This is a genomic window from Streptomyces sp. TRM70350 (assembly GCF_019219825.1).
In the GTDB taxonomy this organism is placed as follows: domain Bacteria; phylum Actinomycetota; class Actinomycetes; order Streptomycetales; family Streptomycetaceae; genus Streptomyces.
Window position 1 is genome coordinate 56851 of the sequence record NZ_JAHUXH010000009.1, and the last position, 55949, is coordinate 112799.

Below are 55949 nucleotides of genomic sequence, written 5' to 3' on the forward strand. Positions count from 1 at the left end.
GTCGCCGCCGAGCAGGAACCAGGTGATCCAGGTGCCGAACGACCGGCCGCCCAGGCCCCATTCGTCGAGACTGTGCTCGTTCTCGGCCTTCCGCCAGCGCGCGGCGAGGAAGCCCATCACCGTGACGGCGACGAAGAAGAGGATGAAGACGGCGAGCGCGACGCCGTTCACGCCGTCCTTCATGCTCCCGCACCCCCCTGCGCCTTGCGGGCGCGCTGGTCACGCTGCCACAGCCGGTACGCGATCATGGTGAGCGCGGTGGAGATCACGACCCAGGCCATCTGGTACCAGTAGAAGAACGGGATGCCGATGAACGTCGGCTCCATCTTCGCGTACGAGCCCACCCAGAGCATGGCCACGAAGGGCGCTATCAGGCAGAGGGCGACGACGACGCGCAGGGGCGTCACCACCTGCCCTCTGTTCACATCCGGGGCATCTGACATCTGACGGCTCCGTCCCCTCGCTGATCACCTGGTGTAATGCGCAGGCAATCTAGGTCACGGTGTCCCGCCACCGGAAGCCCTTGTTCACATACCGGTACCTCAGCAGCGGCAGAAATCCCTGCCCGGGGTCCCTTTCCTGCCGGTCTGTCCGCGTTCGCTCCGTCTCCTCCTGCGCGACACCCCCAGCCGGGGTCCGGCACCCCCGGCTGCTACGCCTCGGGCCTCTTCAGCCGCGCCACGAACTTGTACCGGTCCCCCCGGTACACCGAGCGCACCCACTCCACCGGCTTGCCGTCGCGGTCCAGGGAGTGCCGGGACAGCATCAGCATCGGCAGGCCGACGTCGGTGCCGAGGAGTCCCGCCTCCCTGGGGGTGGCCAGCGAGGTCTCGATGGTCTCCTCGGCCTCCGCGAGATGGACGTCGTACACCTCGGCGAGGGCGGTGTAGAGGGACGTGTACTTGACGAGGCTGCGGCGCAGGGCCGGGAAGCGCTTGGCGCTCAGGTGGGTGGTCTCGATGGCCATCGGCTCGCCGTTGGCCATGCGCAGCCGCTCGATGCGCAGGACGCGGCCGCCGGGGGTGATGTCGAGCAGCTCGGCGAGCCGGTCGTCGGCGGTGATGTAGCCGATGTCCAGCAGCTGCGAGGTGGGTTCCAGGCCCTGGGCGCGCATGTCCTCGGTGTACGAGGTGAGTTGCAGCGCCTGCGAGACCTTCGGCTTGGCGACGAACGTGCCCTTGCCCTGGATCCGCTCCAGCCGCCCCTCGACCACCAGTTCCTGCAGGGCCTGGCGCACGGTCGTGCGCGAGGTGTCGAACTCCGCAGCCAGCGTGCGCTCGGGCGGGACCGGTGTGCCGGGCGGCAGGGTCTCCGTCATGCCGAGCAGATGCTTCTTCAGGCGGTAGTACTTGGGTACGCGCGCGGTACGGACGGCCGTCCCGTTCTCGTTCTCCGCACTGCTGACCTCAGTGCTCATGCTCCGCCTTCCCGGGCTGCGTATGCGGCTCACATCGTGGCACGGCAGCGTACCGGCATGTCCTGTGTACGCTGCGTGATCCCTTCTGTATACCGTCGCCTTCTGTTTTGGTCTAGTCCACGGCTTGAGTGGTCTAGCGGCAGTGTGCCTTGCTCGGCCGGTGTTTTCGAGGGCTTCTTACTTAAAGGTTCCTGCATATGTAGGTCCCATAACGGCTGGTCAAGGCCCTTCGAGCGCCCTTGACACCCTTCATGGTCTGGTCCAAGCTCCCCGTACTGGTCTACACCATTGGTCCAGGTCCCGGCCCATGGGCAGGGGGGTGTGGCATCCCTGAGGAGGGTGGCGTGAAGCGCAAGCTGATATCCGCGATCGGTGTCGCGGCGATGATGGTCTCCATTGCGGCGTGCGGCGGCGACAAGGGCGACGAGGGCAAGGCCGGGGCGGACGGCTACGCGGGCCAGACGCTCACGGTGTGGGTGATGGACGGCTCCTCGCCGGACCAGTGGCAGAAGGACGTCGCCGCGGCCTTCGAGAAGAAGACCAAGGCGAAGGTCAAGTTCGAGATCCAGCAGTGGAACGGCATCCAGCAGAAGCTGACCACCGCCCTGTCCGAGGAGAACCCGCCGGACGTCTTCGAGATCGGCAACACCCAGACCCCGGCCTACGCCAAGACCGGCGGCCTCGCCGACCTCGCCGACCTCAAGTCGGAGATCGGCGCGGACTGGACCGAGTCCCTGAACAACTCCTCGGTCTTCGAGGGCAAGCAGTACGCGGTGCCGTGGTACTTCGCCAACCGCGTCGTCATGTACAACAAGAAAGTCTGGGCCGACGCCGGCATCAAGGACACGCCCAGGACCCGCGACGAGTTCTACGACGCCCTGAAGACCATCGGCGAGAAGACCGACGCCGAGCCGATCTACCTGCCCGGCCAGAACTGGTACCACTTCGTCGGCCTGGTCGTCGGCGAGGGCGGCGAACTGGTCAAGAAGGAGGGCGACAAGTACGTCTCCAACCTGGACGACCCGAAGGTCGCCGCCGCCATGGAGACGTACAAGAAGTTCCAGGCCCTGTCCAAGGCGCCCAAGGACAAGGACGAGGCCACCCCGCAGCAGGGCGAGGTCTTCGCCAAGGGCAACGTCGGCGCCATGATCGCGATGGGCTGGGAGTCCGGCATCGCGGTCGAGGCCAACCCCGAGATCGAGGAGCAGATCGGCTACTTCACCATCCCCGGTGAGACGGCCGACAAGCCCGAGGGCGTCTTCCTCGGCGGTTCCAACCTCGCGGTCGCCGCGGGCAGCCAGAAGCAGGAGCTGGCCAAGGAGTTCCTGAGGATCGCCCTGTCCGATGAGCACGAGGGTCAGCTGGCCAAGCTCAACGGCGTCATCCCCAACAAGGAGTCGCTGCAGTCCAACCTGGCGGGCAACGCCGCCGCCGAGGCCGCCGCGCCGGCCGCCGCGGGTGGTGGCACCACGCCGCTGATCCCGGAGTGGGCCGCCGTCGAGAACGCGCCCAACCCGATCAAGACCTACATGACCGCCGTGCTGAACGGCAAGTCCCCGGCCGAGGCCGCCCAGCAGGTCGAGGACGAGTTCAACAAGCGGCTGTCGCAGGAGAGCTGAGCGCATCGGGGGTGGGAGCCGTCATGCGGTTGCCACCCCCGTGCTTCATGTAGGTCGAGAGAGAGATCGCGAGCATGACCGTGCAGACCGAACGGCCGCCCTCCGGTCCGGTGGACGTGGTGAAACCCGGCGGCCCGGACTCCGGCGGCCCCGGGCCGCGCGCCGCGGCACGCCTCGGGGCGTTCGCCCCGTACCTGTTGCTGCTGCCGGCCTGCGCGGCCACCGTGCTGCTGCTCGGCTGGCCGCTGCTGAAGGACGTCCTGCTGTCCTTCCAGAACCTCAACATGGCGCAGCTGATCCAGCACGTCACCGAGTGGAACGGCGTCGACAACTACAAGGAGGTCCTCACCGGCGAGGACTTCTGGCGGGTCACGCTGCGCTCGATCCTGTTCACGGCGGCCAACGTCGCCCTGATCATGGTCCTGGGCACGCTGGTCGGCCTGCTCCTCGCCCGCCTCGGCAGGCGGATGCGGGTGACGCTGATGATCGGCCTGGTGCTGGCCTGGGCGATGCCGGTGGTGGCCGCGACCACCGTCTACCAGTGGCTGTTCGCCCAGCGCTTCGGCGTCGTCAACTGGGTGCTGGACAAGCTCGGCTGGCACTCCATGGCCGACTACAGCTGGACCAGCAGCCAGATGTCGACGTTCTTCGTCGTGACCGTGCTGATCGTGTGGATGTCCATCCCGTTCGTCGCGATCAACCTGTACGCGGCGACCACCACGATCCCGGGCGAGCTGTACGAGGCCGCCGCGCTGGACGGCGCCGACGCGTGGCGGAGCTTCACCACGGTGACGCTGCCATTCCTGCGGCCGTTCCTCTACGCGACGACCTTCCTGGAGATCATCTGGGTCTTCAAGGCGTTCGTGCAGGTCTTCACCATCAACGGCGGCGGCCCCGACCGGCTCACCGAGATCCTGCCCGTCTACGCCTACGTCGAGGGCGTCGGCAACCAGCACTACGGCATGGGCGCCGCGATCGCGGTCCTGACCATCCTGATCCTGCTCGGGCTGACGGCCTACTACCTCAGGATCGTGCTCAAGCAAGAGGAGGACGAGCTGTGAAGCGCTCGCTCTTCGGCCGCCTGTGGCCCAACGTCACGGCCGTCGTCCTGTTCATCGGCTGTGTGTTCCCCGTGTACTGGATGTTCGCGACGGCCTTCAAGCCGGCCGGCGACATCCTCTCGGAGGACCCCGTCTGGTTCCCGACCGACGTGACCTTCGAGCACTTCCGGACGGCGACCGACGCCGACCACTTCTGGACGTTCGTCACCAACTCGCTGACCGTCACCGTCCTCGCCGTCGTCTTCTCGCTGATCATCGCGCTGGCAGGCTCGTTCGCCCTGGCGCGGATGCGGTTCAAGGGGCGGCGCGGGTTCGTCCTGGGCTTCATGGTCGCCCAGATGGCGCCCTGGGAGGTCATGATCATCGCGATGTACATGATCGTGCGGGACGCCTCGATGCTGAACAGCCTCGTACCGCTCACGGCCTTCTACATGATGATGATCCTGCCCTTCACCATCCTCACGCTGCGCGGCTTCGTCGCCGCCGTGCCGAGGGAGCTGGAGGAGGCCGCGATGGTCGACGGCTGCACCCGGGTCCAGGCCTTCCGCCGGGTCATCCTGCCGCTGCTCGCGCCGGGCCTGATGTCCACCTCGATGTTCGGCTTCATCACCGCCTGGAACGAGTTGCCCCTCGTCCTGGTGCTGAACAAGGACATCGAGGCCCAGACGCTGCCGCTGTGGCTGACCAGCTTCCAGAGCGTCTTCGGCAACGACTGGGGCGCGACCATGGCGGCGTCCTCGCTGTTCGCGATCCCGATCCTCGTCCTCTTCGTCTTCCTGCAGCGCAGGGCCGTCAGTGGTCTGACCGCCGGCGCGGTGAAGGGATAACGCCCTCGATGACCACATTCGCCCGCGACACCGACACACTGACACGGGACGCGCTGACGGTCCTCCAGCCCGGCTTCACCGGCACCGAGGCCCCCGACTGGCTGCTGCGCCGCCTCGGTGAGGGCCTCGCCTCGGTCGGCCTGTTCGGCCGCAACATCGCCTCGCCCGAGCAACTCGCCGCCCTGACCGCCCAGTTGCGCGCGGAGCGGGACGACGTCCTGGTCGCCATCGACGAGGAGGGCGGTGACGTCACGCGCCTGGAGGTGCGGACCGGCTCCTCCTTCCCCGGCAACCACGCCCTCGGCGCGGTGGACGACGTCGAGCTGACGAGGGAGGTGGCCGCCGAACTGGGCCGCCGCCTCGCCGCGTGCGGGGTGAACCTCAACTGGGCCCCGTCCGCGGACGTGAACTCCAACCCGGGCAACCCCGTCATCGGCGTACGGTCGTTCGGCGCCGACCCGGCCCTGGTCGCCCGGCACACCGCCGCGTACGTCACCGGCCTGCAGTCGGCCGGTGTGGCGGCCTGCACCAAGCACTTCCCCGGCCACGGCGACACCAACGTCGACTCCCACCACGCCCTGCCCCGCATCGACGCGGACCCGACCGTGCTGGGCGAACGGGAACTGGCCCCGTTCCGCGCGGCGATCGCGGCGGGCGCGCGGGCGGTGATGAGCGCCCACATCCTCGTGCCCGCCCTGGACCCGGACCGCCCGGCGACGCTGTCGGGCAGGGTGCTCACGAAACTGCTGCGCGGCGACCTCGGCCACGACGGCCTGATCGTCACCGACGGCATGGAGATGCAGGCCATCGCGGCCACCTACGGCATCGAACGCGGCAGCGTCCTCGCCGTCGCGGCCGGCGCCGACGCGATCTGCGTGGGCGGCGGCCTCGCCGACGACGAGACGGTACGGCGGCTGCGCGACGCCCTCGTGGCGGCGGTGCGCGCCGGTGAACTCGCCGAGGAGCGGCTGGCGGACGCGGCGGAACGGGTGCGCGGGCTGGCGGCCTGGGCGGCCTCGGCGGCGAAGGCCGCCAGCCAGGGCGGCGCCGACAGTGCGGTGGGCCTGCGGGCGGCCCGGCGGGCGTTGCGGGTGACGGGGGCGGACGGCTTCACCCCGCTCACGGAGGCGCCCTACGTCGCCGCCTTCACCCCCGTCGCGAACATCGCCGTCGGCGACGAGACCCCCTGGGGCGTGACGGCGGAGCTGACCGCCCTGCTCCCCGGCACGGAGGCGGGCACGTTCGTGGGGGAGGAGGCGGGCAGTTCTGCGCTGGCGGCGGCGGGGGAGCGCCGCATCGTGGCGGTCGTCCGCGACGAACACCGGCACCCGTGGATGGCGACGGCCCTCGACACGCTCCTTCGTGCGCGCCCGGAGACGATCGTGGTCGAGATGGGCGTGCCCCAGGCGGCGCCCCGGGGCGCGCTGCACATCGCGACGTACGGCGCGGCCCGCGTGTGCGGGCGGGCGGCGGCGGAGGTCATCGCCGGGGTGTGAGGGCTGCGCGCCGCGGCCCCTCCTTTGGACGTCCTCTCCCAGGGAGAGGAGGATCGGAAGGGTGAGACCGCACCGAGGGCTGTGCCCGGAGGTGATGCCGCGATGACACCCCCCACTGAACGATCAAACCACTCCGCCGCGGCCGTCGACAGGAGACCGGCGCCGCGAGCGGTGGGCGCCGCCGACGTGGGACTGCTACTGCTCCGGCTGGCGGTGGGCGTGATCCTGGCGGGTCACGGCGCGCAGAAGCTGTTCGGCTGGTTCGGCGGGCCGGGTCTCGACGCCACGGGGAAGGGCTTCGCCGAGCAGGGGTACGAGCCGGGCCTCTTCTTCGCCGCCCTGGCGGGAGCCTCCGAGGTCCTCGGCGGCCTCGGCCTGGCCGTCGGGCTGCTCACCCCGCTCGCCGCGGCGGCCACGGTCGGGGTGATGATCAACGCCATGGCGGTGGCGCCCGAGTACAGCCTGTGGCCTGCCGGGCCCCCGTCGTTCGCACACCCCCTGGTCTTCTGCGTCGCCGCACTCGCCATCGCCGCCGTGGGCCCCGGCCGCCTCTCACTCGACGCCTTCTTCCCCTGGCGGAACGGCGGCTGGATCCCGTTCCTCGTCGCACTGGGCCTGGGCGTGCTGGCGGGTGTGCTGGTGCTGGTGCTGGCGCTGTGAGACGTGCGCGGCGGGGCCGGGCGCGGGTCGGGGCGGCGGCGGGCTTGTTGCGGGGGTGGGGGCTGGTCCGGGTCCGGGCTGTCCGGGCGGATGCAGGCTGGTCGGGGGGATGGCGGACTGGCCCCGGCGGCGGGCTGGTCCGGGCGGCGGCAGGCTGGTCCGGGGTCATGGCGGGCTGGTCCGGGTTACGGCGGGCTGGTCCCGGCGGGGGACTGGTCCGGGTCCGGGGACTGGCCCCGGCGGCGGGCTGGTCCGGGCCACGGCGGACTGGTCCGGGCGACGGCAGACTTGCCTGGCGGCGGGCTGGTCCGGGCCACGGGAGCCTTGGTACCAGCGGCGGGCTCGCCCGCGTCACGACGGACTGGCCCCGGCGACGGACTGGTCCGGGCGACGGCAGACTTGCCTGGCGGCGGGCTGGTCCGGGCCACGGGAGCCTTGGTGCCAGTGGCGGGCTCGCCCGCGTCACGGCGGACTGATCCCGACGGTGGCAGCCTGATCCCGGCAGCAGCCCCGTCCGATCACGGTAGCCCCATGCGGTCCCGCCGCCCCGCCCTGTCACGGTAGCCCCATGCGGTCCCGCCGCCCCGCCCCTGTCACGGCAGCCCCACGCGGTCCCGCAGCCCCGTCGGGTCACGAGAGCCCCGCCAGCTCACCAGCCCCGTCCTGTCACGACAGCCCCGACCGGTCACGGCAGACGCCTCCGGTCGCAACAGGCGGGTCCGGTAAAGGCCAAAGACCGGTCCGGCAACGCAAGACCGGACCGGTCGCCACCGGAACCCGTCAGCCCGGCGATCACCACGACGCGTTGGCTAGATCCCCTGCCACTCCGGCTTGTTGGCGTACGTGTGCCGGAAGTAGTCCGCGAGCTTCAGCTTGGACGCGGCGGCCTCGTCGACAACCACCGTGGCGTGCGGATGCAACTGCAGGGCCGACGCCGGGCACACCGCCGCGACCGGCCCCTCCACCGTCGCCGCGACCGCGTCCGCCTTCCCCTCGCCGGTCGCCAGCAGCACCAGGTGCCGCGCCTCCAGGATCGTCCCGATGCCCTGCGTGATGACGTGGTGCGGGACCTGGTCGATGTCGCCGTCGAAGAACCGCGCGTTGTCGATCCGGGTCTGCTCGGTCAGCGTCTTGATCCGGGTCCGCGAGGCGAGCGAGGAGCACGGCTCGTTGAACCCGATGTGCCCGTCCGTCCCGATTCCGAGCAACTGCAGATCCACGCCACCGGCCTCGGCCAGCGCCCTGTCATACGTCTCGCACGCACCGGGAATGTCCTCGGCCGCGCCGTCCGGCCCCATGAACGCGTCCATCCCGATCCCGAGCGGCTCCAGCACCTCACGCCGCAGCACCGACCGGTACGACTCCGGATGCTCGGCGGGCAGCCCCACGTATTCGTCGAGCTGCGCTATCCGCGCCCGGGAGGCGTCCACCGCGCCGGACCGCACTTTGGCCGCCAGCGCCTGGTAAATGGGCAGTGGCGTCGAGCCGGTGGCCACGCCGAGCAGGGCGTCGGGCTTGCGCCTGAGCAGCCGCGCCATGGCCTCGGCGATCAGCTCGCCGCCCGCCTCGGCGTCGGGAACGATGACAACTTCCACGCTGGGCCTGCCGATCTGGAGAGGGAACTCGAAGGGCACCCGGAAGGGGCTCATGTGGTTTAGACCAATCTAACAGAGACGCATACTCGGCCCCAGGTGAAGACCAGCCCTTGGGGACGCCCTTGCGGAGGCGTGAGCCGGGGCGGGGGAGTGGAATGGTCCTGCGACCCAGGGCCGAGACGCAGAGGAACCCACATGACCGCCACGAACCCGTACCCTCACGACCCCCACGCCCCCCACAGCGAGGTCCCCGGCCGGATCATGGCGCGTGAGATGGCCGAACAGCCCGCAGTCCTGCGCCGGATCCTGGACCAGGGCGCCCCCGCCATCCGTCAGGTGGCCGAGGACATCGCCGCCCGCACACCCCGCTTCGTCCTGCTGACCGCCCGCGGCACCTCCGACAACGCCGCTCTCTACGCCAAGTACCTCCTGGAAGTCCGCCTCGGCCTCCCCTGCGGCCTCACCTCCATGTCCACCACCACGGCCTACGGCGCCCGCCCCGACCTCACGGACGTCCTCGTCGTCAGCGTCAGCCAGTCCGGCGGCTCCCCGGACCTGGTGGCCTCCACCCGGGCCGCCCGCGAGGCCGGGGCGATCACCCTCGCCGTGACCAACAACCCGGACTCCGCGCTGGCCGGCGTCTCCGAGTACCACATCGACATCCTGGCCGGACCGGAGAAGGCGCTCCCCGCGACCAAGACCTACACGGCCTCCCTCCTCGCGCTCTACCTCTTCGTCGAGGGCCTGCGCGGCGGCGACGGCGCCCCGGCCCGGGTGCTGCCCGACCTCGCCGAACAACTGCTCGCCCGGCACGACGAGGTCCGCACCCTCGCCGCCCGCTACCGCTTCGCCGAGCGCATGGTGATCACCTCACGCGGCTACGGCTACCCCACGGCCAAGGAGGCCGCACTCAAGCTGATGGAGACCAGCTACATCCCGGCCCTGTCCTACTCCGGCGCCGACCTCCTGCACGGCCCCCTCGCCATGGTCGACAACGTCTCCCCGGTCATCGCGGTCGTCACCGACGGCAAGGGTGGGGAAGCGCTCCAGCCCGTCCTCGACCGGCTGCGCGACCGGGGCGCCGACCTGGTCGTCATCGGCCCCCGGAGCCAGGTCGAACGCGCCTCCGCCGGTTTCGTCCTGCCCACCGAGGACGTCGCCGAGGAGGTCCAGCCCATCCTGGAGATCATCCCGCTCCAACTCCTGGCCTACGAGGTCACCATCGCCCGCGGCCAGGACCCGGACGCACCGCGCGCACTGGCGAAGGTGACGCGGACGCGCTGAGAGAACACACCGGCGCGATCATCCAGGGGCATGTCGCAACAGGCGCGCGACGGCGCGAGTCGTCGAGAACTGGAGGCTCTCGCGGAAATTGCCATGCCCATCTGGCCCCGTACGTGGGCCAGGCGGGTTAGGCTGCGAAGCGCCAACACCACACAGCCTTCAACAAGAAACCGCCCCCAACGCATGGACATGGGTAGTGGTCTAGTCCACAATGCGTGGGGACGACGTAAGACGAAGACGTAAAACGAAGACGTAAGACGTAAAAACGTAAGACGTAATACGAAGAGCCTCCGTCTTCCCCGCACAGGAAGGCGGACCGAGGAACCGGTGCTCTCTGCCCTGACTGCCCCGGCTCCTCATCCTTCGGCCGACGGGACCGCACACCCCACGGCCGATGCTGCTCCGGGCTGCGGTGCCGGGAGGGTTGAGGGTCCCTCCCAGGCGCCGCGGCCCGCGGGTGTTCTCGGCCCCGTCCAGACACCTTTAGGACCTCCACAAACCCCCGGGTACGCTCACAGACGTGCCCTCCATGAACGAACTGGTCCGCCAGCACACCGCCCTCGACGACTCCGACCTCGAGTGGCTTCATCTGCTGGTCTCGGAGTGGCAGCTGCTCTCCGACCTCTCCTTCGCCGACCTGGTCCTGTGGGTCCCCACCCGCGACGGCACCCGCTACGTCTCCGTCGCCCAGATGCGGCCCAACACCGGCCCCACCTCCTACCAGGACGACATGGTCGGCCACCTCGTCCCGCGCGGCCGCCGCCCGATGCTGGACGCGGCGCTCGACGAGGGCCGGATCGTACGCGAGGGCGACCCGGAGTGGCGCGAGGAGGTCCCGGTCCGCGTCGAGTCGATTCCGGTACGACGAGAAGGCCGCGTCCTCGGTGTCATCGCCCGCAACACCAACCTCCTCACCGTGCGCACCCCGAGCCGCCTGGAGCTGACGTACCTCCAGAGCGCTTCGGACCTGGCGCAGATGATCGCGGCCGGCGCCTTCCCCTTCGCGAACCAGCAGCTCGACATGGACGCCTCGCCCCGCGTGGGCGACGGCTTGATCCGGCTCGACGCGGACGGCATCGTCCAGTACGCCTCCCCGAACGCGCTGTCCGCCTACCACCGCATGGGTCTCGCCGCCGACCTCGTCGGCCACCATCTCGGCCGTACGACCGCCGAACTCGCCCCGACCCGGGGTCCGGTGGACGAGGCGCTGGCCAAGGTGGCGAGCGGCTGGGCGCCGCGCGAGTTCGAGATCGAGGCCAATGACGGGGTCATCCAGTTCCGGGCCATTCCGCTCAAGCCGAAGGGCACCCGCATCGGTTCCCTCGTCCTGCTGAGGGACGTCACCGAGCTGCGCCGCCGCGAACGGGAGTTGATCACCAAGGACGCCACCATCCGGGAGATCCACCACCGGGTGAAGAACAACCTCCAGACGGTGGCCGCCCTGCTGCGTCTCCAGGCCCGGCGCATCGAGTCCGAGCGCGGCCGCGCGGCTCTCGAAGAGGCAGTACGCCGGGTCGGCTCGATCGCGATCGTGCACGAGACGCTCTCTCAGAACCTGGACGAGCGCGTGGAGTTCGACGAGATCGCCGACCGGGTGCTGGCGATGGTCGCCGAGATCTCCCCGGGCAAGGTCACCGGCCGGCGCAGCGGCCGCTTCGGCATCCTGGACGCCGAGGTCGCCACCCCGCTGTCGATGGTCCTCACCGAGGTGTTGCAGAACGCCCTGGAGCACGGCTTCCGTGAAGGCGACACCGGCACGGTGGAGGTGTCGGCCGTGCGGGGCGGTACGACGAAGGAGGCCCGCCTGCTGGTCACGGTCCAGGACGACGGGGTCGGCCTGCCCGAGGGCTTCGACCCGCACACCTCCGGCAACCTCGGCCTGCAGATCGTACGGACACTGGTGGAGGGCGAGTTGGGCGGTACGTTCGACATGGTCCCGGCACCGGAGCGCGGCACGCGGGTCATCCTGGACATCCCGGTGCGCGCGCACAAATGACGTACGCGCACCGCAAGGAACCGACGTACGCGCACAGCAAAGAACCCCGGACCGTATGAACGGTCCGGGGCCAGTGCGCATCGGGGTACTGCGCGCTGCGGCTCGGGGGCGGGAGATGCGTACTCGCTGTACGCGCCGCCAAGCTCAGGCTAGCGGGGTGGGTGTGTCAGGCGGAGGCCTGACGGGCCCGGTTGCGGGCGGCGCGGCGCTTCATGGCGCGGCGCTCGTCCTCGCTGAGACCACCCCAGACGCCGGAGTCCTGGCCGGACTCAAGCGCCCACTGCAGACACTGCTCAATCACCGGGCAGCGACGGCAGACGGCCTTGGCTTCCTCGATCTGCAGCAGCGCAGGACCGGTGTTGCCGATGGGGAAGAAGAGCTCGGGGTCTTCCTCGCGGCAAACGGCGTTGTGACGCCAGTCCATGGCTGCTACCTCTCCTTGGTATTACGTGAAGATTTGCTTGTGAATGTGAACGCTTTCACGAATCCCTCAACAAGTGAAGGGCCGACCGCCGAGTCTTCCCCGGCGTGGTCCTGTGGTTTGAAGAGGGGTTCCGGTGATCTGTGGAGGCCGGTGTTGCGGGCCGTCCCGATCGCCATGTAGAGACTCGCAAACCTCGGCGACGGATACAACCCCTTCCGGAAAGTTTTTTTTGATTCCTCGGTGTCGACTAGGTCACAGCCGTACTTCCATGGGGTGGATCCTGGCCTAAACGTTCGAGTGAAAGGACTTTAGCCCCTTCTGCTCACACAATCACACGCAGTGCACGGCGTACGCCTGTGAACGTCACGCTGGTACGCAGTCCGAGGTGGTCACCGTCCATCTGAAGGGGCAGCGGGACCTTCGAATGCAAGGTGAACTCACTCAGGTCGTGCAGGGAGAGGGCGTGCTTGCCACGGGGTCCGCGCTCGGGGGACGAAGTGAGCAACTGGGTGCCATACCGGGCAACCGCGGCCGTCGACATCCGGCTGAGGCCGAACACATCGAGTCCGGTGTCGAACGACGCCTTGGGCGAGGCGTACATCGGGCGGTTGCCGAGAAACGTCCATGGGGCGGTGTTCGACGCTATGCACAGGAGCAGATCCGTCACCGGGTCCTCGCCCGCCTGTTCCAGGGTGATCGTGCCCTGCCGACGGCTCGGCTCGCCCAGCAGCTGGCGCAGCACCTGGCGGACGTAGAGCGCGTGCGTCGACTTCCGGCCGCGCTCGCGCTGCTGCTCGACCCGGCCCACGACGCCGGCGTCGAATCCGAGTCCCGCGTTGAAGGTGAACCAGCGGGACGGCACCGCCTCGTCCTCAGTGCCCTTCGGGCCTGAGGTCAGACCGAGTCCGACGGTCCGCTCGCTGCCTTCGCGCAGCGCGTCCAGTAGGGCGCCGGTGGCCTCGACGGCGTCGTTGGGCAGGCCGAGGGCGCGGGCGAAGACATTGGTGGAACCGCCGGGGACCACGGCGAGGCGGGGCAGGTGGCCGGGGGCGGGGCCGTCGTGCAGGAGGCCGTTGACGACCTCGTTGACCGTGCCGTCGCCGCCGAGGGCGACCACCAGGTCGATGTCGTCGCTGTCCGCGGCCTGCCGGCCCAGGTCGCGCGCGTGCCCGCGGTACTCGGTGGTGACCGCCTCCAGCTTCATCTCGCTGGCTAGCGCATGAATCAGGACATCGCGCGTACGTGCGCTTGTGGTGGTTGCCGCCGGATTGACCACGAGAAGTGCACGCATGACTGGCAGGGTACCTACTGGGTGGTACCGGGCACAGGCCGGACCGGGGGTCGGCGGGAGATCGAGGCGTGAGCCCGGACACGGCGTGCGGATCCGTGCGGAGGGTGTGCCCCGGGGCCTTCGGATGCGCCGGGCACCCGAGGGCTACCCTTCAGGGGTGAGCTCTCAGCAGAACCCCACCCCCGATTCCGAGGCCGCCGCAGAGGCCGGCCCCCGTCCCGTCCGGCTGACCGCGGCGGCGGCGCTGACCGCGCTGGAGGGGCTCGCGCTGGTGGTCGGCGGCGTCTGGATCCTCGTACTCGGACTGATCGGGCACCCGGACGACCGGCAGCAGGCGGTGACCGGGGGCATCACGCTCATCGTGCTCGCGCTGCTGCCGCTCCTCGCCGCGCGCGGGCTGCTCGGCCGACGCAGCTGGAGCCGCGGCCCGGCCGTCATCACGCACATCATCTCGCTGCCCGTGGCCTACAACCTGCTCCAGGCCGACAGCATGGCCATCCCCGGCGGCATCGCGCTGGCGGCCGTCGCGGTGGCGTCCCTGGTCCTGCTGCTCAACCCCGAGACAACCCGCGCCCTCGGAATCCAGGGACCCGGCAACGCGGAGAAGTAGCCAGGACGGGCGCGACGCCTTCTCTACATACCCGGGGGCACGCCGCTCACCCCGGCGACACCTCGCCACGGAACCGGTCTCACGCTGTCGTGCACGGGCGGTGCTTCGCCATGTGGCGGGGCTCGCGCCGATCCTCGGGGGCGGTGCCTTTCCGCGTAACCGGTCTTACGTTGTTCCGCGTGGGCGGTGCTTCGCCATGTGGCGGGCTCGCGCTGATCCCTGCGAGCGGCGGTCTTGCTGCGCAGCTGGTCTCACGCTGTCGTGCGCGGGCGTGCCTCGCCACGTGGTCGGGGCGAGGCCGATCCCCGGGGGCGGCGTCTTGCCGGGCTGTCGGGGTGACGCCGATGCCCAGGCAGTCGGGCTCACGCCGATCCTCGGGGGCGGTGCCTTGTCGGGCAGTCGAAGTCACGCGGATCCCCACGTTAACCGGGCTCACGCCGACCCCTGCGAGCGGCGCCGCGCCGTGCAGGCGGGCTCGCGTCGTCTGCCCGCGGGCGGCCTCTCGGTGGGGGCCGGGGGCACGCCGTCCGTGTGGGCGGCGATTCCCCGCGCCGTCGGGCTACTCCTCCACCAGCAGTTTCTCCCGCAGCTGGGCCAGCGTCCGCGCGAGGAGCCTGGACACATGCATCTGCGAGATGCCGACCTCCTGTGCGATCTGCGACTGGGTCATGTTGCCGAAGAAGCGCAACAGCAGGATCCGCTTCTCGCGCGGCGGGAGATCCTCCAGGAGCGGCTTGAGCGACTCGCGGTACTCCACGCCCTCCAGCGCCTCGTCCTCCGCGCCGAGGGTGTCGGCGACGGCCGGGGACTCGTCGTCGGTGTCGGGAACGTCCAGGGACAGCGTGGAGTACGCGTTGGCGGACTCCAGGCCCTCCAGGACCTCCTCCTCCGAGATCGCCAGTTTCTCGGCGAGCTCGTGGACCGTGGGGGAGCGGCCGTGCAACTGCGACAGCTCCGCGGTCGCCGTGGTCAGCGACAGACGCAGCTCCTGGAGCCGGCGCGGCACACGCACCGCCCAGCCCTTGTCGCGGAAGTGCCGCTTGATCTCGCCGACGACCGTCGGGGTCGCGTACGTCGAGAACTCGACGCCGCGGTCCGGGTCGAAGCGGTCGACCGACTTGATCAGGCCGATGGTGGCGACCTGGGTGAGGTCGTCCAGCGGCTCACCGCGGTTGCGGAAGCGGCGCGCGAGGTGCTCGACGAGCGGCAGGTGCATCCTGACCAGCTGGTTGCGCAGCTCCGCGTACTCCGGGCTGCCCTCCCTCAGCTGGCGCAGCTGCACGAACAGGGCGCGCGCACCGCTGCGATCCTGCGGGTCGTGCTGCGTGGGCTGTGCGCCGCGCGCGACCGCCGTGTCAGGCGTGTCAGGCGCGTCGTGCTGCGCGTCGGGCACGTCCTGCACGTCCTGCTCCGCGTATCGCTCGTGCTCGCTCATCGTCCCGCCCGTCGCCCTTCCCCGAGCCCTCGTCTCTGCTCGGGCAGGGGACACCCCGATCCGCCGCTCCAGAGGCGCACTCTGCACGGCACCCTCCTGATCCCGCTGCCCGTCGTCCAGGAAGCCGGCCTCCGTCGAGTCGGAGTCGTCCTCCGGGTGCGGCCGGGCCTGCTCGGGGATGCCGTCGATGCCGTCCGTCATGCGACGGGCACCGCTCGGATCGTCCCCCAAGCTTTCGGCTCCGCTTGAGCCGAGGGCGCCTCCGGGCACCCCCGTCGGCAGCTCCTGTGTGCCGCGCTCTTCGTCCCGCACCGGCCCGTCCCCGTTCCTCACGCCGGCCCGGGTCCCGCGCCGCGCTGTTTGTAGAGGCTGATCGAAACGGTTTTGTCGTCGTCCACGGCGGAGGAGACCTTGCCCGCGAGGGCGGACAGCACGGTCCAGGCGAAGGTGTCCCGCGAAGGGGCGTGACCGTCGGTCGTGGGCGCCGAGACGGTGACCTCCAACGAGTCGTCGACGAGCCGGAAGACACAGCTGAGCACCGAGCCGGGCACGGCCTGCTGGAGCAGGATCGCGCAGGCCTCGTCCACCGCGATGCGCAGGTCCTCGATCTCGTCGAGGGTGAAGTCCAAACGGGCCGCGAGGCCGGCCGTGGCCGTCCGCAGCACCGACAGGTAGGCACCCGCGGCCGGCAGCCGGACTTCCACGAAGTCCTGGGTCGCGGGCTCGCCTGCGATCTGGGACACCCTCACCTCCAAGGTGGTACAAGCTCTACGGGGCCGAGGGTCGCCCCTCGGGGTAACGCGATGTGTGTTCAGCGGTGACGCTACCGCGCTCGGAACCTACCTGTCCCTGGGACCCCAACCCCTTGCTGTCACTCATAGTAAACACATGAATACGCACAGTGGCTAGAGGGTGGGCGCCCCCAATTGGGATGAGCGCGCGCCGGATTGACGTACCCACACGTCAGACGCTCGAACCGTCCGGCCGGGAGGTCACGAGCCGGTCACACGAGCACGTGGTCCACGAAGCACCATCGCCAATTCTCCCCCGGTTCGAACGTTCTCATCACCGGATGACCGGACTCCTTGAAATGCTCCGTCGCGTGCCGGCCCGGTGAGGAGTCGCAGCAGCCGACATGACCGCAGCTGAGGCACAGCCGCAGCTGCACCGGATGCGAGCCCTCGGCCAGGCACCCGGGGCAGGTGTCGCTCAGGGCACCGGGTTCCGGGTGCGGCAGAGCGTCGGCGTGCGTGCACTGTTTCATGATTGCCAGGTTACGTCGGGTGTGCGGAAGGCCGCGCGGAAAAACGAGGCGGGCGAGAACCATGGACGTGATGCCACTGCTGATGCTGGTGGCAGGCAGCGCCGCGATCGCGGCGGCCGGCCGGCGCACCCCCGTACCGGCGCCCCTGCTGCTGGTCGCGGTCGGCCTCGCGGCGTCGTACGTGCCCGGAGTCCCGGACTACCACCTGGACCCGCACATCGTGCTGCCGCTGATCCTGCCGCCGCTGCTGCACACCGCGGCCACCGACAGCTCCTACCTCGACCTGCGGGCGCAACTGCGGCCGGTCGCGCTGCTGTCGGTCGGGTACGTCCTCTTCGCGACCTGCGTCGTCGGCTGGGCCGCCCATGTGATCGTCCCGGGACTGCCGCTGACCGCGGCGCTGGTGCTCGGCGCGGTGGTGGCGCCGCCGGACGCGGTCGCGGCCACCGCGATCGCCCGCCGGGTCGGACTGCCGTCCCGGATCACCACGATCCTGCAGGGCGAGTCCCTGGTGAACGACGCCACCGCGATCACCGCCTACCGCGTCGCCCTCGCGGCCGCCGTCGGCGAGGGCGCCACCTGGGCCGGCGGAATCGGCGAGTTCCTGATCGCGGCGATCGGCGGCATCGGCGTCGGACTCGTCCTCATGGTGCCGATCCACTGGCTGCGCACCCACCTCAAGGAGCCCCTCCTCCAGAACACCCTCTCCCTGCTGATCCCGTTCGTCGCCTACGCCGTCGCGGAGGAGGTGCACGCCTCCGGTGTCCTCGCGGTCGTCGTCGTCGCCCTCTGTCTCGGGCACCGCGCGTGGCAGGTCGATTTCGCGACCCGCCTCCAGGAGGGCGCGGTCTGGAAGATGGTCGCCTTCGTCCTGGAGTCGTCGGTGTTCGCCCTGATCGGCCTCCAACTGCCGGTGGTGCTTGAGGGACTGGGGGAGTACGAGGGTCTGGAGGCCGCCTGGTACGCGCTCGCCGTCTTCCTGGTGGTCGTCGTGACCCGGTTCGTATGGGTGTATCCGTCGACCTTCCTGCCCCGGAAGCTGTCGACGCGGATCCGGGAACGGGAGGCGGACCCCACCTGGAAGGGCGCGTTCATCGTCTCCTGGGCCGGGATGCGGGGCGTGGTCTCGCTCGCCATCGCCTTCTCGATCCCGCGGACCGTGGAGGGCGGCGAGCCCTTCCCCGGCCGCAACCTGATCCTCTTCCTGACCTTCACGACGGTCATCGGCACCCTCGTCGTCCAGGGCCTCACCCTGCCCCCGCTGATCCGGCTGCTCAAACTGCCCGGCCGGGACGTCCAGGCCGCGACGCTCGCCGAGGCCAACGCCCAGGCGCAGGCGTCCCGCGTCGCCGAGCAGCGCCTCGGCGAACTCCTCGCCGACGAGCGCAACGCCCTGCCCGAGCCGCTCGCCGTCCGGCTGCGCGCGGTGCTGGAGCGCCGCCGCAACGCCGTCTGGGAACGCCTCGGCCAGCCCAACCCCATCACCGGTGAGACCGCCGACGACACCTACCGCCGCCTCGCCCGGGAGGTGATCAGCGCCGAGCGCGAGGTGTTCGTGAAGCTGCGCGACGGTCGCTATATCGACGACGAGATGCTGCGGACGCTGCTGCGCCGACTGGACCTGGAGGAGGCGGCGGCGTATCGGGAGGCGACATGAGCGGGTCCACGGAAAGGGACGAGCGGGTTCACGGAAGGGGACGAGCGGGTTCACGGAAGGGGACGAGCGGGTTCACGGGAAGGGGCGGCCGGTGACGACAGCCGCGATCGTGCTCCCGCGCGCGAAGGCGCCCTCCTCGGCCAGCGCCACAAGTCCGTACAGCATTTTGGCGACATACAGACGCTCGACGGGCAGCCCGTGCCGGTCCTCGAAGTCCGCGGCGAAGGAGTCCAGTTCCGGGGTGGTGCGGGCGTAGCCGCCGAAGTGGAAGCGGTCGTCGAGGTGCCACTCGCCGCGCGGGCCGCCGAAGGCGGCGTCCTGGAGGCGCCGTATGCCGGTGGTCAGGAAGCCGCCCTTGAGGACCGGTATGCCGAGCGCGCGCTGCCCCGGGCCCAGCCCCGCCGCCAGTCCCGCCAGGGTGCCGCCCGTTCCGCAGGCGATCGCGACGACGTCCGCCTGCCCGCGCAGTTCCTCGCCGAGCGCCCGGCAGCCACGTACGGCCGGGGAGTTGCTGCCGCCCTCGGGGATCACGTACGCGTCCTCGGCGCCGACCGTGCGCAGCAGGGCGGCGAGGGTGTCCGGCTCGGTCTTGCGGCGATATGTCGATCTGTCGATGAAGTGCAGGCGCATGCCGTCGGCCGCGCACCGGGCGAGGGAGGGGTTGAGGGGCCGCTCGGCGAGCTCCTGGCCGCGGACCACGCCGACGGTGGCGAGACCGAGGAGGCGGCCCGCGGCGGCGGTGGCGCGCAGATGGTTGGAGTACGCGCCGCCGAAGGTGAGGATCGTGCGGCCGTGCGCCGCGGTGAGGCTGGGCGCGAGCTTGCGCCACTTGTTGCCGACCAGGTCGGGGTGGATCAGGTCGTCTCGCTTGAGGAGGAGCCGTACGCCGCGCCGCGCGAAGCGGTCGTCGTGCACTTCCCGCACCGGGGAGGGGAGCCGCGGGCGCAGGGGCGCGAGGGCGTCGGGGCTGGTCACCCGGCCATTGTCGCGCGCGGGCTACTTCAGTCGCTCGGCGATCCGCCGGCGCATCGCGTCCATCGTGAACCCGCGCGGGTCCACCTTCCCCGGCTGCCACTCCAGGTGGCCGATGACCGACCGGTGCGTCCAGCCGTGCTGCCGGCACACCGCGGCGGCCGCCCGCTCGATGGACTCCAGCTGGGCTTCTGGCCAGGGGTCCTCGCCGTCGCCGAGGTTCTCGCACTCGAAGCCGTAGAAGTGCCGGTTGCCGTCGGTGTTCTTCTCGTTGTCCGGCGGCAGCGCCTTCTCCGCGATGACCGCGCGCAGGACGTCGTCGTCGCCGAGTCCCGCGTGGTTGGCGCGGCCGTAGCCGACGAGGTGGACCCTGCCGTCCTTGGTGATGACGCCGTGGCACAGCGGGCCGGGCAGGCCCTCGTAGCCGTTCCGGCAGAGCCTCACGGTGTACGCGCTGCCCCGGGTCACGGTGTGGTGGATCATCACGCCGTGCACGGGGCCCCACGGGCCCACGTGGTTGCGGTTGTGTTCTCTCCAGTCGCCCACCTCGACGACGGTGAGGCCTTCGTCCCGCAGGCAGGCGAGGAAACGGTTCGCGGACAGGGGTGAGGCCATGTGTGCCTCCTTCGTGCAGCGCGACGACCGCCCACCGCGGCCGCCTCGTACACGCTGCTTCTACCGAAGCGCGCAGGACCGGAATCACTCGTTCGTACAGCGAGCGAGCCGATTCGGTCAGGGGGCCGGGCGTATCCGGCTCGAAGCGGAACCCATGTGTGCCCAGCGGGACTTGATCCATTCCCGCTCTTTCGGGTAATAGCACGAACACGGTCTGCGATGGAAGGCTTTCTCGCGGAGATCGATGCCCGGCGAAACCGCTGCCAGGGCATGACCGGGAGGGCAATTCCTTATGTCGGTAGGCGAAGAGGTCCGCACGGAGCAGACCAGGCCGCAGCAGAGCCTCGGCACGGCGGCTGCGCGGAACCTGGCCACCACGACCAAGTCCGTACCCCAGATGCAGGAGATCAGCTCGCGCTGGCTGCTGCGCATGCTGCCGTGGGTGGACGTGCAGGGCGGCACGTATCGAGTGAACCGGCGGCTCAGTTTCGCCGTGGGCGACGGACGCATCACCTTCGTGAAGACCGGCGACCGTGTCGAGGTCATCCCCGCGGAGCTGGGCGAACTGCCGGCGCTGCGGTCGTACGAGGACGAGGAGGTGCTGACCGAGCTCGCCCGGCGCTGCGAGCAGCGCGAGATCGCCGCGGGGGAGGTGATCGCCGACTTCGGCAACCAGACCGACGAGGTGTACCTGCTGGCACACGGCAGGGTGGAGAAGATCGGCCCCGGTCCGTACGGCGACGACGAGAGCCTCGGCGTGCTCGCCGACGGGGCGTACCTGGGCGAGCAGGCGCTGCTCGACCCGGACGCCATCTGGGAGTACACGGCCCGCGCGATCACCCCCTGCACGGTCCTCGTCCTGACCCGCCAGGACGTCGAGCAACTCGCCGAGCGCGCGGACTCGCTGCGCGAGCACCTGGAGCAGCGGCGGTCCATTCCGCGGCAGCGCACCAACAAGTACGGCGAGAAGGAGATCGACCTCGCGGCCGGCCACGAGGGCGAGCCGGACATCCCGCACACCTTCGTGGACTACGAGGCGCGGCCCCGCGAGTACGAACTGAGCATCGCCCAGACCGTGCTGCGCATCCACACGCGCGTGGCCGACCTGTACAACCAGCCGATGAACCAGACCGAGCAGCAACTCCGGCTCACGGTCGAGGCGCTGAAGGAACGCCAGGAACACGAGCTGATCAACAACCGTGAGTTCGGCCTGCTGCACAACTGCGAGTACGACCAGCGGATCCAGCCGCACGACGGTGTGCCCGGCCCGGACGACATGGACGAGCTGCTCAGTCGTCGGCGCGGCACCAAGATGTTCCTGGCCCACCCGCGGGCGATCGCCGCGTTCGGCCGTGAGCTCAACAAGCGGGGTCTGGTGCCGGAGACGATCGACGTCGCCGGAAACCGCATCCCGACCTGGCGCGGTGTCCCGATCTACCCGTGCAACAAGATCCCGGTCACCGAGGCCCGGACCAGCTCCATCATCGCCATGCGTCTCGGCGAGGCGGACCAGGGCGTGATCGGTCTGCGCCAGTCCGGCATCCCGGACGAGATCGAGCCCAGCCTGTCGGTGCGGTTCATGGGCATCAACGAACAGGCCATCATCAAGTACCTCGTGACGGCCTACTACTCGGCGGCGGTCCTGGTGCCGGACGCGCTCGGCGTGCTGGAGAACGTCGAGATCGGCCGCTGGCGGTGACCTTCCCGGTCCGTGTGCTGTGTCCCCGCCCGTCAGGGCGGGTACACCTCGGGGTATGCGCCCGGCCGGAGCGGAAGCGCCACTGTCCACAGACTCTCCGAGGGGGAACCTCGATCCCATGACCGAGTCCGTGACCGAGTCGACGACCCAGCCCAGGCCCCACCCCACACCCCATGCCCTGACCACCCTCTCCCTGGCGACCGAGCCCTCGGCCACCCAGTCCCCGGCACAGCCCGAGCGGCGTGCGGCCGGGGCGTCCGAAAGGCGGAGTTCCATCGCGACCCAGACGGACAGCGGGCCGGGGCCGCTCGACGGCCCCGAGGCGGCCGTGATCCTGGAGCGGGCACGGGCGATGGTGGACCCCGGGCTCCGCTCGGCGGTCGACTCGCTGCCCGGTTCGATGCGCCGGATCGCGCGCTACCACTTCGGCTGGGAGCACGCCGACGGCACCTCGGCGACCGGCAACGGGGGCAAGGCGATCCGGCCGGCGCTCGTCCTCGCCGCGGCCGCCGCGCTCGGCGGCCCCCGGGCGCAGGCGAGTGCCGTACGGGCGGCCGCCGCGGTGGAGCTGGTGCACAACTTCACACTGCTGCACGACGACGTGATGGACCGGGACACCACCCGCCGGCACCGGCCCACCGCGTGGACGGTGTTCGGCGACACCGACGCGATCCTCGCCGGGGACGCCCTCCAGGCGCTCGCCCTGCGGCTGCTCGCGGAGGACCCGCACCCGGCGTCCGCGGCCGCCGCCGCCCGGCTCGCGGCCTGTGTCGTCGAACTGTGCGAGGGCCAGCAGGTCGACACGGCGATGGAGCGCCGCGGCCCCTTGGAGGTCACCCTCGCCGAGGTGCTCGCCATGGCCGAGGCCAAGACCGGGGCGCTGCTCGGGTGCGCGTGCGCCCTCGGGGCGCTGTATGCCGGGGCGGCCGCGGCCGATGTCGAGGCGCTGGACGCGTTCGGCCGGGAGGCCGGGCTCGCCTTCCAGCTCATCGACGACGTCATCGGCATATGGGGCGACCCCACCCGCACCGGCAAGCCGGCCGGAGCCGACCTGGCGGCCCGCAAGAAGTCCCTGCCGGTGGTCGCCGCCCTGGCCTCCGGGACACCGGCCGCCGTCGAACTCGCCGAGCTGTACCAGGTGCCGTACGACGGCGGTGACCTGGAGCCCACGGTGCAGGCCGTGGAGCGGGCCGGCGGACGGGGCTGGGCGCAGGCCCAGGCGTCCGAGCGGATGGCGCGGGCGATGCAGGAGCTGTCCCGCGCGATTCCCGACCCGGAGGCGGCGGGCGGGCTGCTCGCGCTCGCCGAGTTCGTGACGCGCCGCAGCACCTGAGCGCGGGCGCGCGCCGCGAGGAGACCCCGGGACCGGCGGGGCGTACGGTTCCTGACCCCGTACGCCCTCGGCCGGTTCCGGCTCCGGCGGGTCCCGCACATCCCCACGGTGTGCGGGACCCGCCGTTACGCGCTGACGCCGCCCGCCGCGCTCATGCCTCCGGCAGTACGGTGGCCACGATCCGCTCCACGAGCCCCTCCGGCACATCCACCCCGGGCAGCACGCCGTCCAGGACGTCCGGCAGCGTCAGGTGCTCAAGGATCAGCCCGAGCATCGCGAGGTAGAGCACGGTGACGGTCTCGTCGCCGCCGGGCAGTCCGGCGGTGCGGTGGAACTCGATGCCTTCCTCCAGATCGGCGCGCACCGACCGTGTGTAGGAGGCGCGCAGTTCGGGGCGGCGCGTGGCCTCCAGGCGCAGCTCCAGCAGGGCCAAATATCCCGTGCGGTCGCGGGTCGCGCGCCCCATCAGGTCGTGCATGAAGGCTGTGACCAGCGAGCGGTCCTTCGGCCGGGTCATCAGTCCGGCGATCACCGCGGGGTCCGGTGCGAGCCGAGCGTGCACACGGGCGTCGATCTGACGGAGCAGGTCGTCGCGCCCGCTGAAGTAGTTGGAGGCGGTACCCACCGGCACCCCGGCCGCCGCGTCCACCGCGCGGAAGGTCAGCCCCCGCGCTCCCTCACGGGCGAGCACCTCGACCCCGGCGTCGACGAGCGCGGCCCGGCGCTCAGGGTTGCTGGCCATGCGGAATCCCCTCTCCCACTTTCCCGGTCCCGGAAATTTGTCTTGCGACCACTACAGTCGAAGTACTACAACTGGAGTTGTTGCAGCGGCGGCCAACAGCCTACGAAAAGAGACCGACTTGCGAAAGCTCACCTACTTCATCGCCTGTTCCATCGACGGCTTCATCGGGGACCCGGACGGCGACGCGTCGGCCATGCTCCGCTTCATGGACGCGGAGTTCTTCGAGTTCCTCAAGGCGGAGCACCCGGAGACCATGCCCACCCACGGCAGGCGCCCGCTCGGCATCGAGGACCTGCCGAACAAGCGGTTCGACACGATCATCCAGGGCCGCGCCAGCTACGACCTGGCGCTGAAGGACGGCGTTACCAGCCCGTACGCCCATATGCGCCAGTACGTCGCGTCGCGCACCCTGAGGGAGTCGCCCGACCCCGAGGTCGAGATCATCGCCGAGGATCTGGTCGGCAGGGTCCGTGAGCTGAAGGCCGAGGACAGCGCGTTCGACGTGTACCTCTGCGGCGGGTCCCGGCTCGCGGGCGAGCTGATCGACGAGATCGACGAACTCGTCATCAAGTCGTACCCGATCGTGCTGGGCAGCGGCATGCCGATGTTCCGCTCCGGCTTCGCGGTCGGCGAGTTCACCCTGGAGTCGGTGCGCACGTTCGGCAACGGTGCCGTCGTGAGGACGTACAGCAGGAAGCGCTGAGCCGTCGTCCGCCCTACGCTTGGGGGCATGGACAGCGCAGAACATGTCTGTCCCGCATGCGGACAGCCCGTCGATACGGTCGTCCGGCGCCACAAGACGCTGGGCGCGTGGGTCCCGGTATGGGTGGCAGGACCGTGCCGGAATCCCCAGTGCGAGGCGTACGCCGCGGAAGGTGCCGAGTCCGAGCAGCGGCGGCCGGCGACGCCCGCCACCACGAAGCAGACCGAAACCGGAACCGTGGCGAAGAAGTCCTGAGAAAAACCTCCCACCGCGTGTCGAGAATCCCCGGTCGGCTCCGACGTCCCCTGTGAGAGCCGCCCACGCCGGGCGGCCCCAACACAAGGAGACGACGATGAAGTACCTGGTCATGGTGCAGGGCACGCAGGCGGACTACGAGGCGATGCGGGGCAACGCGTCCGAGCACTCGCCGGCCTGGAGCGAGCAGGACCTGCAGGCCATGTACGCGTACATGAACGCGATCAACGACGACCTCGCCGAGAGCGGTGAGCTCGTCGACGGGCAGGGGCTGGCCGAGCCCGCCAGGACCCGGCTGGTCAGCCTGGACGCGGACGGCAAGCCGGTGATCACCGACGGCCCGTACGGCGAGACCAAGGAACTGCTGGCCGGCTACTGGGTGCTGGACTGCGCGAGCCTGGAGTGGGTCACGGAGATCGCCGAGCGGGTGGCCCGCTGTCCGTAGCCCGCGGGCGCCCCGGAGTACCCGGTGGTGATCCGGCCCATCATGGAGGGCGCCGGCGACATCTGCTGAACGCACCGATGCACCCCACCGACGAGGTCGAGGACCTGCTGCGCCGCCATGCGCCGCAGGTCCTCGGCGCGCTGGTACGGCGGTACGGCCACTTCGACGCCGCCGAGGACGCCGTACAGGAGGCACTGCTCGCGGCGGCCGGGCAGTGGCCCTCGGCCGGGGTCCCGGACAATCCGCGGGGCTGGCTGATCAAGGTTGCGGCGCGGCGGTTGACCGACGCGCTGCGCAGTGAGGCGGCGCGGCGGCAGCGGGAGGAGCGGGCGGCGGCGCTCATCCCGCGCGACGCGTTCACGGCACCGGAGCCCGGGACAGACCGGGCGCCGCGCGAGGACGACACCCTCACGCTCCTCTTCCTGTGCTGCCACCCCGACCTCACCCCGCCCGCCCAGATCGCCCTCACCCTGCGCGCGGTCGGCGGTCTGACGACGGCGGAGATCGCCCGCGCGTACCTGGTCCCCGAGCCCACCATGGCGCAGAGGATCAGCCGCGCCAAGAAGAAGGTGCGGGGCGTGCGCTTCGGCCGCCCGGACAACTGGGCGGAGCGGCTGCCCGCCGTCCTGCACACCCTCTACCTGATCTTCAACGAGGGCTACACGGCCACCTCCGGCGCCACCCTCCAGCGCCGTGAACTGGCCGGCGAGGCGATCCGGCTCACCCGGACGGTCCACCGGCTGCTCCCCGACGACGGCGAGGTGGCCGGTCTGCTGGCGCTGATGCTGCTCACCGACGCCCGCCGCGACGCGCGCACGGGGCCGCACGGCGAGTTGATCCCGCTCGACGAACAGGACCGGGCCCGCTGGGACCGGGCGGCGATCGAGGAGGGCGTCGCCCTGGTCACCCGGGCGCTGTCCGGCGGGCGCCCGGGCCCGTACCAGCTGCGGGCCGCCATCGCCGCCGTGCACGACGAGGCCCCGTCGGCGCAGGCGACTGACTGGCGGGAGATCCTCGGCCTGTACGACATCCTCGTCCGCCTGGTCCCGGGTCCCGTCGAGCGCCTCAACCGGGCCGTCGCCGTCGCCATGGTCCGCGGCCCGCGCGCCGGCCTGGCCGAACTGGACGCGCTGGCGGGCGACCTGGGCACCGGCCACCGCCTGGACGCGGTGCGGGGCCATTTGCTGGAGCGGACGGGGGAGCACGAGGCGGCCCGCGCCGCCTACGAGTCGGCGGCCGGAAAGACACAGAGCCTGCCGGAGCAGCGGTACCTGCAGGCGCGGGCGGCGCGGCTGAGGCGTTAGCGTGGCCCAAGTGCCATGATCGCGGGGAGGGTTGGCGTGATGACGGAGGCCGGGGGCAGGCGCCGTGGGGTGTGGCGGTGGGCCGTGCTGGTGTGGGCCGTGACCGTGGCCGTGGGGGTGTGCTGACGCTGTGGCTGCAGGAGTCGGCCGAGCCGCCGGGGCCGTACCGCTGGGAGGAGTCGAGCCCGACGCCGATGCTTCACCAGGACCGGGACACCGCATGCCCCCCGCCGACGCCCCTGCCCACCGAAGACGGCATCTTCGCCTACGCCTGCATCGTCACGAACGACTAGGCAGCCCGCCCGTCTCCGGGTCCCGGCCGGTCAGGCAGTACGTGCCGCCCGCCGGGTCGCGCATCACCGTCCAGTGGCCGCCGACGGCGACGAACGTGGCCCCGAGCCGCTCGTGTGCGGCGCGGGTCGCCGCGATGTCCGCGCAGGCGAGGTCGAGATGGGCGGAGAGGGGCTGTTCGGCGCCGAGGCGCTGGAGCAGCACCCGCACCGGGAGCCCGGCGGGCGGCCTGACCACATGGAACTCCGGAAGAGAGCCCGGCACGGACGCCCAGCCGACGAGCACCTCACTCCAGAACGCGACCTCGGCGTCGTACGACGAAGGCGGGACGTCGACGCACACCTGATCGAGCCTGCTGCCCCGCACGACGGGCGGCCGCACCGACTCCCCGTGCCACGGCACGGCACAGAACAGCTGGCCCGCGGGCGAGCGCAGTACGGCCCACCCCTCGTGCTCGGCGACCACCTCGGCCCCCGCCCGCATCGCCGACGCGGTGAACTCACCGACGTCGTCGACGGCGAAGTCGAGATGCGCGCCGCCGGGGCCGGAGTCGACGCCCTGGACCTTCACGCACGGGTCCGTCCCCGCGCCCGGGACCAGGGTGATGAACTCCCCCCGGCGCGCGGAGAGCCGGGTGTCCGTGACGGCGGTCCAGAACTCCTCGGCGGTCGGCAGGAGTTCGGCGGGGCGGTCGATGAAGGCGTACGTCCAGTGGATCGTCATGGCGGTGATCGTAGGCGGCGAGCCGGAGCCGCAAGGAGCGCGAACGCCGAAGGGACCCGGCCGGCAGTCCGGCCGGGCCCCTTCACCTGCCCCTGACGGGCGGTGGTGCACCAACCGCCGGTCATGTGCGAGGCATCAGGCCTTCTTGGTCTCCCAGAAGATCTTGTCGATCTGGGCGATGTAGTCCAGAGCCTTCTGACCGGTGGCCGGGTCGGTGGACGCCTTGGCGGCCGAGAGGGCCTTGAGGGTGTCGTTGACCAGCTGGTGCAGCTCCGGGTACTTCTCGAAGTGCGGGGGCTTGAAGTAGTCGCTCCAGAGCACCGAGACGTGGTGCTTGGCCAGCTCGGCGCGCTGCTCCTTGATGGTGGTGGCACGAGCCTGGAAGTGCGGGTCGTCGTTGCCGGCCATCTTCTCCTGGATGGCCTTCACCGACTCCGCCTCGATGCGGGCCTGGGCCGGGTCGTACACACCGCAGGGCAGGTCGCAGTGCGCGCTGACCTTGACCTTGGGGGCAAACAGGCGGGAAAGCATGAAGCATTCCTTCCTCGTGATCGTCTTCTCAGGGGGGACATTACTCCCTGAGCGACTGGATTTCGCGAGTGCCCCCATGGGCTTAGGACAAAAGTCCCGGGTGAGACTGAGACTGGTGGAGGATCGAACCGGGGAGGTGCCGGGGATGCCGGAGCTGTCGCAGGAGACCGAGCGCGAAAGGGGCGTCCCGCCCTTCGGACTGGCCGAGGTGACCGGGCCGTCCATGGTGCCGACGCTGTACCACGGGGACCGGCTCCTGGTGCGCTACGGCGCCCGGATCAGGGCGGGGGACGTCGTCGTTTTGCGTCACCCCTTCCAGCAGGACCTGCTCGTCGTCAAGCGGGTGGCCGAGCGCCGTGAGGGCGGCTGGTGGGTGCTCGGCGACAACGCGTACGCCGGCGGGGACAGCACCGACTACGGGGTCGTGCCCGACGAGCTGATCCTGGGCCGGGTCCGGTTCCGCTACCGGCCGCGTCGGCCCGATCAGCGCTCGCCGCTGGCGCTGGTGCGCTGGGCACTGTCGGCGGCCAGGCCCGTCTTCTCCGACCGGTCGGCCTCCAGGCGTTTGCGGGCCCGGTAGGCGGCCACGTTGGCGCGGGTGGCGCAGCGGTCGGAGCAGTAGCGCCGGGAGCGGTTGGTGGACGTGTCGAGGTAGGCGTTGCGGCACGGGGCCGCCTCGCACAGGCCCAGGCGGTCCACGCCGTACTCGGTGAGGTGGAAGGCCAGGCCCATCGCCGCGATGGCCGCGTAGCCCGCGGTCGCGTTGGAGGGGTGGTCCGCGAGGTGCATGTGCCACAGGGGGCGGCCGTCGTCGTCGCGGAAGTCGTGGCCGGAGATCTGGGGGCTCACCGGGAACTCCAGCAGCAGTGAGTTCAGCAGGTCCACGGCCAGGGTCTCGTCGCCGCTGTCGGCCGCCTCGAAGACCGCGCGCAGCCGGGCCCGGACCGAGCGGAACCGCGTCACGTCCGCGTCGGTGGCGCGGCGGGCCGCCGACGCGTTGCCGCCGAACAGCTCCCGGACGGCCTCGACCGAGGTCAGCGCGTCCTTGCCCCGGGCCGGCTCCTCGCTGTTGACGAGTCGTACGGCATAGTCCGAGTAATAGGCCAGTTCCACTTGTAGTCCTTACGGAGGGGCTCTATGGTCGTGTCTGCGGTCACGTAACAGCTGATCGTGCTTCCAGGGTATTACGCGGGTGAGTCAAGAGGGGGTTTGCCATGACCACGAGCATCGGCACCGACTGGAACGCCTGGCAGGAGAGCTGGGACCGGCAGCAGGAGTGGTACATGCCGGACCGCGAGGAGCGCTTCCGGGTCATGCTCGACATGGTCGAGGCCTTCGTCGGCACCGCGCCGCGGGTGCTGGACCTCGCCTGTGGCACCGGCACGATCACCGCCCGCCTGCTCGCCCGCTTCCCCGACGCCACCAGCACCGGCATCGACCTCGACCCCGCCCTGCTCACCATCGCCCACGGCACCTTCGACGGCGACGAGCGCGTCACCCTCGTCGAGGCCGACCTGAAGGACCCCGACTGGCCCGCGCGGCTGCCCCACGAGACGTACGACGCCGTCCTGACCGCCACCGCCCTGCACTGGTTCCACGCCGAACCCCTTCAGGCGCTGTACGGCCGGATCGCCGGGCTCGTCCGGCACGGTGGCGTCTTCATGAACGCCGACCACATGGTCGACGACACCACCCCCCGCATCAACGCCGCCGAGCGCACCCTGCGGCACGCGCGCATGGACCGGGCGCAGAAGGACGGCGCCCTGGACTGGGCCGACTGGTGGCAGCTCGCCGCCAAGGACCCCGTCCTCGCCGAGCCCACCGCCCGCCGGTTCGAGATCTACGGCGACCACGCGGACGGAGACATGCCGTCGGCGGCGTGGCACGCGCGCGTACTGCGCGAGCAGGGCTTCGCGGAGGCCCGGCCGGTGTGGTGCTCACCGTCGGACACGCTGTTGCTGGCGTTGAAGTAGACCCGGGGACGGCAGAAGGGGCGGTACGGGGATCCCGTACCGCCCCTTCTTGTCTTGCTGCTTACAGCACCTTCGACAGGAACGCCTGCGTCCGCTCGTGCTGCGGGTTGGTCAGGACGTCCCGCGGGTTGCCGGACTCGACCACCACGCCGCCGTCCATGAAGACCAGGCTGTCGCCGACCTCGCGGGCGAAGCCCATCTCGTGGGTGACGACGATCATGGTCATGCCGGACTCGGCGAGGTCACGCATGACGTCGAGGACGTCACCGACCAGCTCCGGGTCGAGGGCCGAGGTCGGCTCGTCGAACAGCATCAGCTTCGGGTCCATGGCGAGGGCCCGGGCGATGGCGACGCGCTGCTGCTGGCCGCCGGAGAGCTGCGAGGGGTAGTTCCCGGCCTTGTCGGCGAGGCCGACGCGCTCCAGGAGCTGCATCGCCCGCTCCCTGGCCTGGGCCCTGCTGGTGCCCTTGACCTGGACCGGGGCCTCGATGACGTTCTCCAGCGCCGTCATGTGCGGGAACAGGTTGAAGCGCTGGAAGACCATCCCGATGTCCCGCCGCTTCAGCGCGACCTCGCTGTCCTTCAGCTCGTACAGCTTGTCGCCCTTCTGGCGGTAGCCGACCAGCTCGCCGTCGACGTACAGCCGCCCGGCGTTGATCTTCTCCAGGTGGTTGATGCACCGCAGGAAGGTCGACTTGCCGGAGCCGGAGGGGCCGATCAGGCAGAAGACCTCGCCGGTCTTCACCTCCAGGTCGATGCCCTTGAGGACCTCGACGTGGCCGAAGGACTTGTGGACGCCCTCCGCCTTGACCATGGGGACGGTGGTGTGCTTCACCGGGGTGTCCGCCGTGGTGTCCGTCGTCGTGGTCTCGTCCGTCGTCGTGGTCTCGTCCGTCTTCTCGGTCTCGTCCGTCTTCTCGATCTTCTCGGTCATGCCATGCCTCCCTTCGGGCGGCCGAGGGACAACATGTTGGCCTTGATCTTCTGGAGCGGCGTCGGCGGCAGCGAGCGGCTCGAACCGCGGGCGTAGTACCTCTCAAGGTAGTACTGGCCGACGCTGAAGACCGAGGTCAGCAGCAGGTACCAGGCGGCGGCGAGGAACAGCATCTCGGCCGGGGCGCCGGAGATCTGGCCGATGTCCTGGGCGACGCGGAGCAACTCGGAGTACTGGACGACCGACACCAGCGAGGTCGTCTTCAGCATGTTGATGACCTCGTTGCCCGTCGGCGGCACGATCACGCGCATCGCCTGCGGGATGACGATCCGGCGCAGCGTCTTGGCGTGGCTCATGCCCAGCGCGTGGGCCGCCTCGGTCTGGCCCTCGTCGACCGCGAGCAGACCGGCGCGGCAGATCTCCGCCATGTACGCGGCCTCGTTCAGGCCGAGGCCGAGCAGCGCGGTCAGGAACGGGGTCATGAAGTCGGACCACTCGTCCCGGTAGACCGGCCCGAGGTTGATGTACTCGAAGACCAGGCCCAGGTTGAACCAGACGATGAGCTGGACCAGGACCGGGGTGCCGCGGAAGAACCAGATGTAGAACCACGCGATCGACGAGGTCACCGGGTTCCGCGACAGGCGCATCACCGCCAGCACGATGCCGCCGACGATGCCGATCAGCATGGACAGCACGGTCAGCAGGAGCGTGTTGCCCACACCGCCGAGGATGCGGTCGTTGAAGAAGTAGTCCGGGATCGCGCCCCAGTTGATCCTGCCCTGGGAGAACGCGTAGATGACGCCGCCCAGCAGGGCGAGCGCGACGACGGCGGAGACATACCGCCCGTAGTGCCGGACCGGGATGGCCTTGATGGCCTCCGGTCCGGCCGGGGGCGTGCCGGCCGGACCCGCCGTCTTGTCGATGTCAACAGTCACGGGTGTTGCCTTTCAGTGCCGCTGGTCGCTGACCGAGCGGTCACTTGCCGCCGTTGATGACGGCCTTGTCGACGGCGCCGTCCTCGACGCCCCACTTCTTTATGATCTTGTCGTACTCGCCGTTGGCGATGATCGCATCCAGGGCGGCCTTGAGCGCGTCCCGCAGCTGCGTGTTGTTCTTGGCCACCGCGATGCCGTACGGAGCGGCCTCGACCTGCTCGCCGACCAGCTGGAAGTCGTTGCCGCCGCCGGAGGTCTTCACGGCGTACGCGGCGACCGGGAAGTCGGAGGAGCCGGCGTCGGCGCCGCCCGCGCGCAGGCGGGTCTGGGCCTGCTGGTCGTTGTCGAAGGCCTCGATGGTCAGCTTCTTGTTCTTCGGGCACTTCTTGGCCTCGGCCTTGGCGAGGTCCTCGGAGACCGTGCCACGCTGCAGCACGATCTTCTTGCCGCACAGGTCGGACCAGGTCTTGATGCCCTGGTCGTCCCCCTTCTTGGTGTAGATGGAGACACCGGCCATGAAGTAGTCCACGAAGTCGACGCCCTCACCGACCTTCTTGCCGGTGTCGGGGTCGATGCCCTCCTGGCGGTCCTTGGTGTCGGTCATTGCGGACATGGCGATGTCGTAGCGCTTGGAGCGCAGACCGGTGATCAGGGTGTCGAAGGTGCCGTTCTCGAACTCGAACGTCACGCCGAGCTCCTTGCCCATGGCGGCGGCGATGTCCGGGTCGATGCCGACCGTCTTGCCGGAGCTGTCCTTGAACTCGACCGGCGCGTACGCGATGTCCGAACCGACCTTGATGACGCCCTTGTCGCGGATCTCCTTGGGCAGCTTGTCGGCCAGCGGCGCGGCGCTCTGCGTCGCGGGGTCCGTGCTGCCCGAGCCGCTGCTCTCCGTCTGGTCACCGCAGCCGGTGAGAAGCAGGGCGCCTGCGACCGCGATCGCACCGACCGCGGCTAGCCGGGAACGCGCGGCGGTCGTACGACGGGTGGAGCTTGCGGTCATTGTGGGTTCCTCCGGCGGATGGGTGAAGTGCCGATGGGGCGGCAGTTGCCGATGGGTCGACGAGAACACACAGCTTCGGGTGTCGCGACCTCGTGTGATTACGGGCATCTTGCCATTCGGACTGGAGCATTCAGGTGACCCGCCATGTCAAAATCGGATAACGGGTGACCCCCGAACCAGACCACTCCGGTACATCACGACCGGACCTTCTACGGGAATGTACGGTTCCAGCCGCAAGATCTTCGGTGCGTCTCAGGATGTGGATGTACGGAAGTGGTGCTTCGCGGCTATTGCGTCCTTGTCAAGGGTTTGCCGGGCTCTTGTCCCCATATTCAGGTATGAGTCATGTCACCGGCATGTGATCTTCCTGTTATGGACTCGTCGGCGACACCCCTCGTCCGGTAAGAAGGTTCTTTACACCCCTCATCCGGGGCTCAGGGCGCGTGTGCGGCGCGCCCGTCGCGTATGTGCCCGTACGCATCACTCACAGGGCCGTACGCGGTGCCCGCCCACTCCTCACCAGGAGTGGACCCACCCTCAAACCATGAATACCTAAGGGGTCACACAAAGTGGCAGCGGAGATCGTCAATCCTCGCAGCGACAGCAGTACGGAGCAGGAGGGAGGGGCCGAGCCCCTCGATTCCTTCGATCCGGCGTTCGCGCTGCACCGCGGCGGCAAGATGGCCGTGCAGGCCACCGTGCCGGTCCGTGACAAGGACGACCTGTCCCTGGCGTACACGCCCGGCGTCGCGAAGGTGTGCACCGCGATCGCCGAGCAGCCGGAACTCGTCCACGACTACACGTGGAAGTCGTCCGTCGTCGCCGTCGTGACCGACGGTACGGCGGTGCTCGGACTCGGGGACATCGGGCCCGAGGCCTCCCTCCCGGTGATGGAGGGCAAGGCGATCCTGTTCAAGCAGTTCGGCGGGGTGGACGCGGTGCCGATCGCGCTCGCCTGCACGGACGTGGACGAGATCGTGGAGACCGTGGTCCGCCTCGCGCCCTCCTTCGGCGGGGTGAACCTGGAGGACATCTCGGCGCCGCGGTGCTTCGAGATCGAGCGCAGGCTGCAGGAGCGGCTGGACATCCCGGTCTTCCACGACGACCAGCACGGCACGGCGGTCGTGACGCTGGCGGCGCTGCGGAACGCCGCGCGGCTGACCGGGAAGACGCTCGCCGATCTGCGGGCGGTCATCTCGGGCGCGGGCGCGGCCGGGGTCGCGATCGCGAAGATGCTGGTGGAGGCCGGGATCGGGGACGTCGCGGTCGCCGACCGCAAGGGCGTCGTCTCCGTCGACCGCGAGGATCTGACGCCGGTCAAGCGGGAGCTCGCCGGGTTCACCAACAAGGCGGGGCTCTCCGGGTCGCTGGAGGCGGCGCTGGAGGGTGCGGACGTGTTCATCGGCGTCTCCGGCGGTACGGTGCCGGAGGCGGCCGTCGCGTCCATGGCCGAGGGCGCGTTCGTGTTCGCGATGGCCAACCCGAATCCCGAGGTGCACCCCGATGTGGCGCACAAGTACGCGGCGGTCGTCGCGACGGGCCGGTCGGACTTCCCGAACCAGATCAACAACGTGCTGGCGTTTCCGGGGATCTTCGCGGGGGCGCTGCAGGTGCGGGCGTCCCGGATCACCGAGGGCATGAAGATCGCGGCGGCCGAGGCGCTGGCGGGTGTGGTCGGGGACGACCTCGCCGCGGACTACGTCATTCCGTCGCCGTTCGATGAGCGGGTCACCCCTGCGGTGACCGCGGCTGTTGCTGCGGCGGCGCGGGCGGAAGGCGTTGCTCGGCGCTGACGCCTGTTTTTGATGGCCCCGTCCGGTTTGGGCGGGGCCATTGCTTTGCCCACCCGTCCGTCCGTTCGGGTGCTTGAGGGGTGGGCGTCGCAGGCGGGGGTGGGGCGTCGTTGGCGGGTGCGGGTTTGGGGGTGCGGTGGGGGCTGTGGTTCGGTGCGGGTCGTCGTGGGCTGGTCGCGCAGTTTCCCGCGCCCATGGGGCGTTGCGGTCGGCCGCGTCGCTATGGCAAGAGGGTGTGTCTCACAGGCTCCCGGCGTTCCATCGGCCCCTCCTGGAATCTATCGTCGGCTGCATGTTCGCTGTCTACGCCGCCCGAATCGACCGCGACCAGCCGCTGAGCGGCCTGGAGTTGGGGGAGCGCCCCGCCCCCGAGGCCAGGCCCGGCTGGAGTGTCGTCGACGTCAAGGCCGCCTCCCTCAACCACCACGACCTCTGGTCCCTGCGCGGCGTGGGCCTCGCAGAGGACAAGCTGCCGATGATCCTCGGCTGTGACGCCGCCGGCGTCGACGAGGACGGCAACGAGGTCGTCCTGCACTCCGTCATCGGCCAGACGGGGCACGGGGTCGGCCCGAAGGAACCCCGTTCCATCCTCACCGAGCGCTACCAGGGGACGTTCGCCGACCAGGTCGCCGTGCCGACCTGGAACATCCTCCCCAAGCCGAAGGAACTCTCCTTCGCGGAGGCCGCCTGCCTGCCGACCGCGTGGCTGACGGCGTACCGCATGCTCTTCACCAACGCCGGCGTCCGCCCCGGCGACTCGGTGCTCGTGCAGGGCGCCGGTGGTGGTGTCGCCACGGCCGCGATCGTGCTCGGCAAGGCCGCCGGGCTGCGCGTCTTCGCGACCAGCCGGGACGAGGCCAAGCGCAAGCGCGCGCTGGAGCTGGGGGCCGTGGAGGCGCTGGAGTCGGGGGCGCGGCTGCCGCAGCGCGTCGACGCCGTCATCGAGACCGTCGGTGCCGCCACCTGGTCGCACTCGGTGAAGTCGCTGCGCCCCGGCGGCACGCTCGTCATCTCCGGCGCCACCAGCGGTGACCGGCCGTCCCACGCCGAACTGACCCGGATCTTCTTCCTGGAGCTGAAGGTCGTCGGTTCCACGATGGGCACCAAGGAGGAACTGGAGGACCTGCTGTCCTTCTGTGCCGCCACCGGCGTACGTCCCGTCATCGACGAGGTGCTGCCGATGGACCGGGCCCGGGAGGGCTTCGAACGGCTGGAGTCGGGCGAGCAGTTCGGGAAGATCGTGCTCAGCAACGGCTGACGGTTTCTGGTGGTCAGTACGGCGGCCGGTCCGGTTACGGACCGGCCGCTGTTGTCTGTCTGCGACCCGGCCTTGTCAACCAGGGTTGACGGTATGCGGTGTGTCAACGTAGGTTGACGTCATGACCAAAGCTACCGAACTCGCCGAGCGGGCCGGTGACCGCGATCCACGGGTCGGGCTGCGGGCCGTCGCCGCGTTGCGGCGGCTGCTGGAGCAGTTGGAGGCCGTGCAGGTGCGCAGTGCGCGCCATCAGGGCTGGTCGTGGCAGGAGATCGCCGCGGAACTCGGTGTGAGCAGGCAGGCCGTGCACAAGAAGTACGGGAGGCGATGATGTTCGAACGGTTCACGAAGGATGCCCGGGCTGTGGTGAAGGGTGCCGTCGAGCAGTGCGAGGGGGCGGGGGCGCAGACCGTTGACGCGGAGCATCTGCTGCTCGCCGTGCTCGACCGTGGGGCCGGTCGGGGTTCGTTCGCGTTGGCCGCGCTCGGGCTGGCCCAGCGCCGGGAGTCGGTGGCGCGGGCACTGGAGGAGGCCCGGCGGCGTGCGGGGCTGTCGCAGGCCGAGGCCGACGCGCTGGCCGGGCTGGGGATCGACGTCTCGGAGATCGTCTCCCGGGTGGAGGAGGCGCACGGCGTCGGCGCGATGGCCGGTGACCGGAAGGGCAGAGGGTGGTGGGGCGGGCACCGTTCCTTCAGCCGGGGCGCCAAGGCCGTACTGGAGAAGTCGCTGCGCATCGCCGTCGCCCGCCGCGAGCGGCACATCGGTGACGAACACATCCTCCTCGCCCTGACCGCCCGCCCGGGCGTCGCCGCAGAGGTGCTCGCCGACCACGGCGTCACGTACGAGTCGGTGACGCGCGTACTGGGCGGTGGGGGAGAGGCCAAGGCGGGCTGAAGCCGGGGCCTCCGCCAAGTCCCGCCCGCAGGCAAAAAGGGTTACCGCCCCTCGGCCAACCCCCGCCCTTCGGTCACCCCCCCGGCCTCGCGCGCCTACCCCTTCGGCGCCCGCAGCAAGGCCCCGATATGCGCCGCGGCCGTCGACAGGTGGCGACGGGCATCCCGGAGTTGGTCCGGCGTCACCCCGTGGTCGCGGGCCGCGTCGCGGATGTCGTCGCGGAAGCGGTCGAGGAGGCGGTCCAGGTCGCGGGCCGGGTCGCCGGTGGAGGAGTCGTCGTGGGACCAGGCCGGCTCGTAGTCGGCCGGGAAGTCCTCCGGGGTCGTCGAGTACTCCGGCGCCCGCGTCGGCCCGGCCGCTCCGCCCCGCCCGAAGCCCAGGTCCTTGCCGAACTCCTTGCCGAAGTCCTTCCCGAACTCACCGAACTCCTTGGCGAGTTCCGTCAGGCCCTCGCGCAGTCCCGTCGGCCAGTCGCCCCGCGTGAAGTGGTCCTGCACCCGCTCCTGAACCCGCTGGGCGATGCGCTGCACCTCCTCCTGCGCCTGCGCCCTGGCCCGCTCCTGTGCCTCCTTGGCCTGGCGCCGTGCCCGCTGGGCCTCCTCACGGGCCCGACGGCTCTCGTCCTTGGCGCGCCGGGCCTGCTCCTTCCACTCCTGCTTGACCCGCCGCATCTCCTCCTTCGCGGCGCGCCAGGCCTCCTTGTCGGTGTACTCGGCGAAGTCCCCGACGTCACCGCCCACAGCGCCGCCGTTGCGGGCCTCGCTCATCGCCGCGCGCATCTCGCGCCGCAGATCGCCCGCGGCGCCCCGCACATCGGCACGGATCTCGGCGGCCAGCTCGGCCACCGACTCGCGGATCTCCAGCTCCAGGTCGGCCAGTTCACCGCTGCGGTCGGCCAGCTCGGCGCGGCCGGCGTCCGTGATGGCGTACACCTTGCGGCCGCCCTCGGTGGTGTGGGTGACCAGGCCCTCGGCCTCCAGCTTGGCCAGACGCGGGTAGACGGTGCCGGCCGACGGCGCGTACAGCCCCTGGAAGCGTTCCTCAAGGAGGCGGATCACTTCGTAGCCGTGGCGCGGGGCCTCGTCGAGCAGCTTCAGCAGGTAGAGGCGGAGGCGGCCGTGAGCGAAGACGGGGGGCATGTCAGAGCACCTTCTTGTCGGTCGTGCCATCGGCCGGGGCGCTGGTCGGCGTCGCACCCTCGCCCGGACCGGAATCCGAATTGTCCCCCGAGGCGTCGCGCGGTTCGTCCGCCGGGTCGGCCCACGGTCCGTCGTCCTCCACGGGCGGGCGGCGCAGCAGGGCGATCGAGCCGGAGACGGTCGTGGCCTTCAGCCGGCCGTTGCCCGCGCCGAGGCGGCCGGTGATGCGCTTGGCGCCCCACTGGCCCGTGACCCGGAGGTCCTCGAAGGCGTTGGAGACGGCCCCGCTCGCGGTGTTGGCCTCCACCTCCGCGTCCGCCGGATGCGGCAGCCGGATGGCGATCTCGCCCGAGACGCTGGTCAGGCTGACGTCGGTGGGGCTGCCGGTCGGGTCGAGGTCGACGATCATCGAGCCGCTGACCGAGTCGGCCTTGACGGAGGAGCCCGTGCCCTCGACCACGGTCAGGTCGCCCGAGACGGAGTTGAAGCGCAGGGCGCCGCTGAGGGCCTGGGCCTCCATGTTCCCGGAGACGGTGTCCGCGCGGACCGGTCCCGCGAGCCCGACGAGCGTGGTGTCCCCGGAGACGCCCTTGACCTCCGCGGGACCCTCGATTCCGGAGACCACGGCGGCGGCGCTGACGACGCCCACCTCCACGCGTGTACGCACCGGAACCGCCAGCGACACCTCTGCGCTGCGGCGCCAGCCCTTGCGGTCGAGCCACTTGAGGAAGCCCTTCCAGGGCAGGTCCTCGTACGCCACCGTGAGCGTGCCGCCCTGCTGGGTGACGATCAACGGCGGTCCGTCGATCTCGCCGACCTCCAGGCGGGCGGAACCTTCGTCGGTCCCCACCACGTTCACCGTGCCGTTGACGATGCGTACGTGGAGTTCACTCACGGGCTCGTCGAAGGTGAGCTTGCTCGGCTCGGCGATGGACCATTCGGACATCGTGCTGACCTCCTCGACCTGCCGGGCGCACGCCGGACCGGACGGACAGAGCTCGACGCGCCATATCGCGTCTTACTTGATTCACGATATATCGTGGCCGTCGGAAGTCAAGACACTCTTTTCGGTGACTCGGCGCCCTCCGCACCCTCTGAACCAGGGCAAAGCGGAACAGATGCCCCTACCGTGTGAGCATGTCGACGGAAGCCCCCCAGGCCACCGGCGCCCTGCTCCTGTGCCGGACGGCCCCCGACGCCGTCGCCCCCGTCGCCCACCTGCTTCGCGAGCGCATGCTCCTCACCCGCGCCGGCGACGACTGGAGCGTCCTCGTCCCCGAGGGCAGCCCCTGGCTGCGCGGCGCCGAACCCGTCGACCGTGTCCTCACCGGCTGGGCCACCGCGCTCGCGGTCAGCGCCCCCTGGCCCGTACTCGCCCTGTGGTGGGACCCGGACCGCGCCGGCTACACCCTGGCCTCCGGCTTCCGCCGCCCCGTCGGCTACGACTGGCTCGCGAACGGCACCCCCGCGGGCGAGGACGAGGCCATGCGCACCTTCGCCGCCCGTCTCGGCCTGGACCCGGTCCTCGACACGCAGGCCCTGGACCGCCTCACGAAACCGGACCCCGCCTCCGATGCCCCCGCCCGCCTGCGCGCCCTCCTCGCGGTCCTCACGCGCCCGGGCATCGTCCTGCCTCCCGGCCTCACCCCCGGCACGCCCACCGCCCGCCTCCTCGACGCGGCGCACGCCCGGCCGGACGCCCGCACGATCGAGTGGCCGGGCCGACACGAGACGCCCCCCGGCGTCGTGGGCACCAGCCGCCTGATCCCCTACCTCCCCGGATCCGGCGACCCCAGGGCCCGCACCCTAGCCCTCGCCCAGGTGGCCGTGGGTCTCCCGCTGGCCACCTGGGGCGTACGCCGCCACAGCCTCGGCTGGGTCACCGCGGGCCTGCTCCTCGTGGCCCACGGCGCACTGGGCCTGACGTACCACCTGACGCATCCGCGCGACTGACGGCACAGGCCACACGACGGGCCCACGCCACACGACGGGCACATCACAAGACGGGCACACGCCACACGACGACGACACACAAAGGGCGCCCGAAGGCGCCCGCAACCGCACTCCCGGCCGTCGGCCGACACCCCCGCGCCCAGCGCCCTACTCCTCGTCCTCGTCGTCCAGCCGCGCCAGCCATGTCGCCAGCCGCTCCACCGGCACCTCGAAGTCCGGATTCAGATCGACGAACGTGCGCAGTTGCTCGGCGAGCCACTCGAAGGTGATCTCCTCCTCGCCGCGCCGCTTCTCCAGCTCTTCGATGCCTCGGTCGGTGAAGTACATGCCTTCAGAATATGCGCCACTTGGCGCGTTAGCGGCCTCACCCGGGAGCCGTACGGAAGGCTAGCCTCGTCACGGTTCAAGTGCGGACCGGCTGTGGCCGGTTGGACGGCACGCAAGCTCGACGGGGGCGCGGCATGAGTCATATCCAGGACATCGAACTGCCCAACGGCATGGTCGTCACCGCCCGGATCGCAAGCGCGGACGCCTACGGAGACCAGGAGGACGTCGGCTTCACGGAGACCGCGCGGGCCAAGGTCGAGCAGCTCCAGGAACTGATCACCGGCGTGGGCAGCACGGTGCTCGACGCCGCCCGTGCCGCCAGACCCACCGAGGCCGCCATCACCTTCGGAGTGGAGCTGACCGCCAAGGAGGGCCTGGCCGTCGCCGTCCTCGCCCGGGGAGAGGCCAAGGCCTCGCTCCAGGTGACCCTGACCTGGCAGTTCGACCGGCAGGCCGACCCCATCCGGGATCCACTGGCGCATGACTGAGCGCAACGAACGCCTGCACGCCCTGGCCAAGGCCGCCACCGTGCACCTGCGCCCGGCCGACGGGGAGGACAAGCCCCTGTGGGGCAGCGGCTTCTTCGTGGCCCCGGGCTGGGTGCTGACGGCGGCCCATGTGCTGCGCCAGCACCTGAAGGCGGACCGGGAGCTGACCTTCCGGGTGCGGGGCGAGGGTGTCGACGCCGAGGCACGGCTCGCGGAGTGGCTCCTGACCGACCCCGACCGGCCCGTCGTACCCCTGGACGAGGACATGGCCCTGGTGCGCCTGCTGGGCGAGGCCGACGAGCATCCGCACGAGTGTGTGTGGCTGGCCGACCGGGCGGTCCGGCACTCCGGTCACGTCAAGGTGTACGGCCACTATCCCGAGCCGCCGCACACCCACGCCCGGGCCGTGGACGCCGACATCAACGGCCAGGAGGACGGGTACGGGCTGATCATCAAGCCCGACATCGACTTTCCGGCCGGGGTCTCGGGCGGCCCGCTGCTCGACCCGGTCACCGGGGCCGTCGTGGGACTGGTGAAGTCGCGGCGCAAGCAGCAGGACGGGGGGAAGGCGGTCGCGATCGCGGCGATGCGCCGGTTCGGCGAGACCTACCGCACCGTCATCGCCGCGCACGACCGCTGGCACGGCACGGAGCCGGTCTCCGAGAGCGGGGACAACTGGATCGACCAGCAGGCCGGGCCCGCCGCCGACGGCGGTACGGGGTGGACACCGGCGGACCGGCGGGAGGCGCTGAACCTGCTGGCCGCGCTGCCCGACGCGCCCACCGTCGAGATCCTCGCGACGCGGGCCCGCAGCGGCACCAAGTGGCCGGGGCCGACGCCCGACCTGCGGACCTGGCGCGACGGCTACGGGCTGCTCTACGAGGGCGCGCACCCGCTCGATGCGCTCACGTTCCTGCGTTACCTGAAGTTCGTCGAGGCCTACACACGCTCCCGGGGCGAGCCGTGCCCCGCGCTCGGCGGCTGGATCGAGCGGCGGCTGCGCCGGGACCCGCGCCGTGAGATGCATGCCTTCGTCCGTGACGTACGGCTCCCGGACGACTTGCGTCCCGCCCCGGCGGAGCGGCCCGACCGCATCGTGATCCCGTATCCCGGCCCGGGCGAGGGCCCCACGGTCGCCGTCCTCCTCGACCCGGTGATCGGCTCGCGGCCCACCCGCTTCTTCTGGCAGATCTGGCTCGACGGCGGCGACGCCACCGGTGAGCCGGAGCTGTACGAGACCGACGACTCCGTCCACGGCAGGCTCCCCGGGGAGCTGGTCCAGGCGCTGCGCAGGCCGCTGGGCGACCTGCTGCGGGCCAAGGACCGGCAGGACCGGCCGGTGCCGCTCGAAGTGGCCCTGCCCGCCGAGTACTTCGACACCGCGGTGCACCGCTGGCGCTTCGACGACATCGCCCAGCTCGACGACGTGGGACACCTCGGCGCGCGCCGCCGGGTGGTGCTGCGTTGCCTCGCGCGCCGGGGAGATCCGGACAAACTGTGGGCCGACCGCTGGCAGGCCATGACCGCCCAGCGACGCTTCGTCGGCTGGCGCACCCCGCAGCGCGGTGTCGTGACCACCGGCCGCGGCTACCGGGACGCGGCCTTCGACCGCATCCCCGTGATGTGCCGCCCGGCCGGCCGCGGTCCGGGGCGGACGGCGATGAAGCTCGCGCTGGAGAACGGGCACGGCGTCGCCCTCTGGCACATCGAGGGACACGTCACCCGCGCCTGTGCCGAGGACTGCGACACCCTCTACGTCAAGGCGCAGGAACTCCTCGGCACCCTCGACTCGCTCGCCGAACTCCCGGACCGGCTGCGGCATCTGCGGCAGGACATCAGCGAGCGGCGTGCCGACCACACCTGGGCCGAACCGCTGGCGCTGCTGTACGACGACCCGCGCCGTCCCCTCCCCGCGGAGGAGACCGGAACCCTGGACGCGCCGCTGTGAGCACCCCGCGCGTCCGGCGCCACCGGCCGAAGGGCACCGGCGGCGGCCGGCCGAAAAGATCTGTGCCGCAGGCCGGACATGGGTACATTTCCACGGGCCCGTTGTGGGCGCGCACCGCCCCTGTCGGCCAGGACGTGGACCACCACCGACCGTCGACGAGGAGCGCAGCATGAGCGAGTGGTTCGTCTACCAGGGCAGCGGGCGTCCGGATCCGGCCAGGATCGACCGGCTGCCCGAGCCGCCGCCGTGGCGGGCCTTCGACGCCCCGGTCGTGTCGTACGACGTCCCGGTCCTCGACTCCGCCACCCGTCGCAGGCTCGGCACCGGCACCGCTCCGCTGCCGATCCAGGACCCGGACACCCTCGAACTCGTCAACGCCGCCCTGTACTTGAGGCGCCCGCTGCTCGTGACCGGCGAACCGGGCGTCGGCAAGTCGACGCTCGCGCACTCCGTCGCGTACGAACTCGGACTGGGCCGGGTACTCGAATGGCCCATCGTCAGCCGCAGCGAACTGCGGGACGGCCTCTACACGTACGACGCCATCGGCCGGCTCCAGGACGCCCAGCTCAGGCGGGCCGCCGAGACCCGCACGCCGGCGTCCGGACCGGAGTCCGAGGACATCGGCCGGTACATCAGGCTCGGCCCGCTCGGCACCGCGCTGCTCGCCGCCGAGCGGCCCCGCGTGCTGCTCATCGACGAGCTGGACAAGAGCGACATCGACCTGCCGAACGACCTGCTGAACGTCCTGGAGGAGGGCCGGTTCGCGATCCCCGAGCTGGAGCGGATCGCCGACCGGACGCCGGTGGTGCGGGTGCTCACCGACGACGGACGCAAGGTCGAGGTGACGCAGGGGCAGGTGTGCTGCCGGGCGTTCCCGTTCGTCGTCATGACCAGCAACCGGGAGCGCGAGTTCCCCGCCCCGCTGCTGCGCCGCTGCATCCCGCTGGACCTCAAGGCGCCCCGCGACGAACGCCTCGCCGCGCTGGTGCAGGCACACTTCGGTCAGGACGCCTACGAGGCCAACCACGACATCGTCGACCACTTCACGGAGGCCGAGGCGGACGGCGCGCTGCGCCCCACCGACCAGCTCCTGAACGCCATCTTCCTGGCTCAGCACGCCGCCCGGGACCCGGCACGGCGCGAGGAGATCTCGGAGCTGCTGATGCAGCCCCTGGACCGGGGGCCCAGGTAGCCGATGTCCACGCGAGCTTCCGGCATCCCGGCCGGCGCCATGAGCGACGCGCTCGCGGCGCTGGTCGCACGCATGCGCGACGCGGGCATCGTTCCCGACGTGGAGGAGCTCGCGGACGCCCTGTGGCTGGCCCACCACCTGCCCGCCCCCCACCGGCAGCCGGGCGTCACCTCCCCCGGCCCGCCGAGCCGCACGCCCGCACCGGCGGACGGCACCGATCCGCTGTCCTTACGGCCGGCCGCGGACGGCCCGCTCACGGCGGACGGCCAGGACCGGCATCCCGACGGCGCCCGGCTGTTCGCCCCCGGCCCCGGAGGCGACGCCACCGGCGCACGGATGGCGCCCGTGAGCGTCCCCGCCGCACCGGTGCTGCCGGAACCCCTCGCCCTGCAACGCGGGTTGCGCCCCCTCCAGCGCTACCGCGCACCCGTACGCCCCGTGCCGCGCACCCTCGACGAGCGGGCCACCGCCGAACGGGCCGCCGAGTCCGGGATCGTGCTGCCCGTGCTGCGGACCGAGCGGCGCCGCGAGGCACGGCTGCTGCTCCTGATGGACGTCTCCACCTCCACCGTGGTCTGGCAGCAGATGCTCGACGAGCTGCGCCAGGTCTGCGAACGCGCCGGCGCCTTCCGGGAAGTACGGGTGCAGTACCTGCACGAGACCCCCGGCGGTCTTCCCGGGTACGCCGCCACAGCCGAGCACACCCGCCCACTGCACGCTCCCGAGCAGCTCAGCGACCCGACCGGGCGACGCCTGACCCTCGTCCTCAGCGACTGCGCGGGCCCCATGTGGCGCAGCGGCCGGATGCAGCGGCTGCTGTACCGCTGGGCGTCGACCGCGCCCGTCGCCGTGGTCCAGCCGTTGCCGCAACGGATGTGGCTGCGCACCCATCTGCCCGCCCGGCGCGGCATGCTGCGCCGCCGCGAAGGTCCGGCCGGGACGCTGGAGTTCCAGCCGGACAACGGGCGGGTCGCACAGGGCGCGCTGCCCGTCCCCGTGCTGGCGCTGCGCCGTGGCTCGGTGGAGGGCTGGGCCCGGCTGGTGTCGGGCACCACGGGGCAGTCGCTGGCCGCGGCGGCCGGCTGGGTGCTCGCCGACCACGCCGAGTCCCGCGCGCCGGTGCGGGCCGCGGAGGACCTCAGCGGCGCCGAGCGCGTCCGGGTCTTCTGGCGGGCTGCCTCACCGGAGGCCCGCCGCCTCGCCGTGTACCTGTCGGCGGTGCCGCTGTACCTGCCGGTCATGCAGCTCGTCCAGCACGCCATGCTGGCCGGCAGCGGCCCCGAGGCGCTGTCCGAGGTGCTGCTCGGCGGGCTGCTCAGGCGCCGGGAGGACGCGGACGACCCGCGGGCCGTGCGCTACGACTTCCTGCCGGGGGTGGCGAGCGAGCTGCGGTCGCGGCTCGCCCTGGAGGAGGCTCAGCTGCTGTTCAAGCACTGCTCCGAGTACGTGGACCGGAAGTTCGGGCGCAGCGTGCGCAACTTCCCCGCCCTGGCCGGGGCGTTCCTGCGCGGAGCGGTGGCCCCGGAGGCGCCGGTGCCGCTCGTCGGCCCGGTCGAGGACGAACCGGCCGGGCTGCGGGCGTTCGCCGAGGTGTCGGCGGACGTGCTGCGGGACCTCGGTGCGCGGATCCCGGCGGCCCCGAAGCGGCCGGAGCTCACCGCCGGGGAGCTGCTCGGCAAGGCCAAGCGGGCCATAGGGCGGTTCGAGGGAGAGGGCCTCACCCGCGAACTCGACGCCGCCGTACGGTACTTGCAGCAGGCGCTGGAGATCTCGGCACCGGATCCGGAACGGCTGTCCGCGGCCGAGGAACTGGCCAACGCCCTGCTGGTGCGCTGGCGGGTGCGTAGGGTCGGGGACGACCTGCGGGACGCCTGGGAGGCGATCAGGGCCCCGGATCGGCTCGGGGCCCCCGGAAGCCTCACACGCGGGCTGGTCTGCTGGGCGCTCTCCGGTGAGGTGAGTGGCCGCGGCCTCGACTTCGAGGGCGTCCCCGGCAGCCTGCGGGACTGGGCGCGCGTTGCGGCACACGGCCGGTACCGGGCGGAGGAGTTCGCCCGTGCCGTGCTGCTGTACCTGGCCGACCGGGACCTGTCCCTGGCGATGCGGGGCGCGGTCTCCTGCCCCGAGGGCCTGAACGGTCCCCGGACCGCCGCCGCGACCCTGCCGTACGTGCGCCGGGCCATCGCGGAGGCGGGCGCCGACCACCCCGGGGCGGACGGGCCCTACCCGGCGCACGACCCCGAGGAGTGGTACCTCACGCACCTTCAGTGGGCCGTCGACGCGTCCGATGTCCGGCTGACCTTCCCCGGGCGGGAGCGAGCACAGATCGTACGGGGGCAGTTGCTGCTGGATCTGGCCCGGCAGTACGCCGGACAGGGGCGGGTGCGGACGTCCCGGCCGTTGCCGGACCGGGCCGCCGACCTGGCGTTGCGTGCCATGGACGACTTCCGGGCCGCGGCCCGCGGCAAGCGCGTCCTGTCGGAAGAGGAGCGCTGCCGGGCCTGGCTGGCGGTGGCGTCGGCCACCGAGATCGCCCGGGCGCCGGACGACGAGAACCGGGATCGCCAGCTGCTGTACGCCGTGGATCAGGCGCTGCGGGCCGCGAGTGAGGACGTGGCGCTGCGGCGTGAGTGCTATGTGCGCTCGGCGCGCGTCTATCAGGCGGCCCACGACCGGACCGGCGACCCCGACCAGTTGGACCACGCCGTCGAGGCGTGGGCGCAGGCCGAACGGCTGCTGGGCGAGGACGATCCGGGCCGGGCCGACCTGCTGTACGACTACGGCACGGCGCTGATGGACAGGGGCGTGGCGCATGCGTCGGCCGACGACGCCACCCGGGCCGTCTCCGTGCTGCGCACGGCCCTCCAGGACACCCCACCGGGCCATCCCGGCATCCCGTTTCGCTGGGCCGGACTGGGTCAGGCCCACGTCAGGCGCTACGACATCCAGCAGGTGCTGTCCGACCTGTACGAGGCGGAATGGACGATGGGCGAGGCCATCCGCAGCTCGGACGAGCCCGAGTTCCTCGTGCGCTGCTGGATGGTCCGGGGCTCCATGCTCGAACTCCTGCACTACGAAGAGGAGACTCTCACGTATCTGCACCGGGCGATCGAGGCCTACGGACACGCCGTCGAGCTCGCGCAGGAGGCGGGCCTGGACGACGTGCTGGCCGAAGCCCGCCGGGAGCGCGCCCGCCTGCGCGAGCGACTCGGCAGCACCACCCGTACCGCCGATCCCGGCCCCGACACGGGCAGCGAGTGACCGTCCCGGCGGACGACCCCCACAGACCCCGGGACGACCCCGGGACGGCGAAGGGCCCGGTTCCGGAAACCTCCGGAACCGGGCCCTGTCAGGCGTATGGCGCTGTCAGGCGGCGAGGCTCAGGCCTCGAACACCTCCCGCACCAGCTGCTCCTGCTCCGCCTGGTGCCGCTTCGCCGAGCCCACCGCCGGGGACGACGAGTGCGGGCGGGAGATGCGGCGCAGGCGCTCGCCGGCCGGGATGTCCGCGCCGACCGCCAGGTCGAGGTGGTCGATGAGGTTGAGGGCGATGAACGGCCAGGCGCCCTGGTTCGCCGGCTCCTCCTGGGCCCACAGGTACTTCTCGGCGTTCGGGTACTTGGCGATCTCCGCCTGGAGCTCCGTACCCGGCAGCGGGTACAGGCGCTCGATGCGGATGATCGCCGTGTCCGTGACGCCGCGCTTGACCCGCTCGGCCTCCAGGTCGTAGTAGACCTTGCCCGCGCAGAAGACGACCTTCTTCACCGCCGCCGGGTCCACCGACGCGTCGCCGATGACCGGGCGGAAGCCGCCCGTGGTGAACTCCTCCGCCTTCGACGCGGCGGCCTTCAGACGCAGCATCGACTTCGGCGTGAAGACGACCAGCGGCTTGTGGTGCGGGTTGTGCACCTGCCAGCGCAGGAGGTGGAAGTAGTTCGACGGGAGCGTGGGCATCGCGACCGTCATGTTGTTCTGGGCGCAGAGCTGCAGGAAGCGCTCCGGGCGCGCGGACGAGTGGTCCGGGCCCTGGCCCTCGTAGCCGTGCGGGAGGAGCAGGGTGACGCCGGACGTCTGGCCCCACTTCTGCTCCGCCGACGAGATGAACTCGTCCACGACCGTCTGCGCACCGTTGACGAAGTCACCGAACTGCGCCTCCCACAGCACGAGCGCGTCGGGGCGGGCCAGCGAGTAGCCGTACTCGAAGCCCATCGCCGCGTACTCGGACAGCAGGGAGTTGTAGACGTTCAGGCGTGCCTGGTCCTCCGACAGGTACTGCAGCGGCGTGTACTCCTCGCCGGTGCTGCGGTCGATGATGACCGCGTGCCGCTGGCCGAAGGTGCCGCGCTGGGAGTCCTGGCCCGCGAGACGGACCGGGACGCCCTCCAGGAGCAGCGAGCCGAAGGCGAGGGTCTCGCCCATGCCCCAGTCGATCGTGCCGTCCTCGACCATCGACGCCCGGCGCTGCAGCTGCGGCAGCAGACGCGGGTGGACGGTGATGTGGTCGGGGATGTTGACCTGGGACTCGGCGATCCGCTTGACGATCTCCGTGGAGACGGCGGTGTTCACGGCGACCGGGAACTCGGCCTGCGCGTCGGGGGTCTCCACCACGGCCGGCTGCGAGGTGGCCTCGCGGACCTCCGTGAAGACCTTCTCCAGCTGGCCCTGGTAGTCCTGCAGCGCCTGCTCGGCCTCTTCCAGGGTGATGTCGCCGCGACCGATCAGGGACTCGGTGTACAGCTTGCGCACCGAGCGCTTCTTGTCGATCAGGTCGTACATCAGCGGCTGGGTGAAGGCCGGGTTGTCCGACTCGTTGTGACCGCGGCGGCGGTAGCAGATGAGGTCGATCACCACGTCCTTGTTGAACGCCTGGCGGAACTCGAAGGCCAGGCGCGCGACGCGCACGACCGCCTCGGGGTCGTCGCCGTTCACGTGGAAGATCGGGGCCTCGATCATGCGGGCCACGTCCGTCGCGTACATGGAGGAACGCGAGGACTCGGGGGCGGCGGTGAAGCCGACCTGGTTGTTGATGACGATGTGGACCGTGCCGCCGGTGCGGTAGCCGCGCAGCTGCGACATGTTCAGGGTCTCGGCCACCACGCCCTGGCCCGCGAAGGCCGCGTCGCCGTGGATCGCCACCGGCAGGACGGTGAAGTCCGTACCGCCCTTGTTGATGATGTCCTGCTTGGCGCGCGCGACGCCCTCCAGGACCGGGTCCACCGCCTCCAGGTGCGAGGGGTTGGCCACGAGCGAGACCTTGATCTGCTCGCCGTCCAGGCCCGTGAAGGTGCCCTCGGCGCCCAGGTGGTACTTCACGTCGCCGGAGCCGTGCATCGACTTCGGGTCGAGGTTGCCCTCGAACTCGCGGAAGATCTGCGCGTACGACTTGCCGACGATGTTGGCGAGGACGTTCAGGCGGCCGCGGTGGGCCATGCCGACGACGACCTCGTCCAGGCGGGACTCCGCGGCGCTGTCGAGGACCGCGTCCAGCAGCGGGATGACGGACTCGCCGCCCTCCAGGGAGAAGCGCTTCTGGCCGACGTACTTCGTCTGCAGGAAGGTCTCGAAGGCCTCCGCGGCGTTCAGGCGGCGCAGGATGCGCAGCTGCTCCTCGCGCTCCGGCTTGGCGTGCGGGCGCTCCACGCGGTCCTGGATCCACTTGCGCTGCTTGGGGTCCTGGATGTGCATGAACTCGATGCCGGTGGTGCGGCAGTACGAGTCGCGCAGCACGCCGAGGATGTCGCGCAGCTTCATCATCGACTTGCCGGCGAAGCCGCCGACGGCGAACTCGCGCTCCAGGTCCCACAGGGTGAGCCCGTGCTCGGTGATGTCCAGGTCGGGGTGCTTGCGCTGCTGGTACTCCAGCGGGTCGGTGTCGGCCATGACGTGGCCGCGGACCCGGTAGGAGTGGATCAGCTCGAAGACGCGGGCGGCCTTGGTGACGTCGTCGTCGTGGCTGGCGTCGATGTCCTTGAGCCAGCGGACCGGCTCGTAGGGGATGCGCAGCGCCTCGAAGATCTCGTCGTAGAAGTTGTTCTCGCCGAGCAGGAGGTTCGCGACCTGGCGGAGGAACTCGCCGGACGCGGCGCCCTGGATCACCCGGTGGTCGTAGGTCGACGTGAGCGTCATGACCTTCGAGATGCCGAGCTTGTTCAGGGTGTCCTGGCTGGTGCCCTGGAACTCCGCCGGGTAGTCCATGGAGCCGACGCCCATGATCACCGACTGGCCGGGCATCAGACGCGGGACGGAGTGGACCGTGCCGAGCCCGCCCGGGTTGGTCAGGGAGACCGTCACGCCGGTGAAGTCGTCCATCGTCAGCTTGCCGTCGCGGGCGCGGCGGACGATGTCCTCGTAGGCCTGCCAGAACTCGAAGAAGTTCAGCGTCTCGGCCTTCTTGATCGCCGCGACGACCAGCTGGCGGTCGCCGTTCGGCTTGACCAGGTCGATGGCGAGGCCGAGGTTGATGTGCGGCGGCTTGACGAGGGTCGGCTTGCCGTCCTTCTCGCCGTACGACCAGTTCATCGACGGCATGGCCTTGATGGCCTGCACCATCGCGTAGCCGATCAGGTGCGTGAAGGAGATCTTCCCGCCCCGGGCGCGCTTGAGGTGGTTGTTGATGACGATGCGGTTGTCGAAGAGCAGCTTCACCGGGACCGCGCGGACCGAGGTGGCGGTCGGCAGCTCCAGTGAGGCGTTCATGTTCTTCGCGACGGCGGCGGCCGGGCCGCGCAGGGTGACCAGCTCGGGGCCGTCGGGGGCCGCTGCGGCAGGCTCGGCGGCGGCCTTCGGCTTCGGCTTCGGCTGCGGCTTGGCGGCGGCCGGGGCGGGAGCCGGGGCCGGGGCCTTGGGCTGCGCGGGGGCCTGCGCCGGGGCAGGAGCGGCCGCGGCGGGCTTCGGGGCCGCGGGTGCGGCCGGGGCCGCCGGAGCGGCCTGGGCGGGCGCCTGAGCCGTGCTGGTGGTCTCCGCGGCCCCCACGGCCGCGGTACCCGCCGGTGCCGGGGCGGCAGCCGCCCCCGGCTTGTAGTCGGCGAAGAAGTCCCACCAGGCGCGGTCTACCGAATTGGGGTCCTGGAGGTACTGCTGATAGATCTCGTCGACGAGCCACTCGTTCGGACCGAACGCGGCGGCGGGATTCTTGCCCGCTTGGTCTGCGTCGGTCGAGACACTCGATGCGTTACTGGGGGACTGTGGCGACACGGCGGCAACCGCCCTCTTCCGCTTCACAAGGTGATGGACAGCGGGAATAAAGGCTACGCCTCCATGGCGGAGAAGGTGAGGCCGGGCCCGTTCATCGTCGCGTAAGTCACATCAGAAGGCGTGTTTCGGGGCTTGAAATGGCGGGAAACAAGTGTAGTTCCGCTGCAAAAGGGATGCGGCGAGCACGACCCGGCGCGCAGGAGACGCGGGCCTCTGCCTGATCACACGTGTCCGGCTGCGCGGACGCCCGTGGATCTTGTGGCTCCGCTTCGAACTTTACGTCAACTTGGCACAGAAGGCAGACCCGGAAGGGTGACAAGGATTCGGCAACCCCGCTCGGATTCGGCCACTCCGATCCTGCCGCCGTGCAGATCCACCGCCCAGCGGGCGATCGCCAGACCGAGGCCGGTGCCGCCGTCGCTGCCGGGGCCGTGCGGCCGGCTGACCGCACCCCGGTTGAACCGCTCGAAGACCCGGTGCCACTCCGAGCGCGGAATGCCCGGACCCTCGTCCAGGACCTCCAGCTCCAGCGACTCGGGCATGGCGCCGCGCCGCGCCCTGACCGTCACACGGCCGTGCGGCGGGCTGTGCTTGACCGCGTTGTCGATCAGGTTGGCGACGACCTGGTGGAGCCGCTCCGGGTCGGCGTGCGCGGTCAGCTCCGGCGGGTGCACGTCCAGATGCAGATGGACGTCCGTACGGGTGTGGCTGCCGGAGCCGGAGGCGATGCCCGCGCGCGCGGAGGCGACCATGTTGGCCTCCTTCAACACCCCGGACAGATACGGCCACACCTCGAACCGCCGCTGCTTCAGTGGTACGACGCCGTTGTCCAGGCGGGACAGGTCGAGCAGCGTCTCCACCAGCCGCCCCAGCCGCTCGGTCTGCTTCAGGGCCGTGCGCATGGTCTCGGGGTCGGCCTGCGTGACGCCGTCCACGATGTTCTCCAGCACGGCGCGCAGACCCGCGATCGGGGTGCGCAGCTCGTGCGAGACGTTGGCGACCAGCTCCTTGCGCTGCCGGTCCTGGGCCTCCAGGTCGTCGGCCATGCGGTTGATGGTGACGGCCAGGTCGCCCAGCTCGTCCCAGCGGTTCTCGCGCACCCGGCGGGTGTAGTCGCCGTGCGAGATGGAGCGGGCCACCGTGTTCATCTCGTCCAGCGGCGCGGTGAGCGAGTGCGCCACGAACTGCGTTATCAGCAGTGTGGCGATCATCGAGAAGACCGTGATGAAGCGCAGCTCGGTCTCGGTGCGCATGGCGATCATCATCAGCCCGGTGGTGATCAGCACCGAGATGACGACGAGCGCGCCCAGCTTGGTCTTGATCGAGAACGGGCGTACGCCGCCCCAGGGCTCCCCGGGGCTCCTCCGTGCGGCCGGCCGCCCCTCGCTCATGGCGTCGGCGTCTCCAGCGCGTAGCCCACACCGTGCACCGTGCGGATCCGCTCGGCGCCGATCTTCCGGCGCAGCGCCTTGATGTGGCTGTCGACGGTCCTGGTGCCCGACGCGTCCGCCCAGTCCCACACCTCGGCCAGCAGTTGCTCACGGGAGAGCACCGCACGCGGGGTGTTCGCCAGGCAGACGAGCAGGTCGAACTCGGTGGGCGTGAGGTGGACGTCCTCGCTGCGCACCCGCACCCGGCGCTGCGCGTGGTCGATCTCCAGCTCGCCGAACCGCAGGATGCCGCTGCGCGGCGTCGCGGCGGCCAGCGCCGCCCGCTCCACCCGGCGCAGCAGCACGTGCACGCGTGCGGCCAGCTCACGCATGGAGAAAGGCTTCGTCATGTAGTCGTCGGCGCCGACGCCGAGTCCCACCAGCATGTCGGTCTCGTCGTCGCGCGCGGTGAGCATCAGCACCGGCACCGGCCGCTGGGCCTGCACACGCCGGCAGACCTCCAGCCCGTCGAAGCCCGGCAGCATGATGTCGAGGATCAGCAGATCGGGCTGCCAGGCCTCGGCGGTGTCGACGGCGGCCGGGCCGTCGTTGGCGGTCTGCACGAGAAATCCCTCGGCGCGCAGGCGGGCCGCGATGGCGTCGACGATCGTCGGGTCGTCCTCGACCACCAGAACCCGGCGCTGCGCGCCCGGGGTGGCCGCCGCGGTGCCGTTGTGGGAGGTGTGTGTCTGCTCCATCGCCCGCCCCTGAAGTGTGCTTTCCGGAATCCGTGGGGTGATCCCATGACTGCGCTTGACGCTTGAATGATCGGCGTCAGGGGAGCAGCGTACGGGGAGTCACCGCAGCTCGGCTATCCAGGTCGGACGCCGAGATGGACGACGTCGGGAACGCCCCGGGCAACGGGGATCTCTTCGGTACGCACATGCCGGAAACCGGCATTCCACAAGCTTCCTTCAAATTCCGGGGACGGTTTCGCCGACCATACGGCGAGCACCCCGCCGGGCCTCAACACCCTTGCGCAGCCTGCGAGTCCGGCCGTCGAGTACAGCCCCGCGTTGGCTTCCGTGACCGTCCAGTCGGGCCCGTTGTCGATGTCCAGGCACAGCGCGTCGAACGTGGCGGAAGTCTCATTGACGTAATCGATCAGATCCGCTTCGACGATCCGCGTACGAGGGTCGGCGAGCGCATTGCCGGACACCGCGGAAAGGGGTCCCGCGCGGTGCCAGTCAATGACCGCGCGCTCCCGCTCGACCACCGTGATCCGGCCCCAGCGCGGGTTGCCGCAGGCATGTGCGAGCGAGAATCCGACACCGAGCCCGCCGATCAGTACATGCGGGTCGGGGCGCCCGTCGAGGGCGTCGAGCGCCGCGTCGACCAGCAGCCGTTCCGAGCGTCCGTCGGAGGTGTCCATCAGGAAGCAGCCGTTGGCGATGATCTGCAGCAACGCCCCGTGCCGCCGCAGCACGACCTCGCCGTGCGGGCCCTCACGACGGTCCAGGACTTCGGGGATGTCGTAGATGCTGGGCATCAGCCCATCCTGGCACTTCTCTGACGGAATGTTGACGGAAATATGGAGACGGTGTTGACGAGGGGGTAAGGGAGGGCGTCGCATCTCGGTCGCGGGTTCGTGGCGCCGGTCATGGACAGCGGGCCGGGGTGGGCGAAGGGCGGGAGTGACGGAAGGAGCGCCTCACCGTGGAACGCACCGCCGCGGCCGATACGACGGCCTCCTCGCGCCGCTTCCCGATACGCGCCGGGTGCTGGACGGAATCCCGCGCCGGCGCGGCCGTACTGTCGTCGCCGCAACGCCCGAGCCCCCGCCGTTCCTCCGCCGCCCCTGGCGGCTGCTGCCCTCCCCGACCGGAACGCCGTTCACCTTCTTCTACGGGGCCCTGCTGGCCGGTACGTCGCTGGTGGCGGCGTACGCCGACCCCGAGTTGGTGCACCGCCTGCTCCAGGGCTCCAGCACCGATGTGGCGCACCTGGTGCGGACGCCCGTGCTGGTGCTGGTGGCCAGCGCGCTGTGGGTCGCGGGCGGGATCGTGTCGCCGTACGCGATCGGCTTCCTCCCGGTCCTCACCGCACTGGAGCGGCGGATCGGCGGGATGCGGACGGCCGGTGTGTTTCTGCTGGGGCATGTGCTGGCCACGCCGGCGACCGAGGTGCCGGTGGGGCTGGCGGTGCTGGTCGGCCATCTGCCCGGCAGTTCGCTGCATCGCCTCGACTACGGCGTCAGCTTCGGCGTCGCGGCCGGGTGCGGGGCGCTGGCGGGGCTGCTCGGGCCGTGGGCGCGGTGGCCGGTGCCGGCCGGGCTCGGCGCAGTGCTGCTCGGCGAACTGCTCGCCTTCACGGACCCGTTGACCGACTGGGGGCACCTGATCGCGTTGGCGGTCGGGGTCGCCACGTGGCCGGTGATCCGGCGCGGGGGCGGGGCGAATCCGGTGAATTTCGAAGGGGGGCAGGGGTGGTCGCTGGAACAGGGGCCGAGGCCGTCGCAGGGGCAGGAGCCGACGGCTTCCCGGTTTCTGGACTGCATCCTGCGCAGCTCGCGCGGATCCGGTCGGTGAGTGATGCGGTGGCCCGGGTGTCGGCGAGTCGTCGCTGCTCGGCTCGTCTGCCGTTCGGGCGGCGGTTGTTGGCCGCGGTGCTGGGGAGTGCGGGTGGGGCTGGTGTCGCGGCGGGACGCCCCGCTCCGGCGGTGAGCGCGTCCGAGTAGGCGGCACCTTTCGTCCGGAACGCGGCATTCTGTCCTTCCGGTCGGGCTGACCTCACCCGCCCCGCCCCTCCCCCTGATCGCTGACAGCGAACGCCCCCCAGGGAACAATGCGCCCCGCTCAAGCATTGAGTCGGCATAGCTCAACTTGACTGCCGAAGGGGAGATCATGGGTTCGACGTCCACACCGCTCACCCTGCCCGTGCTGCCGCTCGACGGCGAGGTCGTCCTGCCCGGGATGGTGGTGCCGCTGGATTTGAGCGACGCAGATGTCCGGGCCGCGGTGGAGGCCGCGCAGGCCGCCGCCCGGTCCGAGCCCGGGAAGCCCAAGGTGCTGCTGGTGCCCCGCGTCGACGGCACCTACGCGAGCACGGGTGTGCTCGGCACGGTCGAGCAGGTCGGGCGGCTCGCCGACGGTGACCCGGGTGCCCTGATCCGAGGGCGGGGCCGGGTGCGGATCGGCGCCGGGACGACCGGGCCGGGTGCGGCGCTGTGGGTCGAGGGGACCGGCGTCGACGAGAGCGTGCCGGAGCCGTTGCCCGGGCACGTCACCGAGCTGGTCAAGG

53 protein-coding genes and 2 pseudogenes (2 of these 55 only partly in view) are annotated in these 55949 nt (G+C 70.9%); 30 read left to right on the forward strand and 25 right to left on the reverse strand.

Annotated features, from left to right (window positions below):
• The 3 genes from mctP to KWI83_RS16510 form a co-directional block, all read right to left on the reverse strand.
• Nucleotides 1-183, reverse strand: partial view of a monocarboxylate uptake permease MctP gene (gene mctP / locus KWI83_RS16500; RefSeq protein ID WP_218515116.1) — the 5' portion only. The gene continues 1428 nt to the left of window position 1, outside the view; only the first 183 of its 1611 coding nucleotides appear in the window; its start codon is at nt 181-183; its stop codon lies beyond the left edge, outside the window.
• Nucleotides 180-443: a DUF3311 domain-containing protein gene (locus KWI83_RS16505; protein WP_218515117.1), complete on the reverse strand. Its 264-nt coding sequence runs from the start codon at nt 441-443 to the stop codon at nt 180-182. Before KWI83_RS16505 ends, mctP begins: the two co-directional genes overlap by 4 nt.
• A gap of 209 nt (nt 444-652) precedes the next feature.
• Nucleotides 653-1417 (reverse strand): GntR family transcriptional regulator, encoded by a 765-nt coding sequence (locus KWI83_RS16510; protein WP_218515118.1) that lies wholly within the window; start codon nt 1415-1417, stop codon nt 653-655.
• Nucleotides 1418-1761: 344 nt separating this feature from the next.
• On the opposite strand from KWI83_RS16510, the gene KWI83_RS16515 reads away from it, so the two are divergent.
• The 5 genes from KWI83_RS16515 (at nt 1762) to KWI83_RS16535 (ending at nt 7080) form a co-directional block, all read left to right on the forward strand.
• Entirely contained in the window at nt 1762-3036 is a 1275-nt protein-coding gene (locus KWI83_RS16515) for an extracellular solute-binding protein (RefSeq protein ID WP_218515119.1), read from the forward strand.
• Nucleotides 3037-3110: 74 nt separating this feature from the next.
• Entirely contained in the window at nt 3111-4097 is a 987-nt protein-coding gene (locus tag KWI83_RS16520) for a carbohydrate ABC transporter permease (RefSeq protein ID WP_218515120.1), read from the forward strand.
• Nucleotides 4094-4924, forward strand: a complete 831-nt coding sequence (locus tag KWI83_RS16525) for a carbohydrate ABC transporter permease (RefSeq protein WP_218515121.1) — start codon at nt 4094-4096, stop codon at nt 4922-4924. Before KWI83_RS16520 ends, KWI83_RS16525 begins: the two co-directional genes overlap by 4 nt.
• A gap of 8 nt (nt 4925-4932) precedes the next feature.
• Nucleotides 4933-6420 carry a glycoside hydrolase family 3 protein gene (locus tag KWI83_RS16530; RefSeq protein WP_218515122.1) on the forward strand — a complete coding sequence of 496 codons (1488 nt, stop codon included), beginning with the start codon at nt 4933-4935 and terminating at the stop codon, nt 6418-6420.
• 102 nt (nt 6421-6522) lie between these two features.
• Nucleotides 6523-7080 carry a DoxX family protein gene (locus KWI83_RS16535; RefSeq protein ID WP_218515123.1) on the forward strand — a complete coding sequence of 186 codons (558 nt, stop codon included), beginning with the start codon at nt 6523-6525 and terminating at the stop codon, nt 7078-7080.
• Between the two features lie 809 nt (nt 7081-7889).
• On the opposite strand, the gene nagB is transcribed toward KWI83_RS16535, so the two are convergent.
• A complete protein-coding gene (gene nagB, locus KWI83_RS16540) occupies nt 7890-8675 on the reverse strand; it encodes a glucosamine-6-phosphate deaminase (RefSeq protein ID WP_218515277.1) in 786 nt (261 codons plus the stop codon).
• Nucleotides 8676-8870: 195 nt separating this feature from the next.
• Here nagB and KWI83_RS16545 point away from each other — a divergent pair, with 195 nt between their 5' ends.
• The 3 genes and pseudogenes from KWI83_RS16545 (at nt 8871) to KWI83_RS16550 (ending at nt 11955) form a co-directional block, all read left to right on the forward strand.
• The gene (locus KWI83_RS16545) at nt 8871-9959 is read left to right on the forward strand and encodes an SIS domain-containing protein (RefSeq protein ID WP_218515124.1); all 1089 of its coding nucleotides are present in this window, start codon (nt 8871-8873) and stop codon (nt 9957-9959) included.
• A pseudogene (locus KWI83_RS38575) lies at nt 9944-10073 on the forward strand (TetR/AcrR family transcriptional regulator); the annotation flags it as partial. The gene KWI83_RS16545 and the pseudogene KWI83_RS38575, both read left to right, overlap by 16 nt.
• Before the next feature lie 415 nt (nt 10074-10488).
• Nucleotides 10489-11955, forward strand: a complete 1467-nt coding sequence (locus tag KWI83_RS16550; protein ID WP_218515278.1) for a sensor histidine kinase — start codon at nt 10489-10491, stop codon at nt 11953-11955.
• 166 nt (nt 11956-12121) lie between these two features.
• Here KWI83_RS16550 and KWI83_RS16555 read toward each other — a convergent pair whose 3' ends face one another.
• On the reverse strand, nt 12122-12379 hold the full coding sequence (locus tag KWI83_RS16555) for a WhiB family transcriptional regulator (protein WP_003992873.1): 258 nt from the start codon (nt 12377-12379) through the stop codon (nt 12122-12124).
• A 322-nt stretch (nt 12380-12701) separates the two neighbouring features.
• Complete coding sequence (locus KWI83_RS16560) at nt 12702-13670, reverse strand: diacylglycerol kinase family protein (protein WP_218515125.1); 969 nt, start codon at nt 13668-13670, stop codon at nt 12702-12704.
• A gap of 157 nt (nt 13671-13827) precedes the next feature.
• On the opposite strand from KWI83_RS16560, the gene KWI83_RS16565 reads away from it, so the two are divergent.
• On the forward strand, nt 13828-14280 hold the full coding sequence (locus KWI83_RS16565) for a hypothetical protein (RefSeq protein WP_218515126.1): 453 nt from the start codon (nt 13828-13830) through the stop codon (nt 14278-14280).
• Between the two features lie 559 nt (nt 14281-14839).
• Here KWI83_RS16565 and KWI83_RS16570 read toward each other — a convergent pair.
• The 3 genes from KWI83_RS16570 to KWI83_RS16580 form a co-directional block, all read right to left on the reverse strand.
• Nucleotides 14840-16048, reverse strand: coding sequence for an RNA polymerase sigma factor SigF (locus KWI83_RS16570; RefSeq protein WP_218515127.1), 1209 nt, complete (start codon nt 16046-16048; stop codon nt 14840-14842).
• Nucleotides 16045-16458, reverse strand: a complete 414-nt coding sequence (locus KWI83_RS16575; protein WP_015657891.1) for an anti-sigma factor — start codon at nt 16456-16458, stop codon at nt 16045-16047. The genes KWI83_RS16570 and KWI83_RS16575 overlap by 4 nt, the downstream gene beginning before the upstream one ends.
• A gap of 260 nt (nt 16459-16718) precedes the next feature.
• Nucleotides 16719-16979, reverse strand: a complete 261-nt coding sequence (locus tag KWI83_RS16580) for a UBP-type zinc finger domain-containing protein (RefSeq protein WP_218515128.1) — start codon at nt 16977-16979, stop codon at nt 16719-16721.
• A gap of 61 nt (nt 16980-17040) precedes the next feature.
• On the opposite strand from KWI83_RS16580, the gene KWI83_RS16585 reads away from it, so the two are divergent.
• Entirely contained in the window at nt 17041-18636 is a 1596-nt protein-coding gene (locus tag KWI83_RS16585) for a Na+/H+ antiporter (RefSeq protein ID WP_218515129.1), read from the forward strand.
• Nucleotides 18637-18708: 72 nt separating this feature from the next.
• Here KWI83_RS16585 and KWI83_RS16590 read toward each other — a convergent pair whose 3' ends face one another.
• Both KWI83_RS16590 and KWI83_RS16595 read right to left on the reverse strand, forming a co-directional pair.
• Nucleotides 18709-19611: a 1-aminocyclopropane-1-carboxylate deaminase/D-cysteine desulfhydrase gene (locus tag KWI83_RS16590; protein ID WP_218515130.1), complete on the reverse strand. Its 903-nt coding sequence runs from the start codon at nt 19609-19611 to the stop codon at nt 18709-18711.
• Between the two features lie 21 nt (nt 19612-19632).
• On the reverse strand, nt 19633-20223 hold the full coding sequence (locus KWI83_RS16595; RefSeq protein WP_218515131.1) for an N-acetylmuramoyl-L-alanine amidase: 591 nt from the start codon (nt 20221-20223) through the stop codon (nt 19633-19635).
• A 292-nt stretch (nt 20224-20515) separates the two neighbouring features.
• Between KWI83_RS16595 and KWI83_RS16600 the strand changes: the two genes are divergently transcribed.
• Both KWI83_RS16600 and KWI83_RS16605 read left to right on the forward strand, forming a co-directional pair.
• Nucleotides 20516-21922 carry a family 2B encapsulin nanocompartment shell protein gene (locus KWI83_RS16600; RefSeq protein ID WP_218515132.1) on the forward strand — a complete coding sequence of 469 codons (1407 nt, stop codon included), beginning with the start codon at nt 20516-20518 and terminating at the stop codon, nt 21920-21922.
• A gap of 118 nt (nt 21923-22040) precedes the next feature.
• Nucleotides 22041-23255, forward strand: coding sequence for a family 2 encapsulin nanocompartment cargo protein polyprenyl transferase (locus KWI83_RS16605; RefSeq protein ID WP_218515133.1), 1215 nt, complete (start codon nt 22041-22043; stop codon nt 23253-23255).
• Between the two features lie 151 nt (nt 23256-23406).
• On the opposite strand, the gene KWI83_RS16610 is transcribed toward KWI83_RS16605, so the two are convergent.
• Nucleotides 23407-23997: a TetR/AcrR family transcriptional regulator gene (locus tag KWI83_RS16610; RefSeq protein WP_218515134.1), complete on the reverse strand. Its 591-nt coding sequence runs from the start codon at nt 23995-23997 to the stop codon at nt 23407-23409.
• Nucleotides 23998-24115: 118 nt separating this feature from the next.
• Here KWI83_RS16610 and KWI83_RS16615 point away from each other — a divergent pair, with 118 nt between their 5' ends.
• The 5 genes and pseudogenes from KWI83_RS16615 to KWI83_RS16635 all read left to right on the forward strand — a co-directional run bounded on the left by KWI83_RS16615 (nt 24116) and on the right by KWI83_RS16635 (nt 26997).
• Nucleotides 24116-24700: a dihydrofolate reductase family protein gene (locus tag KWI83_RS16615; RefSeq protein WP_218515135.1), complete on the forward strand. Its 585-nt coding sequence runs from the start codon at nt 24116-24118 to the stop codon at nt 24698-24700.
• A gap of 27 nt (nt 24701-24727) precedes the next feature.
• Nucleotides 24728-24955 (forward strand): hypothetical protein, encoded by a 228-nt coding sequence (locus tag KWI83_RS16620; RefSeq protein ID WP_218515294.1) that lies wholly within the window; start codon nt 24728-24730, stop codon nt 24953-24955.
• Between the two features lie 97 nt (nt 24956-25052).
• Nucleotides 25053-25469, forward strand: a pseudogene (locus KWI83_RS16625) (YciI family protein).
• Between the two features lie 8 nt (nt 25470-25477).
• Nucleotides 25478-26704 (forward strand): RNA polymerase sigma factor, encoded by a 1227-nt coding sequence (locus KWI83_RS16630; protein WP_218515136.1) that lies wholly within the window; start codon nt 25478-25480, stop codon nt 26702-26704.
• Between the two features lie 92 nt (nt 26705-26796).
• Nucleotides 26797-26997 carry a hypothetical protein gene (locus KWI83_RS16635; protein WP_256362426.1) on the forward strand — a complete coding sequence of 67 codons (201 nt, stop codon included), beginning with the start codon at nt 26797-26799 and terminating at the stop codon, nt 26995-26997.
• Here KWI83_RS16635 and KWI83_RS16640 read toward each other — a convergent pair.
• Nucleotides 26984-27718: a VOC family protein gene (locus tag KWI83_RS16640; RefSeq protein ID WP_218515137.1), complete on the reverse strand. Its 735-nt coding sequence runs from the start codon at nt 27716-27718 to the stop codon at nt 26984-26986. The genes KWI83_RS16635 and KWI83_RS16640 overlap by 14 nt on opposite strands.
• A gap of 135 nt (nt 27719-27853) precedes the next feature.
• The gene (gene sodN, locus KWI83_RS16645) at nt 27854-28249 is read right to left on the reverse strand and encodes a superoxide dismutase, Ni (RefSeq protein ID WP_141312035.1); all 396 of its coding nucleotides are present in this window, start codon (nt 28247-28249) and stop codon (nt 27854-27856) included.
• 145 nt (nt 28250-28394) lie between these two features.
• On the opposite strand from sodN, the gene sodX reads away from it, so the two are divergent.
• A complete protein-coding gene (sodX, locus tag KWI83_RS16650) occupies nt 28395-28829 on the forward strand; it encodes a nickel-type superoxide dismutase maturation protease (RefSeq protein ID WP_218515279.1) in 435 nt (144 codons plus the stop codon).
• Here the strand turns inward: sodX and KWI83_RS16655 are convergent.
• Nucleotides 28733-29362, reverse strand: coding sequence for an ABATE domain-containing protein (locus KWI83_RS16655; protein WP_218515138.1), 630 nt, complete (start codon nt 29360-29362; stop codon nt 28733-28735). The genes sodX and KWI83_RS16655 overlap by 97 nt on opposite strands.
• Before the next feature lie 101 nt (nt 29363-29463).
• Between KWI83_RS16655 and KWI83_RS16660 the strand changes: the two genes are divergently transcribed.
• Nucleotides 29464-30222: a class I SAM-dependent methyltransferase gene (locus tag KWI83_RS16660; protein ID WP_218515139.1), complete on the forward strand. Its 759-nt coding sequence runs from the start codon at nt 29464-29466 to the stop codon at nt 30220-30222.
• Between the two features lie 61 nt (nt 30223-30283).
• Here the strand turns inward: KWI83_RS16660 and KWI83_RS16665 are convergent, their stop codons facing one another.
• From KWI83_RS16665 to KWI83_RS16675, 3 genes are all read right to left on the reverse strand, one after another.
• Nucleotides 30284-31036 (reverse strand): amino acid ABC transporter ATP-binding protein, encoded by a 753-nt coding sequence (locus tag KWI83_RS16665; RefSeq protein WP_218515280.1) that lies wholly within the window; start codon nt 31034-31036, stop codon nt 30284-30286.
• A gap of 116 nt (nt 31037-31152) precedes the next feature.
• Nucleotides 31153-32091: an amino acid ABC transporter permease gene (locus KWI83_RS16670; protein ID WP_218515140.1), complete on the reverse strand. Its 939-nt coding sequence runs from the start codon at nt 32089-32091 to the stop codon at nt 31153-31155.
• A 40-nt stretch (nt 32092-32131) separates the two neighbouring features.
• Entirely contained in the window at nt 32132-33094 is a 963-nt protein-coding gene (locus tag KWI83_RS16675) for an ABC transporter substrate-binding protein (protein ID WP_218515141.1), read from the reverse strand.
• Nucleotides 33095-33663: 569 nt separating this feature from the next.
• On the opposite strand from KWI83_RS16675, the gene KWI83_RS16680 reads away from it, so the two are divergent.
• From KWI83_RS16680 to KWI83_RS16695, 4 genes are all read left to right on the forward strand, one after another.
• A complete protein-coding gene (locus tag KWI83_RS16680) occupies nt 33664-34887 on the forward strand; it encodes an NADP-dependent malic enzyme (RefSeq protein ID WP_218515142.1) in 1224 nt (407 codons plus the stop codon).
• A 292-nt stretch (nt 34888-35179) separates the two neighbouring features.
• The gene (locus KWI83_RS16685; RefSeq protein WP_218515143.1) at nt 35180-36145 is read left to right on the forward strand and encodes a zinc-binding dehydrogenase; all 966 of its coding nucleotides are present in this window, start codon (nt 35180-35182) and stop codon (nt 36143-36145) included.
• Between the two features lie 121 nt (nt 36146-36266).
• Nucleotides 36267-36476 carry a helix-turn-helix domain-containing protein gene (locus KWI83_RS16690; RefSeq protein ID WP_218515144.1) on the forward strand — a complete coding sequence of 70 codons (210 nt, stop codon included), beginning with the start codon at nt 36267-36269 and terminating at the stop codon, nt 36474-36476.
• A complete protein-coding gene (locus tag KWI83_RS16695; RefSeq protein WP_218515281.1) occupies nt 36476-37039 on the forward strand; it encodes a Clp protease N-terminal domain-containing protein in 564 nt (187 codons plus the stop codon). The genes KWI83_RS16690 and KWI83_RS16695 overlap by 1 nt, the downstream gene beginning before the upstream one ends.
• Before the next feature lie 95 nt (nt 37040-37134).
• On the opposite strand, the gene KWI83_RS16700 is transcribed toward KWI83_RS16695, so the two are convergent.
• Both KWI83_RS16700 and KWI83_RS16705 read right to left on the reverse strand, forming a co-directional pair.
• Nucleotides 37135-38178 carry a PadR family transcriptional regulator gene (locus KWI83_RS16700; protein WP_218515145.1) on the reverse strand — a complete coding sequence of 348 codons (1044 nt, stop codon included), beginning with the start codon at nt 38176-38178 and terminating at the stop codon, nt 37135-37137.
• Nucleotide 38179: 1 nt separating this feature from the next.
• A complete protein-coding gene (locus KWI83_RS16705) occupies nt 38180-39124 on the reverse strand; it encodes a DUF4097 family beta strand repeat-containing protein (RefSeq protein ID WP_218515146.1) in 945 nt (314 codons plus the stop codon).
• Between the two features lie 191 nt (nt 39125-39315).
• Here KWI83_RS16705 and KWI83_RS16710 point away from each other — a divergent pair, with 191 nt between their 5' ends.
• Nucleotides 39316-40131, forward strand: a complete 816-nt coding sequence (locus tag KWI83_RS16710) for a hypothetical protein (protein ID WP_218515147.1) — start codon at nt 39316-39318, stop codon at nt 40129-40131.
• A gap of 147 nt (nt 40132-40278) precedes the next feature.
• Here the strand turns inward: KWI83_RS16710 and KWI83_RS16715 are convergent, their stop codons facing one another.
• Nucleotides 40279-40458, reverse strand: coding sequence for a DUF6104 family protein (locus KWI83_RS16715; RefSeq protein ID WP_152776632.1), 180 nt, complete (start codon nt 40456-40458; stop codon nt 40279-40281).
• A 134-nt stretch (nt 40459-40592) separates the two neighbouring features.
• Between KWI83_RS16715 and KWI83_RS16720 the strand changes: the two genes are divergently transcribed.
• The 4 genes from KWI83_RS16720 to KWI83_RS16735 all read left to right on the forward strand — a co-directional run bounded on the left by KWI83_RS16720 (nt 40593) and on the right by KWI83_RS16735 (nt 47347).
• Nucleotides 40593-40946 (forward strand): CU044_2847 family protein, encoded by a 354-nt coding sequence (locus KWI83_RS16720; protein ID WP_218515148.1) that lies wholly within the window; start codon nt 40593-40595, stop codon nt 40944-40946.
• Nucleotides 40939-42894 (forward strand): trypsin-like peptidase domain-containing protein, encoded by a 1956-nt coding sequence (locus tag KWI83_RS16725; protein ID WP_218515149.1) that lies wholly within the window; start codon nt 40939-40941, stop codon nt 42892-42894. The genes KWI83_RS16720 and KWI83_RS16725 overlap by 8 nt, the downstream gene beginning before the upstream one ends.
• Nucleotides 42895-43063: 169 nt before the next feature.
• Nucleotides 43064-44086, forward strand: a complete 1023-nt coding sequence (locus KWI83_RS16730; RefSeq protein WP_218515150.1) for a MoxR family ATPase — start codon at nt 43064-43066, stop codon at nt 44084-44086.
• A gap of 3 nt (nt 44087-44089) precedes the next feature.
• On the forward strand, nt 44090-47347 hold the full coding sequence (locus KWI83_RS16735) for an SAV_2336 N-terminal domain-related protein (RefSeq protein WP_218515151.1): 3258 nt from the start codon (nt 44090-44092) through the stop codon (nt 47345-47347).
• 119 nt (nt 47348-47466) lie between these two features.
• On the opposite strand, the gene KWI83_RS16740 is transcribed toward KWI83_RS16735, so the two are convergent.
• The 4 genes from KWI83_RS16740 to KWI83_RS16755 form a co-directional block, all read right to left on the reverse strand.
• Nucleotides 47467-51279, reverse strand: coding sequence for a multifunctional oxoglutarate decarboxylase/oxoglutarate dehydrogenase thiamine pyrophosphate-binding subunit/dihydrolipoyllysine-residue succinyltransferase subunit (locus KWI83_RS16740; protein WP_218515152.1), 3813 nt, complete (start codon nt 51277-51279; stop codon nt 47467-47469).
• A gap of 281 nt (nt 51280-51560) precedes the next feature.
• A complete protein-coding gene (locus tag KWI83_RS16745; protein WP_218515153.1) occupies nt 51561-52670 on the reverse strand; it encodes a cell wall metabolism sensor histidine kinase WalK in 1110 nt (369 codons plus the stop codon).
• On the reverse strand, nt 52667-53407 hold the full coding sequence (locus KWI83_RS16750; protein ID WP_218515154.1) for a response regulator transcription factor: 741 nt from the start codon (nt 53405-53407) through the stop codon (nt 52667-52669). The genes KWI83_RS16745 and KWI83_RS16750 overlap by 4 nt, the downstream gene beginning before the upstream one ends.
• Before the next feature lie 113 nt (nt 53408-53520).
• Entirely contained in the window at nt 53521-54198 is a 678-nt protein-coding gene (locus KWI83_RS16755; RefSeq protein WP_218515155.1) for a spermidine synthase, read from the reverse strand.
• 229 nt (nt 54199-54427) lie between these two features.
• Here KWI83_RS16755 and KWI83_RS16760 point away from each other — a divergent pair, with 229 nt between their 5' ends.
• Together KWI83_RS16760 and lon are read left to right on the forward strand one after the other, a co-directional pair.
• Entirely contained in the window at nt 54428-55237 is an 810-nt protein-coding gene (locus tag KWI83_RS16760) for a rhomboid-like protein (protein ID WP_308122071.1), read from the forward strand.
• 315 nt (nt 55238-55552) lie between these two features.
• Nucleotides 55553-55949, forward strand: partial view of an endopeptidase La gene (lon, locus tag KWI83_RS16765; protein WP_218515156.1) — the 5' end (the start) only. The gene runs 2018 nt beyond the window's last position; only the first 397 of its 2415 coding nucleotides appear in the window; the start codon lies at nt 55553-55555; its stop codon lies beyond the right edge, outside the window.

Bases quoted from the DNA above. Each gene is read 5' to 3' on its own strand.
- KWI83_RS16700 (WP_218515145.1), bottom strand. From the start codon at position 38,178: ATGCCCCCCGTCTTCGCTCACGGCCGCCTCCGCCTCTACCTGCTGAAG.
- KWI83_RS16555 (WP_003992873.1), bottom strand. From the start codon at position 12,379: ATGGACTGGCGTCACAACGCCGTTTGCCGCGAGGAAGACCCCGAGCTC.
- KWI83_RS16580 (WP_218515128.1), bottom strand. From the start codon at position 16,979: ATGAAACAGTGCACGCACGCCGACGCTCTGCCGCACCCGGAACCCGGT.
- sodX (WP_218515279.1), top strand. From the start codon at position 28,395: ATGCCGGAGCTGTCGCAGGAGACCGAGCGCGAAAGGGGCGTCCCGCCC.
- KWI83_RS16735 (WP_218515151.1), top strand. From the start codon at position 44,090: ATGTCCACGCGAGCTTCCGGCATCCCGGCCGGCGCCATGAGCGACGCG.
- KWI83_RS16585 (WP_218515129.1), top strand. From the start codon at position 17,041: ATGGACGTGATGCCACTGCTGATGCTGGTGGCAGGCAGCGCCGCGATC.
- KWI83_RS16595 (WP_218515131.1), bottom strand. From the start codon at position 20,223: ATGGCCTCACCCCTGTCCGCGAACCGTTTCCTCGCCTGCCTGCGGGAC.
- KWI83_RS16675 (WP_218515141.1), bottom strand. From the start codon at position 33,094: ATGACCGCAAGCTCCACCCGTCGTACGACCGCCGCGCGTTCCCGGCTA.
- KWI83_RS16530 (WP_218515122.1), top strand. From the start codon at position 4,933: ATGACCACATTCGCCCGCGACACCGACACACTGACACGGGACGCGCTG.
- KWI83_RS16695 (WP_218515281.1), top strand. From the start codon at position 36,476: ATGTTCGAACGGTTCACGAAGGATGCCCGGGCTGTGGTGAAGGGTGCC.
- KWI83_RS16710 (WP_218515147.1), top strand. From the start codon at position 39,316: ATGTCGACGGAAGCCCCCCAGGCCACCGGCGCCCTGCTCCTGTGCCGG.
- KWI83_RS16745 (WP_218515153.1), bottom strand. From the start codon at position 52,670: ATGAGCGAGGGGCGGCCGGCCGCACGGAGGAGCCCCGGGGAGCCCTGG.
- KWI83_RS16630 (WP_218515136.1), top strand. From the start codon at position 25,478: ATGCACCCCACCGACGAGGTCGAGGACCTGCTGCGCCGCCATGCGCCG.
- KWI83_RS16665 (WP_218515280.1), bottom strand. From the start codon at position 31,036: ATGGTCAAGGCGGAGGGCGTCCACAAGTCCTTCGGCCACGTCGAGGTC.
- KWI83_RS16720 (WP_218515148.1), top strand. From the start codon at position 40,593: ATGAGTCATATCCAGGACATCGAACTGCCCAACGGCATGGTCGTCACC.
- KWI83_RS16725 (WP_218515149.1), top strand. From the start codon at position 40,939: ATGACTGAGCGCAACGAACGCCTGCACGCCCTGGCCAAGGCCGCCACC.
- KWI83_RS16715 (WP_152776632.1), bottom strand. From the start codon at position 40,458: ATGTACTTCACCGACCGAGGCATCGAAGAGCTGGAGAAGCGGCGCGGC.
- KWI83_RS16550 (WP_218515278.1), top strand. From the start codon at position 10,489: ATGAACGAACTGGTCCGCCAGCACACCGCCCTCGACGACTCCGACCTC.
- KWI83_RS16620 (WP_218515294.1), top strand. From the start codon at position 24,728: ATGGACAGCGCAGAACATGTCTGTCCCGCATGCGGACAGCCCGTCGAT.
- KWI83_RS16750 (WP_218515154.1), bottom strand. From the start codon at position 53,407: ATGGAGCAGACACACACCTCCCACAACGGCACCGCGGCGGCCACCCCG.
- KWI83_RS16755 (WP_218515155.1), bottom strand. From the start codon at position 54,198: ATGCCCAGCATCTACGACATCCCCGAAGTCCTGGACCGTCGTGAGGGC.
- KWI83_RS16690 (WP_218515144.1), top strand. From the start codon at position 36,267: ATGACCAAAGCTACCGAACTCGCCGAGCGGGCCGGTGACCGCGATCCA.
- sodN (WP_141312035.1), bottom strand. From the start codon at position 28,249: ATGCTTTCCCGCCTGTTTGCCCCCAAGGTCAAGGTCAGCGCGCACTGC.
- KWI83_RS16640 (WP_218515137.1), bottom strand. From the start codon at position 27,718: ATGACGATCCACTGGACGTACGCCTTCATCGACCGCCCCGCCGAACTC.
- KWI83_RS16520 (WP_218515120.1), top strand. From the start codon at position 3,111: ATGACCGTGCAGACCGAACGGCCGCCCTCCGGTCCGGTGGACGTGGTG.
- KWI83_RS16545 (WP_218515124.1), top strand. From the start codon at position 8,871: ATGACCGCCACGAACCCGTACCCTCACGACCCCCACGCCCCCCACAGC.
- KWI83_RS16610 (WP_218515134.1), bottom strand. From the start codon at position 23,997: ATGGCCAGCAACCCTGAGCGCCGGGCCGCGCTCGTCGACGCCGGGGTC.
- KWI83_RS16510 (WP_218515118.1), bottom strand. From the start codon at position 1,417: ATGAGCACTGAGGTCAGCAGTGCGGAGAACGAGAACGGGACGGCCGTC.
- KWI83_RS16505 (WP_218515117.1), bottom strand. From the start codon at position 443: ATGTCAGATGCCCCGGATGTGAACAGAGGGCAGGTGGTGACGCCCCTG.
- KWI83_RS16705 (WP_218515146.1), bottom strand. From the start codon at position 39,124: ATGTCCGAATGGTCCATCGCCGAGCCGAGCAAGCTCACCTTCGACGAG.
- KWI83_RS16685 (WP_218515143.1), top strand. From the start codon at position 35,180: ATGTTCGCTGTCTACGCCGCCCGAATCGACCGCGACCAGCCGCTGAGC.
- KWI83_RS16600 (WP_218515132.1), top strand. From the start codon at position 20,516: ATGTCGGTAGGCGAAGAGGTCCGCACGGAGCAGACCAGGCCGCAGCAG.
- KWI83_RS16560 (WP_218515125.1), bottom strand. From the start codon at position 13,670: ATGCGTGCACTTCTCGTGGTCAATCCGGCGGCAACCACCACAAGCGCA.
- KWI83_RS16535 (WP_218515123.1), top strand. From the start codon at position 6,523: ATGACACCCCCCACTGAACGATCAAACCACTCCGCCGCGGCCGTCGAC.
- KWI83_RS16660 (WP_218515139.1), top strand. From the start codon at position 29,464: ATGACCACGAGCATCGGCACCGACTGGAACGCCTGGCAGGAGAGCTGG.
- KWI83_RS16605 (WP_218515133.1), top strand. From the start codon at position 22,041: ATGACCGAGTCCGTGACCGAGTCGACGACCCAGCCCAGGCCCCACCCC.
- KWI83_RS16730 (WP_218515150.1), top strand. From the start codon at position 43,064: ATGAGCGAGTGGTTCGTCTACCAGGGCAGCGGGCGTCCGGATCCGGCC.